General features: G+C 58.8%; 55 protein-coding genes and 1 pseudogene (1 of these 56 running past the window's edge). 21 read left to right on the forward strand and 35 right to left on the reverse strand.

Annotated features, from left to right (window positions below):
• Positions 1-90 precede the first annotated feature (90 nt).
• From DU29_RS0104640 to DU29_RS0104655, 4 genes are all read left to right on the forward strand, one after another.
• Positions 91-546 carry a YkvA family protein gene (locus DU29_RS0104640; RefSeq protein WP_028620660.1) on the forward strand — a complete coding sequence of 152 codons (456 nt, stop codon included), beginning with the start codon at positions 91-93 and terminating at the stop codon, positions 544-546.
• 114 nt (positions 547-660) lie between these two features.
• The gene (locus DU29_RS0104645) at positions 661-1002 is read left to right on the forward strand and encodes a helix-turn-helix domain-containing protein (protein WP_028620661.1); all 342 of its coding nucleotides are present in this window, start codon (positions 661-663) and stop codon (positions 1000-1002) included.
• Positions 999-1370 (forward strand): hypothetical protein, encoded by a 372-nt coding sequence (locus tag DU29_RS0104650; protein WP_003223109.1) that lies wholly within the window; start codon positions 999-1001, stop codon positions 1368-1370. The genes DU29_RS0104645 and DU29_RS0104650 overlap by 4 nt, the downstream gene beginning before the upstream one ends.
• Positions 1371-1775: a hypothetical protein gene (locus DU29_RS0104655; protein ID WP_028620662.1), complete on the forward strand. Its 405-nt coding sequence runs from the start codon at positions 1371-1373 to the stop codon at positions 1773-1775.
• A 24-nt stretch (positions 1776-1799) separates the two neighbouring features.
• On the opposite strand, the gene DU29_RS0104660 is transcribed toward DU29_RS0104655, so the two are convergent.
• The gene (locus DU29_RS0104660) at positions 1800-3590 is read right to left on the reverse strand and encodes a bifunctional diguanylate cyclase/phosphodiesterase (RefSeq protein ID WP_028620663.1); all 1791 of its coding nucleotides are present in this window, start codon (positions 3588-3590) and stop codon (positions 1800-1802) included.
• 132 nt (positions 3591-3722) lie between these two features.
• Positions 3723-5804, reverse strand: a complete 2082-nt coding sequence (locus DU29_RS0104665; RefSeq protein WP_161781272.1) for a carboxy terminal-processing peptidase — start codon at positions 5802-5804, stop codon at positions 3723-3725.
• A 184-nt stretch (positions 5805-5988) separates the two neighbouring features.
• Here DU29_RS0104665 and DU29_RS1000000131140 point away from each other — a divergent pair.
• Positions 5989-6333, forward strand: a pseudogene (locus DU29_RS1000000131140) (alcohol dehydrogenase catalytic domain-containing protein); the annotation flags it as partial.
• 89 nt (positions 6334-6422) lie between these two features.
• Here DU29_RS1000000131140 and DU29_RS0104675 read toward each other — a convergent pair.
• The 6 genes from DU29_RS0104675 to DU29_RS0104700 form a co-directional block, all read right to left on the reverse strand.
• A complete protein-coding gene (locus DU29_RS0104675; RefSeq protein ID WP_028620666.1) occupies positions 6423-7076 on the reverse strand; it encodes an HAD family hydrolase in 654 nt (217 codons plus the stop codon).
• Between the two features lie 34 nt (positions 7077-7110).
• The gene (locus tag DU29_RS0104680) at positions 7111-8100 is read right to left on the reverse strand and encodes an ABC transporter ATP-binding protein (protein WP_028620667.1); all 990 of its coding nucleotides are present in this window, start codon (positions 8098-8100) and stop codon (positions 7111-7113) included.
• Positions 8097-8897 carry an ABC transporter permease gene (locus DU29_RS0104685; protein ID WP_028620668.1) on the reverse strand — a complete coding sequence of 267 codons (801 nt, stop codon included), beginning with the start codon at positions 8895-8897 and terminating at the stop codon, positions 8097-8099. The genes DU29_RS0104680 and DU29_RS0104685 overlap by 4 nt, the downstream gene beginning before the upstream one ends.
• The gene (locus DU29_RS0104690; protein WP_161781274.1) at positions 8884-9720 is read right to left on the reverse strand and encodes an ABC transporter permease; all 837 of its coding nucleotides are present in this window, start codon (positions 9718-9720) and stop codon (positions 8884-8886) included. The genes DU29_RS0104685 and DU29_RS0104690 overlap by 14 nt, the downstream gene beginning before the upstream one ends.
• Positions 9721-9725: 5 nt before the next feature.
• Positions 9726-10532, reverse strand: coding sequence for an alkaline phosphatase family protein (locus DU29_RS0104695; RefSeq protein ID WP_028620670.1), 807 nt, complete (start codon positions 10530-10532; stop codon positions 9726-9728).
• A 119-nt stretch (positions 10533-10651) separates the two neighbouring features.
• A complete protein-coding gene (locus DU29_RS0104700) occupies positions 10652-11719 on the reverse strand; it encodes an ABC transporter substrate-binding protein (RefSeq protein ID WP_028620671.1) in 1068 nt (355 codons plus the stop codon).
• 348 nt (positions 11720-12067) lie between these two features.
• Here DU29_RS0104700 and DU29_RS0104705 point away from each other — a divergent pair, with 348 nt between their 5' ends.
• A complete protein-coding gene (locus DU29_RS0104705; RefSeq protein ID WP_028620672.1) occupies positions 12068-12781 on the forward strand; it encodes a UTRA domain-containing protein in 714 nt (237 codons plus the stop codon).
• Between the two features lie 26 nt (positions 12782-12807).
• Here the strand turns inward: DU29_RS0104705 and DU29_RS0104710 are convergent, their stop codons facing one another.
• Positions 12808-13575, reverse strand: coding sequence for a DODA-type extradiol aromatic ring-opening family dioxygenase (locus tag DU29_RS0104710; RefSeq protein WP_028620673.1), 768 nt, complete (start codon positions 13573-13575; stop codon positions 12808-12810).
• Positions 13576-13678: 103 nt separating this feature from the next.
• Here DU29_RS0104710 and DU29_RS0104715 point away from each other — a divergent pair, with 103 nt between their 5' ends.
• The gene (locus tag DU29_RS0104715; RefSeq protein ID WP_028620674.1) at positions 13679-14335 is read left to right on the forward strand and encodes a thiopurine S-methyltransferase; all 657 of its coding nucleotides are present in this window, start codon (positions 13679-13681) and stop codon (positions 14333-14335) included.
• Positions 14336-14410: 75 nt separating this feature from the next.
• On the opposite strand, the gene htpX is transcribed toward DU29_RS0104715, so the two are convergent.
• Together htpX and DU29_RS0104725 are read right to left on the reverse strand one after the other, a co-directional pair.
• Positions 14411-15298, reverse strand: coding sequence for a protease HtpX (gene htpX, locus DU29_RS0104720; RefSeq protein ID WP_028620675.1), 888 nt, complete (start codon positions 15296-15298; stop codon positions 14411-14413).
• A 318-nt stretch (positions 15299-15616) separates the two neighbouring features.
• The gene (locus tag DU29_RS0104725) at positions 15617-16828 is read right to left on the reverse strand and encodes a pyridoxal phosphate-dependent aminotransferase (RefSeq protein WP_008030363.1); all 1212 of its coding nucleotides are present in this window, start codon (positions 16826-16828) and stop codon (positions 15617-15619) included.
• Positions 16829-17054: 226 nt separating this feature from the next.
• On the opposite strand from DU29_RS0104725, the gene msrB reads away from it, so the two are divergent.
• The 3 genes from msrB to DU29_RS0104740 all read left to right on the forward strand — a co-directional run bounded on the left by msrB (position 17055) and on the right by DU29_RS0104740 (position 18587).
• A complete protein-coding gene (gene msrB / locus DU29_RS0104730; RefSeq protein ID WP_028620676.1) occupies positions 17055-17450 on the forward strand; it encodes a peptide-methionine (R)-S-oxide reductase MsrB in 396 nt (131 codons plus the stop codon).
• 193 nt (positions 17451-17643) lie between these two features.
• Positions 17644-18129 (forward strand): glutathione peroxidase, encoded by a 486-nt coding sequence (locus DU29_RS0104735; RefSeq protein WP_028620677.1) that lies wholly within the window; start codon positions 17644-17646, stop codon positions 18127-18129.
• Entirely contained in the window at positions 18126-18587 is a 462-nt protein-coding gene (locus tag DU29_RS0104740; RefSeq protein ID WP_028620678.1) for a MarR family winged helix-turn-helix transcriptional regulator, read from the forward strand. Before DU29_RS0104735 ends, DU29_RS0104740 begins: the two co-directional genes overlap by 4 nt.
• Here DU29_RS0104740 and DU29_RS0104745 read toward each other — a convergent pair.
• A complete protein-coding gene (locus DU29_RS0104745; protein WP_028620679.1) occupies positions 18571-20892 on the reverse strand; it encodes a hybrid sensor histidine kinase/response regulator in 2322 nt (773 codons plus the stop codon). The genes DU29_RS0104740 and DU29_RS0104745 overlap by 17 nt on opposite strands.
• A 165-nt stretch (positions 20893-21057) precedes the next feature.
• On the opposite strand from DU29_RS0104745, the gene DU29_RS0104750 reads away from it, so the two are divergent.
• On the forward strand, positions 21058-21948 hold the full coding sequence (locus tag DU29_RS0104750; RefSeq protein ID WP_028620680.1) for an ATP-binding protein: 891 nt from the start codon (positions 21058-21060) through the stop codon (positions 21946-21948).
• A complete protein-coding gene (locus DU29_RS0104755; protein WP_028620681.1) occupies positions 21945-22427 on the forward strand; it encodes a GAF domain-containing protein in 483 nt (160 codons plus the stop codon). Before DU29_RS0104750 ends, DU29_RS0104755 begins: the two co-directional genes overlap by 4 nt.
• Here DU29_RS0104755 and DU29_RS0104760 read toward each other — a convergent pair whose 3' ends face one another.
• The 9 genes from DU29_RS0104760 to DU29_RS0104805 form a co-directional block, all read right to left on the reverse strand.
• Positions 22428-25376, reverse strand: a complete 2949-nt coding sequence (locus tag DU29_RS0104760) for an HD domain-containing phosphohydrolase (RefSeq protein ID WP_028620682.1) — start codon at positions 25374-25376, stop codon at positions 22428-22430. It abuts the gene before it with no gap.
• Positions 25377-25425: 49 nt separating this feature from the next.
• Positions 25426-29070: a transporter substrate-binding domain-containing protein gene (locus DU29_RS0104765; protein ID WP_028620683.1), complete on the reverse strand. Its 3645-nt coding sequence runs from the start codon at positions 29068-29070 to the stop codon at positions 25426-25428.
• Positions 29071-29078: 8 nt separating this feature from the next.
• Positions 29079-29705 carry a response regulator transcription factor gene (locus tag DU29_RS0104770; protein WP_028620684.1) on the reverse strand — a complete coding sequence of 209 codons (627 nt, stop codon included), beginning with the start codon at positions 29703-29705 and terminating at the stop codon, positions 29079-29081.
• A gap of 485 nt (positions 29706-30190) precedes the next feature.
• Positions 30191-31519, reverse strand: coding sequence for a deoxyguanosinetriphosphate triphosphohydrolase (locus tag DU29_RS0104775; RefSeq protein ID WP_028620685.1), 1329 nt, complete (start codon positions 31517-31519; stop codon positions 30191-30193).
• 67 nt (positions 31520-31586) lie between these two features.
• Positions 31587-32750: an EAL domain-containing protein gene (locus DU29_RS0104780; RefSeq protein WP_028620686.1), complete on the reverse strand. Its 1164-nt coding sequence runs from the start codon at positions 32748-32750 to the stop codon at positions 31587-31589.
• Positions 32751-32872: 122 nt separating this feature from the next.
• Complete coding sequence (locus tag DU29_RS0104785) at positions 32873-33214, reverse strand: hypothetical protein (RefSeq protein WP_028620687.1); 342 nt, start codon at positions 33212-33214, stop codon at positions 32873-32875.
• A complete protein-coding gene (locus DU29_RS0104790) occupies positions 33211-33600 on the reverse strand; it encodes a phage holin family protein (protein WP_028620688.1) in 390 nt (129 codons plus the stop codon). The genes DU29_RS0104785 and DU29_RS0104790 overlap by 4 nt, the downstream gene beginning before the upstream one ends.
• Before the next feature lie 2 nt (positions 33601-33602).
• Positions 33603-33917: a DUF883 family protein gene (locus DU29_RS0104795; RefSeq protein WP_028620689.1), complete on the reverse strand. Its 315-nt coding sequence runs from the start codon at positions 33915-33917 to the stop codon at positions 33603-33605.
• A 211-nt stretch (positions 33918-34128) separates the two neighbouring features.
• Complete coding sequence (locus tag DU29_RS0104805; RefSeq protein ID WP_028620690.1) at positions 34129-35841, reverse strand: cation:proton antiporter; 1713 nt, start codon at positions 35839-35841, stop codon at positions 34129-34131.
• Between the two features lie 208 nt (positions 35842-36049).
• On the opposite strand from DU29_RS0104805, the gene DU29_RS0104815 reads away from it, so the two are divergent.
• The 3 genes from DU29_RS0104815 to DU29_RS0104825 all read left to right on the forward strand — a co-directional run bounded on the left by DU29_RS0104815 (position 36050) and on the right by DU29_RS0104825 (position 37725).
• Positions 36050-36286, forward strand: a complete 237-nt coding sequence (locus tag DU29_RS0104815; protein ID WP_028620691.1) for a glutaredoxin family protein — start codon at positions 36050-36052, stop codon at positions 36284-36286.
• Positions 36287-36443: 157 nt separating this feature from the next.
• Complete coding sequence (locus DU29_RS0104820) at positions 36444-36764, forward strand: transcriptional regulator (protein WP_028620692.1); 321 nt, start codon at positions 36444-36446, stop codon at positions 36762-36764.
• Positions 36765-36834: 70 nt separating this feature from the next.
• Positions 36835-37725, forward strand: coding sequence for a pseudouridine synthase (locus DU29_RS0104825; protein WP_028620693.1), 891 nt, complete (start codon positions 36835-36837; stop codon positions 37723-37725).
• 70 nt (positions 37726-37795) lie between these two features.
• Here DU29_RS0104825 and DU29_RS0104830 read toward each other — a convergent pair whose 3' ends face one another.
• Both DU29_RS0104830 and mobA read right to left on the reverse strand, forming a co-directional pair.
• A complete protein-coding gene (locus DU29_RS0104830; RefSeq protein ID WP_028620694.1) occupies positions 37796-38017 on the reverse strand; it encodes a YgdI/YgdR family lipoprotein in 222 nt (73 codons plus the stop codon).
• Positions 38018-38093: 76 nt separating this feature from the next.
• On the reverse strand, positions 38094-38696 hold the full coding sequence (gene mobA, locus DU29_RS0104835) for a molybdenum cofactor guanylyltransferase MobA (protein ID WP_028620695.1): 603 nt from the start codon (positions 38694-38696) through the stop codon (positions 38094-38096).
• Between the two features lie 81 nt (positions 38697-38777).
• Here mobA and moaB point away from each other — a divergent pair, with 81 nt between their 5' ends.
• Both moaB and DU29_RS0104845 read left to right on the forward strand, forming a co-directional pair.
• The gene (moaB, locus tag DU29_RS0104840) at positions 38778-39317 is read left to right on the forward strand and encodes a molybdenum cofactor biosynthesis protein B (protein WP_028620696.1); all 540 of its coding nucleotides are present in this window, start codon (positions 38778-38780) and stop codon (positions 39315-39317) included.
• Positions 39301-40527 (forward strand): molybdopterin molybdotransferase MoeA, encoded by a 1227-nt coding sequence (locus tag DU29_RS0104845; RefSeq protein WP_028620697.1) that lies wholly within the window; start codon positions 39301-39303, stop codon positions 40525-40527. Before moaB ends, DU29_RS0104845 begins: the two co-directional genes overlap by 17 nt.
• A gap of 64 nt (positions 40528-40591) precedes the next feature.
• On the opposite strand, the gene DU29_RS1000000131145 is transcribed toward DU29_RS0104845, so the two are convergent.
• Positions 40592-40900, reverse strand: a complete 309-nt coding sequence (locus DU29_RS1000000131145; protein ID WP_028620698.1) for a hypothetical protein — start codon at positions 40898-40900, stop codon at positions 40592-40594.
• 223 nt (positions 40901-41123) lie between these two features.
• On the opposite strand from DU29_RS1000000131145, the gene yegS reads away from it, so the two are divergent.
• Positions 41124-42041 carry a lipid kinase YegS gene (yegS, locus tag DU29_RS0104855; protein ID WP_028620699.1) on the forward strand — a complete coding sequence of 306 codons (918 nt, stop codon included), beginning with the start codon at positions 41124-41126 and terminating at the stop codon, positions 42039-42041.
• On the opposite strand, the gene DU29_RS0104860 is transcribed toward yegS, so the two are convergent.
• The 3 genes from DU29_RS0104860 to DU29_RS0104870 form a co-directional block, all read right to left on the reverse strand.
• Positions 42025-42684 (reverse strand): response regulator, encoded by a 660-nt coding sequence (locus DU29_RS0104860; protein WP_028620700.1) that lies wholly within the window; start codon positions 42682-42684, stop codon positions 42025-42027. The two genes, yegS and DU29_RS0104860, sit on opposite strands and share 17 nt — an antisense overlap.
• Positions 42681-43574 (reverse strand): sensor histidine kinase, encoded by an 894-nt coding sequence (locus DU29_RS0104865; protein ID WP_028620701.1) that lies wholly within the window; start codon positions 43572-43574, stop codon positions 42681-42683. Before DU29_RS0104865 ends, DU29_RS0104860 begins: the two co-directional genes overlap by 4 nt.
• Positions 43575-43905: 331 nt before the next feature.
• Positions 43906-44376, reverse strand: a complete 471-nt coding sequence (locus tag DU29_RS0104870; RefSeq protein WP_028620702.1) for a hypothetical protein — start codon at positions 44374-44376, stop codon at positions 43906-43908.
• 444 nt (positions 44377-44820) lie between these two features.
• Between DU29_RS0104870 and DU29_RS0104875 the strand changes: the two genes are divergently transcribed.
• A complete protein-coding gene (locus DU29_RS0104875; RefSeq protein WP_028620703.1) occupies positions 44821-45756 on the forward strand; it encodes a chemotaxis protein CheV in 936 nt (311 codons plus the stop codon).
• Between the two features lie 90 nt (positions 45757-45846).
• A complete protein-coding gene (locus tag DU29_RS0104880) occupies positions 45847-46650 on the forward strand; it encodes an MOSC domain-containing protein (protein WP_028620704.1) in 804 nt (267 codons plus the stop codon).
• A gap of 68 nt (positions 46651-46718) precedes the next feature.
• Here the strand turns inward: DU29_RS0104880 and ppnP are convergent, their stop codons facing one another.
• The 8 genes from ppnP to DU29_RS0104920 all read right to left on the reverse strand — a co-directional run bounded on the left by ppnP (position 46719) and on the right by DU29_RS0104920 (position 56186).
• On the reverse strand, positions 46719-47003 hold the full coding sequence (gene ppnP, locus DU29_RS0104885; protein WP_028620705.1) for a pyrimidine/purine nucleoside phosphorylase: 285 nt from the start codon (positions 47001-47003) through the stop codon (positions 46719-46721).
• Between the two features lie 69 nt (positions 47004-47072).
• Positions 47073-47615: an exonuclease domain-containing protein gene (locus DU29_RS0104890; RefSeq protein ID WP_028620706.1), complete on the reverse strand. Its 543-nt coding sequence runs from the start codon at positions 47613-47615 to the stop codon at positions 47073-47075.
• 71 nt (positions 47616-47686) lie between these two features.
• The gene (locus DU29_RS0104895) at positions 47687-49648 is read right to left on the reverse strand and encodes an acetyl/propionyl/methylcrotonyl-CoA carboxylase subunit alpha (protein ID WP_028620707.1); all 1962 of its coding nucleotides are present in this window, start codon (positions 49646-49648) and stop codon (positions 47687-47689) included.
• Positions 49649-49785: 137 nt separating this feature from the next.
• Positions 49786-50583, reverse strand: a complete 798-nt coding sequence (locus tag DU29_RS0104900; RefSeq protein ID WP_028620708.1) for an enoyl-CoA hydratase/isomerase family protein — start codon at positions 50581-50583, stop codon at positions 49786-49788.
• Entirely contained in the window at positions 50580-51737 is a 1158-nt protein-coding gene (atuD, locus tag DU29_RS0104905) for a citronellyl-CoA dehydrogenase (RefSeq protein ID WP_028620709.1), read from the reverse strand. The genes DU29_RS0104900 and atuD overlap by 4 nt, the downstream gene beginning before the upstream one ends.
• A gap of 129 nt (positions 51738-51866) precedes the next feature.
• Positions 51867-53483, reverse strand: a complete 1617-nt coding sequence (gene atuC, locus DU29_RS0104910) for a geranyl-CoA carboxylase subunit beta (protein ID WP_028620710.1) — start codon at positions 53481-53483, stop codon at positions 51867-51869.
• A gap of 3 nt (positions 53484-53486) precedes the next feature.
• Positions 53487-54371, reverse strand: a complete 885-nt coding sequence (locus DU29_RS0104915; RefSeq protein ID WP_028620711.1) for an SDR family oxidoreductase — start codon at positions 54369-54371, stop codon at positions 53487-53489.
• Positions 54372-54383: 12 nt separating this feature from the next.
• Positions 54384-56186, reverse strand: a complete 1803-nt coding sequence (locus DU29_RS0104920; RefSeq protein WP_028620712.1) for an acyclic terpene utilization AtuA family protein — start codon at positions 56184-56186, stop codon at positions 54384-54386.
• A 178-nt stretch (positions 56187-56364) separates the two neighbouring features.
• Between DU29_RS0104920 and DU29_RS0104925 the strand changes: the two genes are divergently transcribed.
• Positions 56365-56908: the 5' portion of a TetR/AcrR family transcriptional regulator gene (locus DU29_RS0104925; protein ID WP_028620713.1), read on the forward strand. Its footprint extends 83 nt past the window's final position; the window shows 544 of its 627 coding nt (coding positions 1-544); its start codon is at positions 56365-56367; the stop codon falls past the right edge of the window.

The raw sequence follows: 56908 nt of genomic DNA on the forward strand, positions 1-56908 counted from the left end.
CTTATAAATCGGGGCTTTCAGCCGTCAAATGTAGCTCTGTTCACAAGGTTATCCACAATTTGTGTGGATAACATTCAAGCGGGAGAAATCATGAAAGCGCCCTGGAATTTTGCTCGTTTCCTGCCCCTGGCCGGACGTTTGCTAGCCCGTGGACGATTGCCGACCCTGCTGTTTGCCGTGGCCAGCAAAGGAGCCAGCCAAGGCAATCGCCTGGGCAAGATCAAGGACGACTTGCGCCTGCTGCAAGCTCTCTGCCTGGCCTATTGGCGCGGGGAGTACCGCACGATCAGTCCCAAGACCATGATCTCGGTGGTGGCCGGGCTGATGTATTTCCTCAGCCCGGTGGACGCCATTCCGGACTTCATTCCGGTTTTCGGCATGTTTGATGACGTCGCAGTGCTCGCCTGGTTGATGAAGGTGCTCGACGATGAGCTCAATGCGTTTCGCGCCTGGCGTAAGCGCCAGTTGCCGGAAAAACTGGCGGTGGTCGAGCGCTTGCCCGATACGCCAGAACAACTGCAATTACAACGCCCTGGAAAAAAGTGAGCCGCTAGTGGATCGATGCATTATTGATGCGCCCCGCGACCTTGGCCGCTGTTAGGATTACACTTCGAGGGAAAAGTGCCGACTCGCTAAGTGTCGTTGTCCTACGGGGATGTCATGGATATTCAGATAATCACACGCGAAGGCGAGCCCGAATATGCGGTTGTGCCATGGGCTCAGTATCAGGCTCTGCTGAAAGCTGCAGGAATCACAGAACAACCGCCGCACGATGCACCAGTACGCCGTGCGGCTGCGCCAGACCAGATACTGCCGGGTCTGGATCAACTACGCACTTTGCGCGAAGGGAAGGGCATCGCCATCGAGGCGCTCGCCCGCACGGTAGGCATCAGCCCGTCTTATCTGGCCTTGATCGAAAGTGGCGAGCGTCAACCTGACGCTGCGATTCGCCGCAGCCTGGCCTGGGAATTGACGGTGCCGGGGTGGAGGGATGAATCGTGAGCGTACGCATCAGTCGTCAACATTGGGACGGTTTGCTCGGTGAACTGGATCAGGCGCGCCGGCAGCGACATCTGTTGACCTACCGCGCTTTGCTGGAGCGACTGCAGTTGCCGACGCCGGCCATGCAGACGCTTACGGCGGCGCTGGAACATCTGGCGGCGCTGGATGCCAAAGCCGAGCAGCCACTGCGCAGCTCGCTTGTGATCAGTCAGGGCGCCAGCCGTCTGCCGCGTACCGGTTTCTTTGAATGCGTCGAACGCCTCGGGCGTTTCTCCGGACCGTCCGACGGCGTCGCCGCCGCCTCCTGGCATGCCTCTGAAGTGGTGCGAGTGTTTGAATACGAATACCCCGAATCGGCAGAAGCCTGAATGATGCTGCGGCTCAAGGCGCGTGCCGGATACTGGCTCGCCCGTCGGTTGTTTCATTGGTCGTGGTTCGTGCGTCAGCCTCGCGGCTGGAGCTGGCTCGAAGGGCAGTTCGCCCGCATGGCAAACCTGGGGGATGTCGGCGCGCAAAGTTTCTACGGGCACATCCTGACTTTTCGCGGCGTCGGCCTTGGGGCGCGTGAGGAAGGCGTCCGATTGCTGCGCCTGGCGGCATTGGCAGGGGATGCGAAAGCGGCGTATCAGGTGGGTGTAATCAGCTTGGCGGGAACCGCGAGCAAAGCGCCGGATCCGGCTGAGGCCGCGCGATTTTGGCAGATGGCTTTCGCGGCCGGGCATCCGTTGGCGGAGGTCAAACTCAAAGCGCTGGAGAGTCGCGGCCCGGAGTGAACGTACAGTTTCGAGCAAGCTGATTCAGCGATGACCCTGCAGCAGTTCTTCCTGATCCTCGGTTACCGCCAGGCTATCAATCACATGCACACTGAAGCCCGGCACATTCTTCGCGTGATGCTTGGCTTGCGACGCCATTTCGGCCAGCAGGCTTGCATCCAGTTGAGCGCACGCAGCGGCATGCAAATGCACAACCCCGATCGACAATGACAGCAACGGAAACTGCTGGCGCACACCCTGGCGGTTCGGCGCGATGAAGCAACCTGCCTCTAGGTGTTCGCTGCGATAGAAGCGGCGGCACTGCGTCTGGAAATCGTCCAGCAACTGAGCCAATCGTTTGCGCCAGTCTTCCGGCCCGAGCACCAGCAGAAAATCGTCGCCACCGATGTGTCCGACAAAGTCGCGGGACGGATCGACGCGATCATTCAGGCATTGCGCCAGGCACAGCAGGACTTCATCACCCCGGCCGTAGCCGTAGATATCGTTGAAAGGCTTGAAGCTGTCGATGTCGACGTAACAGATGATCGACTCCCGTTGCTGCTGCAGCACGCGCGTGAGGCATTGCTGGATCGGCACGTTCCCTGGCAGCAAGGTCAGCGGATTGGCGTAGCGAGCCTGTTGGATCTTCAGTTCGGTGATCAGCTTCAGGACATCGATGACCCCGCCCAGTCCCAGATAGCCGCCGTTGAGCGTGATGATAAAGTCTTCTTCAATGCGCTGACGGGCGCGGCTGGTGATCAATCGGCTGACTTGCTGCAGCGATTGGCTCAACTCGACAGCGAGAAAGTCATCGTTCATCAGGCGGCTGATCGGCTTGCGGGCGAACAGGTCGGTGGCGAAGGGCTTGAGCAGCACGTCAGAGAGCGAATGGCGATGAACGATGCCGCAGGGGTGGCCTTGATCATCCAGCACCGCCAGCGAGTTCAGATTGGCCTGGTGGCGGAACGCTTCCAGCACGGTCGCGGTCGGCGTATCGCGGCTGACTGCTGTTTGATCGTTGAGCAAGGCGCTGAGATCGCTGACTTCATCGTTTAACGCCACAGCCGCGCTGTCTGGCTTGGGCAGCATGGCTCTCGCGTCCCGGGGCGGCTGCTCCTGAGGGCGACATAGGAAATACCCTTGAACCAGATCGACGCCCATTTCGGTCAACACCGCGAGCTCTTCCGGCAGCTCAATGCCCTCAGCGATGACGAGCGCTCGCGAGGCCTTGGCAATCTGCAGAATCGAGCCGACGAACTCGCGTTTGAGCGCGTCCTGATGGATGCCATCGATGAAGTGTCGATCGATTTTCACGTAATCCGGGCGCAATTCCGACCATAGGCGCAGGCTCGAATAGCCCGCACCCAGATCATCCAGCGCAATTGAAAACCCCATCGCGCGGTAGTGATGCAGCGCGTTTTGTAACAGATGGAAGTCGTCGGTGGGTGTCTGTTCAGTCAGCTCGATCACGACCTGGCTCGGGGGAATACCGAAGTCCTGCAGCAATTGCAGCGTGCGCCCCGGTTGATGCGAGGTTTCCAGCAAAGATTCCGGAGATACGTTGAGGAACAGCTTGCCGGGCAGCTGCTGCTCGTTGAACTGCCGGCAGGCGCTTTGACGGCAGGCGATTTCCAGTTCGCTGAGGCGACCCGCCTGGCGCGCCACCGCGAAAAGCGCGACCGGAGAATGCAACGGGCTATTGGAGGGCCCACGGCTGAGGGCTTCGTAGCCGACGATTCTGCGTTCGGACACGCAGACGATGGGCTGGAACAGGCTGTGTAATCCGCTTTGAGCCAGAATTGAACTCAATGCACTCAGCTGTTCGGTAGTGGTCATGGCAATCTCTGGCGATAAAAAAAGGACCGGGCAGCCCTCTCGATCAGAGCGCTGCCCAGTCCTTCATTTCACGACAGAATGATGACTGTATGATGACGCTCCGTAGAGCGTCAGCGTTAATTTGCCATCATCTTAGTGTTTGGCCACTGCGGTGTTGAGTTTCAGATAGTCCAGTAGAATCCGCCCGGTCTCGCTCAGGTAGGCATCGTCTTCCGGCTTGGTCTTGTCCGCTTCAGCCGCGATCACATCCTCGTCTTCTTTCTTCAGCTCTTTGAGCGGCTCTTCGCCCTTGGCCTTGCGGCGCAGGTTTTCCATGGCGAGTTGCTTGCCTTCGATGTCGGCGTGTTGCGCACGACGGTCCGCTTCATTAAGGCTGACGGTTTTTTCCGCCATCAGTTTCTGCGCCAGCGCCAGTTTGTCGCGGATAAACACAAACTCCGCGTCCTTGGCGGTACGCACGTCATGTTCGGACTTGAGCTGAGTGAGGTATGGCTTGAACGGGTCAGCTGCCGGTTTGATGGCTGCGCGGATGGTGTCCCACGGCATGGCTTCCGGCAGTGCGCTTTCACCGATTTCCTTGGTGTCGATGATCGACGGGTAATCAATGTCCGGCAATACGCCCTGGTGTTGGGTGCTCTGCCCGGAAACCCGGTAGAACTTGGCCAGGGTCAGTTTCAGTTCGCCATGGTTCAGCGGCTGAATGGTCTGCACGGTGCCCTTGCCGAAAGTCTGGCCACCAATGATCAGCGCGCGGTGATAATCCTGCATGGCACCGGCGAAAATCTCCGAAGCCGAGGCGGACAAGCGGTTGACCAGCAGCGCCATCGGGCCTTTATAGAATGCGCCCGGGTTTTCATCCTCCAGCACGTCGACCCGGCCATCGGCATTACGCACGAGCACGGTCGGCCCTTTGTCGATGAAAAGACTGGTCAGCTCGGTCGCTTCCTGCAGAGAACCACCGCCGTTGTTGCGCAGGTCGATGACCACGCCGTCGACTTTCTCTTTCTGCAGCTCGGTCAGCAGTTTCTTGACGTCGCGGGTGGTGCTCTTGTAATCCGGATCGCCAGCACGGAACGCCTTGAAGTCCAGGTAGAAGGCCGGAATCTCGATGACGCCGAGTTTGTAATCCTTGCCATCCTGCTTGAGGTTGAGGACAGACTTCTTCACCGCCTGATCTTCCAGTTTCACCGCTTCGCGAGTGATCGGAACGATTTTGGTGGTCTGGTCGTTCGGCGCATTGCTGGCCGGGATGACTTCCAGGCGCACCACGGTGCCTTTGGGGCCGCGGATCAGCTTGACTACTTCGTCCAGGCGCCAGCCAACCACATCGACCATCTCTTTGCTGCCTTGGGCAACGCCGATGATCTTGTCGGCCGGAGCGACCTGCTTGGTCTTGTCGGCCGGGCCGGCAGGCACCAGACGCACGACTTTCACTTGATCGTTATCGCTCTGCAACACAGCGCCAATGCCCTCCAGGGACAGGCTCATGTTGATGTCGAAGTTCTCCGCGTTATCCGGCGACAGATAATTGGTGTGCGGGTCGTAGGACATGGCGAAGGTGTTGATGTAGGCCTGGAAAATATCTTCCGGGCGAGTCTGGTCCAGGCGCGCCAGTTGGTTCTTGTAGCGCTTGGTCAGGGTTTCCTGAATCTGCTTGGAATCCTTGCCGGCAATCTTCATCCGCAGGACTTCGTCCTTGACGCGTTTGCGCCACAGGTCGTCGAGGTCGGCGGTGGATTTGAGCCAGGCGGCGTCCTTGCGATCAATCAGCAAGGTTTCCTTGGTGTTGAAATCGATCTTGTCGACGCCTTTGTTCAGCTCGGCAAGGGCAAAGTCCAGACGCGCTTTGACGCGGTCCAGATAGCGCTTGTAGATGATGAACCCGGCGTTGAGGTCGCCGCTCTTGAGGAAGTCGTCGAACTGGGTCTTCCACTTGTTGAATTCGGCAATGTCGCTAGCCATGAAGTAGCTGCGCGACGGATCCAGCAACTTGAGATAGCTGTCGTAGATGATCACGGAGCGCGCGTCATCGAGCGGCGGCTTGCTGTAATGGTGACGCTTGAGCAATTCGACGACATTCAGGCTGGCGATCACTTCGTCGCGATCAGGCTGAAGCTTGTCCCAGCTATTGGCTGCAAACGAACTGGTCGACATCGGCAGCAGACCGATACCAATGAATAGCGCTAGGGCGGTGCTGGGTAATAAATGCTTCATGCTGATTCGACGCGGGGACAATTGATCACGCATATTAGGCCGTCTTTGAAGTCGCCGGTACCTTCAGGTTCTGTGCGAAAACTGCCTGTGCGAGCTTTCGTACTGACCCTGAGGCCGGTCGCATAATGCAAGAAAGCCCGGCGCTACAGCTACGGGCTCAGTCCAGACTCACTATGGAGGCACTGTGAAGGCATTGCAAGGCGTGGAAGGTCAAGTGGTATGGGCGCAAGAGCCCAGTCCTACCTGTGATGTAGGACAAGTTCGCGTTTGAGTGGCGGCAGCGGGCCTCAATCGTGCGGATTTGTTACAGAAGGCCGGGCTTTATCCGCCACCGCCGGGAGCCAGTCAGGCGCTCGGCCTGGAGTGTTCCGGCGTGGTCAGCGAGGTCGGCGCAGGCTCTTCGTGGCAGGTCGGGGATCGGGTGTGCGCCTTGCTGGCCGGGGGCGGGATGGCCGCAGAGGTGGTTGTCGACGGGCGGCACGTGCTGCCGAGCGTCCTTGACAACACCAGACCTGTGGGAGCTAGCCTGCTAGCGATGAACGATAACGATGTTTCCCAGCTGAACCACGTCGCCTGAAAAAATCGCGAGCAGGCTCGCTCCCACAGGGGAATATTGTGTTACTTCCACATATGAATCGGCCAGCCTGCTTTTTTCGCGTGCTCGAGCAATGTCGGATCCGGGTTCACCACGTGTGGGAAATCGACCTTGAGCAACAGCGGCAAATCGTTGCGTGAGTCGGAGTAAAAACTCGCGCCTTCCAGGTTTTCTTCTTCCGCATCCAGCCATTCCAGCAAGCGCGTGATCTTGCCTTCGCGGTAAGTCAGTGTTCCGACCGTATTGCCGCTGTACACCCCATGCGCAACCTCCAGTTCGATGGCCAGAATTTCGTCGATACCCAGCCGATCGGCAATCGGTCGCACCAGATGAGTGCCCGATGCCGAGATCACCAGAATCCGGTCGCCGGCCTTGCGATGGGCGGCGATGGTTTTGGTTGCGTCACTGAATATGATCGGCTCGATGAAATCCTCAACCCAAGGCTCCACGAGGTGATCGATCTCTTCAGGCGTCCTGCCGATCATCGGCTCGAGGCTGAAGTCCATGTACTCCTCCATGCGCAACTTGCCATGGCTATACGCGTCCATCAGTTCATTGTTCTTGCGCATGAACGACTCTGGATCGACCCAGCCCAGCCGGCCCATCTGTTCACTCCAGAGGGTGGCGCAGTCGCCGTGAATCAGGGTCTCATCCAGATCAAAAATTGCCAGGGCCATTAGTGCGGTTCCCTCTTCATCATCAACAAAAACATCAGGCTACCTCACACAGCGCAGTCGGATCGATGGAAAGCGCCAGACGCTGACCATCAGGATGCAGATCGGCAGCCGAGCGATTCAGCACATCCACCACCAGCTCCACGCCCCGGGCTTCAATTCGATAGCGAATCACGTTGCCCAGCAGGCTGTGGCTGCGCACTTGGGCATCAAGTTCGCCGTTGAGGCTCAGCTCGATGGCTTCCGGGCGAATGGCGATGCGCCCGGTCACGGGCCGTTGCAGCAGTTTTGTCGCGCTGTCGGCATCCAGCAGATTGTAATTGCCGATGAAACCGGCTGCGAAAACATCCACGGGTGCCGTGTACAGGGTCTCGGCGTCGCCACTCTGTACGATTTTTCCCTGATTCATCAGGAATATCCGGTCAGACATAGTCAGCGCTTCTTCCTGATCGTGTGTGACGAATATCGTGGTCAGGCCCAATTCACGCTGGATCTGACGAATCTGTTCGCGCAGATGCTTGCGAATCCGTGCATCCAGCGCCGACAGTGGCTCATCCAGCAACAACAGGCGCGGGCGGGTGACCAGCGAGCGGGCGAGGGCGACTCGTTGGCATTGGCCACCAGACAATTGATGTGGGTAGCGAGCGGCGAAGTCATTGAGCTCGACCAGTTTCAATACCTCGGCAACGCGCTTGTGACTGTCGTCGGCGTTGACTTTCTGCATGCGCAAGCCGAAGGCGACGTTTTGTTCGACGGTCATGTTGGGGAACAGCGCATAACTTTGAAAGACCATGCCGATTCCGCGTTTCTGCGGGCTCAGGGGGACCAAATCATTGCCTTCGAGCAGAATCTGTCCGCCATCCACTGGGGTCAGTCCGGCGATGCAGCGCAACAGTGTCGACTTGCCGCAACCGGACGGGCCCAGCAGTGTGACGAACTCACCTTTGTGAATCTCGCAATTGATGTCACTGAACACCGCCGTGCCCGCGTAGCTTTTCTGCAAGTGTTGGACGCTGACATAGCTCATTCGCTTTTGTCCTTGTTCAAGATGTTGGCCGCCCAGGTCAGAACCAGCACGAAGAAAAAATAGGAAATCACCAAGGCACTGGTGAAGTGGCCGCTGCTGTTGCGCATGTTGTTGAGGTAAACCTGCAGGGTTTCGTAGCGCGTGCCGACAAGGATGTTGGCGAACACGAATTCGCCAAACAGGAACGAGAACGACAGCAGCAGCGCAACCATCAAGCCCTTGCGCAGGTTGGGCAGCACCACCAGGAACGCGGCTTGCCAGGTGCTGGCGCCGAGCAATTGAGCGGCGTCCATCAAATCGCGCAAGTTGATCGCTTGCAGGTTGTTGGTGATTGCCCGGTACATGAAGGGCAGGGCGATGGTGAAATAACAGCCGATCAGGATCCAGGGCGTGCCAACCATCGCAAATGGCCCGGAGCCATACAGCTGCAACAGCCCCACCGACGACACAACCGGCGGCACTGCGAATGGCAACAGGATCAGGATGTTCATCAACGCATCGAGCTTCGGGAAATGGTAATGCACCACAAACAGCAGCGGCAGGATCAGCACCACCGAGAGAATCAAAGCGCCGACACAGACCAGCAACGACTGCCCGAAGGCATGCAGGAACCGCGGATCGCCCCACAGCGCCAGGTACCATTTGAGGGTGAAGCCGCTCGGCAGAATGGTCGCTGACCAGCTGCTGGAGATCGAATAGATCAGCGTGCCGAGCAATGGCAGCAGCAGAATCGCGAACAACAGGTACACCACGACCCGGTGATAAATGCCTGCAGGGCCCAGTTCAGCGCGAGACATGGTAGCTCCTCTTCAGCAGCAGTTGATGGACGATGGTCACCAGGGTCATCAACGCCACCAGCACCACGGCCAGGGCACTGGCGAGGTTAGGATCGAGGGAAATGTCACCGGAAACCATGGCGGCGATGCGGATCGGCAGGACGTTGAAGTTGCCGGTGGTCAGCGCGTAAACCGTGGCATAGGCACCGAGTGCGTTGGCCAGCAGAATCACGAAAGTGCCGAGCAGGGCAGGCGTGAGCACTGGCAGACCGATATGCCGCCAGAACTGCCAACCATTGGCGCCCAGCAACGCCGCGGATTCGCGCCAGTCTTCGCGCAAGGCGTCGAAGGCCGGGTACAGCAACAGCACGCCGAGCGGGATCTGGAAGTAGGTGTAAAGAATGATCACCCCGGTTTTCGAATACAGGTTGAAGTCCTGAATGATCCCCGCCTGCTTGAGCATGATGGTGAAAGCGCCATTGAAACCTAGCAAGATGATGAAAGCGAAGGCCAACGGCACTCCGGCGAAATTGCTGGTCATGTTGGCGAATGCGTTGACGAAGTTGCGCAGTCTCGAATCGACCCGCCGCAGCGAATAGGCACCGAGCACCGCAATGATGATCCCGAACACACTTGACCAGAAGCTGATCTCAAGGCTGTACCGGATCGCTTGCAGGTAAAACTTCGAATCGGCGATTCGGGTGAAGTTGGCCAGGCCCCAGCCGAATTCTTCCGACTGCAGGCTGTTGATCATCACCCAGGCGAGCGGGGCGATCTGAAACACGATGAAGAACAATGCGAACGGTACCAGGCACAGTACGGCAAGCCATTTTCCGCGAGTCATGGCGTTCACTTGAGCAGCTCCCGGCACACCGGTTTGTCGTGGGGAACACCGAGCAGTTCGCAGACGGTGCCGCAGATCTCCGTTTGTTTCGGTGCGGCGTCTTCGTTGAAGCTGAAAGCGTCGCCGAGGACGAACAGTGGTACTTCGCGCTCTTGTGCGAGCAAGCCGTTATGGGAACGGTCATTGTTCATGCCGTGATCCGCCGTCACCAGGACCTGATAGCCAGCATCGAGCCAGCCTTGCAGATAATCGGCCAGGACGATGTCAGCCGAGCGCGCGCTGTTGCGGTATTGCGCACTGTCGAGGCCGTGCTTGTGCCCGGCGTCGTCGATATTCATGGGGTGGATCAGCAAGAAGTTCGGCGCATGCCGCAGCCGCAAGCTTTCTGCGTCGGCGAACAGGTGTGAATCCGGGTAGTGATCGTTCCAGTAAAAGTGGCCGTGCTGGATCGGCAGGTTCGGATCGTCGGTGTGGCGATCCCGGGCGGCGACGAAGGGCGAGCGGTTATACAGTTCGCTGACCCAGTGATAAGCCGCAGCGGCAGTTTTAAGCCCGGCGTCGCTGGCGTAGTGATAGATGCTGCGTTGATTGGACAAGCGCGAAACAGTGTTGTGGACGATGCCGCTGTCGATCGGCGTTACGCCCGTGAGTATGCATTCGTAAAGCGGTCGGGATAACGCGGGCAGTTCGCATTCCAGCTTGTAGAGCGCCGCGCGCCCTGCGCCGACATAAGCCTGCAAGTGTCCCATGGCATGGTGCGCGACTTCATAGTTGAGACCGTCGAGCACGACCAGGATGACGTTGTGCTTCATAGGGGCGCAACTCCAATATCAAAGCGAGCGGCGTAGGAGCTGCCGCAGGCTGCGATCTTTTAATCCGGGATAATCAGATCAAAAGATCGCAGCCTGCGGCAGCATCCTACGATGCAGGATTACTGCATATTGATGATGACTTCTTCCTGCCACATCTGCGGAAGGGCCTTGGAGGTTTTTTCCCATGCGTCGGCGTCTTTGATCGGCGTTACACCCTTGTACTGCTCATTCGGCAGCAATTGAGCTTTGACCTCGTCCGGCAGTTTGATGTGTTCGGCACGAATAGGACGCGCATTGCCGCGAGCCAGGTTGATCTGGCCAGCGTCGCTGAAGATGTACTCGCGAGTCAGCTTGGCGGCGTTCGGGTGCTTGGCGTATTTGTTGATGATGGTGGTGTAACCGGAAATCACCGAGCCGTCGGACGGGATCACAACGGTGAAGTCATCCGGGTTGGCCATCTTGGCTTTGTAGCTCAGGCCGTTGAAATCCCAGACCACGCCGACTTCAATTTCACCTTTTTCCAGCGTCGCGATCACCGGATCGGTCATCGACAGGCGCCCCTGCTTGGCAATGTCGGCAAACATCAGCAGCGCCGGCTTGATGTTTTTCTCATCGCCACCGTTGGCCAGGGCTGCAGCCAGAACGCCATTGGCCGCTTGGGCCGCAGTGCTCACGTCGCCGATGGACACTTTGTATTTGCCTGTCTTGAGGTCAGCCCAGCTTTTCGGCGCTTCGGAACCGTGCAGCAACTTTTTGTTGATAATGAAAGCGATGGTGCCGGTGTAGGCCAGCGCCCAATGGCCATCTTTATCCTTGGCCCAGGCCGGGATCTGTTCCCAGGTACTTGGTTTGTAGGGCTGCGAGACGTCCTGCTTGACTGCGATCGGGCCGAATGCCGCACCGACGTCGCCGATGTCGGCGGAGGCGTTGTCCTTCTCGGCTTTGAACTTGGCCAGTTCCTGAGCCGAACTCATGTCGGTGTCGATGTGTTTCAGGCCGTAATTTTTAGCAAGATCATCCCAGGTACCTTTCCAGTTCGCCCAGTTGTCGGGCATGCCGACACTGTTGACTTCACCTTCCGCTTTCGCCGCGGCCTCCAGGGTTTTCAGATCGGTGTCTGCCGCCATGGCGGCGGTGCACAGGGCAATGGTCGAGCCTAACAGTGATGCCAGGAAAAGCTGTTTCATTCCGAGCTCCTTTGGGCGTTTACACGCTGCGATTGCGATTGTGTTGGTCTAGGTCAGCAATACCTGAGCCAATCTAGGCGACCTGGATGACATTTTGATGTCGTGCGGCGCCGAGCTGTCTCGCCTGGCCGTGGTGTGCTCAGGTTCCGGGCTTAAGCGTAGACCATGCGCAAAGGGCTGATCTCAGAGGACTTGATCACAATATTGCAGCACCGAACGAGACCGTTCAGCGGCTTTGTCATCTGCCAGTCATGACCAGTGCCTAGGCTTGCCAAGAATGAAAACGTGGGTGCGGCCGGGGCTGTCCCGCGCCGAAACAGTGCTGGTCTAGTCCAGACAGGTAACGCGATGCGCATCGAAACCACCAAATCGGTAACAACCATTGGGCAGGTTCTTCAGGAACAGCTCGACCACGGGTTGCTGGCGCCCGGCAGCAAGTTGCCGGCCGAGCGCAAACTCAGCGAGTTGTTCGCCACCACGCGAATAACCGTGCGGGAGGCCTTGCTGCAGCTGGAAGCGCAGGGGCATATCTATCGCGAAGAGCGTCGGGGCTGGTTCGTATCGCCGCCGCGCCTGGCTTATAACCTGATGCAGCGCAGCCATTTTCACGCGATGGTCACCGCTCAGGGGCGGGTGCCTTCCACCGAAGTCATCTCGGCGCGCCTGCAACCGGCGTCAGCGGCGGTTTGCGCGTGGCTGCAACTGCCGGCGTTATCAAGCGTGATCCAGATCTGCAGGGCACGCCGGATCGATGGGCGTCTGGTGCTGTACGTTGCGCATTATCTGAATCCGAAGTTCTTCCCCGGCATTCTGGAATTCGACTTGAACCAGTCGATCACCGAACTGTACGCCCGGCATTATCAACTGCATTACGGACGCGTGCGTTTCGAAATTGTGCCGACGGCGTTGTCGGTCGATGCGGCGGCAGCGTTGCGGGTGTCGGTGGGCAGTCCGGGATTGCGTATCGCCCGGGTCAACTACGATCAGCACGAGCGGCTGATCGATTGTGACCTGGAGTTCTGGCGGCACGATGCGATTCATGTTGGCGTCGATGTGGCTTGACCTAGGCGCTGCAGAACCCTCATGCGTTATCCGAAGCGGTAGATGTCCATGCCCAGCGCGCCCATGGTGAAACCCTTGTGAACCGTTCTGAACGCTCCGCCGGCACCGCGAGCGAAAAATAGCGGCAACAGATGTTCGTCACTTGGGTGGTTACGCGCCGCGTTGGGTGCTTGCTGGCGATAATCGTGCAGAGCTGCTTCGTCGTCGGCTTCGAGTTTTTCGATCATCCAGTCACGGAATGTTCTGGCCCAGGGTTCGACGCTTTCCGGTCCGGCATGCCAGTCCAGTTCGCGCAGGTTGTGAGTAATGCTGCCGGAGCCGATCAACAGTACGCCTTGCGCGCGCAGGCTGGACAGGGCCCGGCCGACACAGGTTTGCAGGGCAGGGCCGCCATGGGTCGGCAGCGAAACTTGCACCACGGGAATGTCAGCGTGTGGATACATCAATGACAGCGGCACCCAGACGCCATGGTCGAACGGCCGACGGGTGTCGATGCGCGCGGGCAGATCATTGCTGTTCAACAGGCCGGCGATCTCAGTCGCCAGCTGAGGATCGCCCGGTGCCGGGTATTGCACCTGGAACAAGGCCTGCGGAAAGCCACCAAAGTCATGCCAGGTTTCCGGCTGCGGATTGCCGCTGACCATCAACTCATTGCTTTCCCAATGCGCGGAAACAATGACGATCGCCTTCGGTTTTTCCAGCTCGCCCGCCAGGCGCGCCAGGGCAGGTCCGCTGGCGCCGGGTTCGAGGGCCAGCATCGGCGAACCATGAGAGATATACAGGCTAGGGAACATAAACAAGCTCCTGAAGGTTAAGATGGCAGCATCTTCAGTCAGATCATTGATCTAAATCTAATATAAGTTTTAGGGTGATTTGATCGAAAATTTGGGGTTATTTATGCAGCCGGAGTTTTGGCACAAGCGGTGGCAGTCGAATCAGATCGGCTTCCATCTGCCGGAAGTGAATCCTTATCTCCAGCGGTTCTGGCCGCAGTTGGCGCTGGAAGAAGGCGCGCGCGTGCTGGTGCCGCTGTGTGGGAAAAGTCTGAATTTGTTGTGGCTGGCGCGTCAGGGACATGAAGTCCTGGGGATTGAACTGTCTGAGAAAGCTGTCGAAGATTTCTTCAGCGAGCATCATTTCGACCCGAACGTTAGTGAGCAGGGGCCATTCAAGGTTTACCGCGCGGGCTCGATCGAGCTGTGGTGCGGTGATTTCTTCGAGTTGACTGCAGGCGACGTCGCGGATTGCACGGCGCTCTACGACCGCGCTGCGCTCATTGCGCTGCCACCGGCAATGCGCCAGCAATACGCTGCTCATCTCAACCGGATCATGCCAAGGGAGTCGTCGGGTCTTCTGATTACCCTGGATTACGACCAGGCGCAGATGGACGGCCCGCCGTTTGCGGTGCTTGATGACGAAGTGCAGGGGCTGTTCGCCGGGTTCTGGTCGCTGAAGATTCTGGAGGATCAGGACGTGCTGAGCGAGAGCTCCAAGTTTGTCGAAAACGGCGTCACACGCCTTGAGGAACGGGTTTACAGGATCTCCAGCCGCTAGCTCAATCTGACTGCTAAATTCGAAACAAAAAAAGGCCCGCATCGCTGCGGGCCTTTTTCGTTATTGCCGAGCCTGTCAGCCGCGACGACGCAGTGCGTCGATGCGTTCTTCCAGTGGGGGGTGGCTCATGAACATGCGAGCGAAGCCCTGTTTGATGCCACCGTTGATGCCAAAAGCGTTCAGGGTGTCAGGCATGTGCACCGGCAAGCCCTGTTCGGCGCGAAGGCGTTGCAGTGCGCCAATCATCGCGTTGGTACCAGCCAGACGTGCACCGGCTTCGTCGGCACGGAACTCACGTTTGCGCGAGAACCACATGACGATGGAGCTGGCCAGAATGCCCAGCACCAGTTCGGCGAAGATGGTCGCCACATAATAAGCGATGCCCTGGCCGCCTTCGTTTTTGAAAATCACCTTGTCGACGAAGTTGCCGATGATCCGCGCGAAGAACATCACAAAGGTGTTCACCACGCCCTGGATCAACGCCAGCGTGACCATGTCGCCATTCGCCACGTGGCCGATTTCATGGGCCAGAACAGCCTTGACTTCGTCCGGCGAGAAGCGCTCGAGCAGGCCTTGGCTGACCGCGACCAGTGCGTCGTTCTTGTTCCAGCCGGTGGCGAAGGCGTTGGCCTCGTAGGCCGGGAAAATCCCGACTTCCGGCATCTTGATCCCGGCTTCCCGGGACAATTGCTCGACCGTTTGCAGCAGCCATTGCTCGTGACGTGTGCGCGGCTGGGTAATGATCTGGGTGCTGGTGCTCATCTTCGCCATCCACTTGGAGATGAACAGCGAGAACAGCGAACCGGCGAAACCAAAGACAGCACAGAAAATCAGCAGCTGATTGAGGTTGAGATCAACCCCGTTGGCCGCCATGAACCCGTTGAAGCCGAAGAGGCTCAGGGTGATGCTGGCAATCAGCACGACCGCAAGGTTAGTGGCCAAAAACAGCAGGATGCGCATCATGGTTGTAGAAATCTCCTCATGCTAAAGATGTAGCTTACTGCGGGGTATATAAGGTGCTGCACCGGGCTATTCAACCGGGTGACTATTTCAAACTGTGTCCTACAGCGAAAGTACCGCGCCTTGAAGGGCATTTCCGACGGCTGTGAGCAATATGTTCGTCTGGCAGTTTGCCATGCAGCCCCCGTAATTGTTACGCGCAAGCGCAAAACAGGCCAATCGCATGTAGCCGGCGTTGCGAAGTCCGTCAGGGTGCAAAGATATGTTGCTGAATCAATCCTGGAGCGACTTTTTAGACAAGTCGCGCCAGGATCGAACGCCTTACTGGCGGTAGGACTTGAGGAAGTTGCCGATGCGGCCGATGGCCATGTCCAGATCGTCCACGCGCGGCAGCGTCACCACACGGAAGTGGTCCGGCCACGGCCAGTTGAACGCGGTGCCCTGCACGACAAGCAGCTTCTCGGATAACAGCAGGTCGAGCACGAACTTTTCGTCGTTGTGAATCGGGCAGACTTTCGGATCGATCCGCGGGAACGCGTACAGCGCGCCCATCGGCTTGACGCAGCTCACGCCCGGAATATCGTTGAGCAGCTCCCAGGTACGATTGCGTTGTTCCAGCAGTCGCCCTTGCGGCAGCACCAGATCATTGATGCTCTGATAACCGCCGAGGGCGGTCTGGATGGCATGCTGGCTCGGCACGTTCGCGCATAGACGCATGTTGGCCAGCATGTCGATGCCTTCGATGTAGCTTTGCGCATGATGTTTCGGACCGGAGATGGCGATCCAGCCAGAACGGAAACCGGCCACACGGTAGGATTTGGACAGACCATTGAACGTCAGGCACAGCAGGTCCGGCGCCAGTGATGCGGTGCAGATGTGCACAGCGTCGTCGTAGAGAATCTTGTCGTAGATCTCGTCGGAAAAGACCACCAGGTTGTGCTGGCGGGCCAGTTCGAGCATGCCCAGCAGCACTTCTTTGGAGTACACCGCGCCGGTCGGGTTGTTCGGGTTGATGATCACCAGTGCCTTGGTGTTCGGGGTAATTTTGGCCTTGATGTCGGCCAGGTCCGGCCACCAGTTGGCCTGCTCGTCGCACAGGTAATGCACCGGATTGCCGCCCGACAGACTGACGGCGGCGGTCCACAGAGGATAATCAGGCGCGGGTACCAGCACTTCGTCGCCGTTATTGAGCAAGGCCTGCATCGACATCACGATCAGTTCGGAAACGCCGTTGCCCAAGTAGATGTCTTCGATGCCGACACCTTCCACCTGCTTCTGCTGGTAATACTGCATGACCGCTTTGCGCGCACTGAAGAGGCCTTTGGAATCGCTGTAACCCTGGGCAGTCGGCAGGTTGCGGATCACGTCCTGAAGGATTTCATCCGGCGCTTCGAAACCAAAGGGTGCCGGGTTGCCGATGTTCAGCTTGAGGATGCGATGACCTTCCTCTTCCAGGCGTTTGGCGTGCTTGAGCACTGGCCCGCGAATGTCGTAGCAGACGTTGGCGAGCTTGTTCGATTTGCTGACCTGCATGGCGATGTGTTCCTGAAAATGAACGATCCAGGCGGTGTATGAACTACCGTACTGGGAATCCTGCGAATTCACACAGGCCTGACGCCTTGAGCGTGCAGCACCATAAATCCGTTTGAATGCGCGTGGTCTGGCTGCCAGACTGGCGTTTGACGAGGCGCAATCATACGTGCCGACCGATCCGTGGAAAAGGTACAGATCGGGCTTTTTCAGCTGCTGAGGTGTGACGATGGAAAAGTTGGAAAAAACCCTGGACGAATGGCGCGCCATGCTCGATCCGGAGCAATACAACGTTTGCCGCCTGAAAGGCACCGAGCGGCCTTTTTCCGGTAAATACAACGACACCAAGACCGAGGGCGTATATCACTGCATCTGCTGCAATGAGCCGCTGTTCGATTCGAATACCAAATTTGATTCCGGCTGCGGCTGGCCAAGCTTCTACGCGCCAATTGGCGAGAGCGCGATGGTCGAGATTCGCGATGTCAGTCACGGCATGATCCGCACCGAAGTGGTCTGCGGCAAGTGTGACGCGCACCTGGGCCATGTGTTCCCGGATGGTCCGCCGCCGACCGGCCTGCGTTATTGCATCAACTCGGTGTGCCTGGACCTGGTACCGCGCGACTGATCGCCTGGAACCGTAGGAGCCGGCTTGCTGGCGATAGCTGTAGAACAGTCATAAAGGTATTGACTGACACGGCGCTATCGCCAGCAAGCCGGCTCCTACGGTGAATAGCGGATGTGGTCTACGAATATTAAATTGCACACAATTCAATTGCTCGCTATGTTTGTCCGCTCTTCCTTCCTTCAAGGCCCAAGCCATGAGCGATAATCTGCTGAGCATTCCCTGCACCACCATCACCGGTGAGCAAAAGACCCTGGCGGATTTCGCCGGCAAGGCCGTGTTGGTCGTCAACACCGCCAGTAAATGCGGCTTCACCCCTCAATACAAAGGCCTCGAACAGCTCTGGCAAACCTACAAGGATCAAGGTCTGGTCGTGCTGGGCTTTCCCTGCAACCAGTTCGGCAAGCAGGAGCCGGGCAATGAAGGGGCGATTTCGGAGTTCTGCGAGTTGAATTTCGGCGTCAGTTTCCCGCTGTTCAAGAAGATCGAGGTCAATGGCGCAGGCGCGCATCCGCTGTTCGTCCAGTTGAAAAAGCGTGCACCGGGCGTGTTGGGCTCCCAGGGCATCAAATGGAATTTCACCAAGTTCCTGATCGGCAAGGACGGTCAACTGGTCAAGCGCTTTGCTCCGGCCACCAAACCGCAAGATCTGAGCCGCGAGATTGAAGCCCTGCTCAAATGAACAGCCTGCCTCCCGATTCCCTCAAGCTCGACAGTCAACTGTGTTTCAAGCTGTACGCGGCTTCGCGGGCGGTGATTCGAGCCTACAAGCCGATGCTCGATCAGCTCGGCCTGACTTATCCGCAGTATCTGGCGATGCTGGTGTTGTGGGAATGGCAGGAAGCAGCGCCAGGCCAGCCGACGGTCAAGGCCTTGGGCGAACGTCTGGCACTGGATTCCGGGACGTTGACGCCGCTGCTTAAACGCCTTGAGCAACTGCAACTGGTGCAGCGTCAGCGCTCAACACGGGATGAACGCGAAATGCACCTGAGCCTGACACCTGCTGGCAAAGCCTTGCGCGAACAGGTCGGCCCACTCAAGGCTCGCCTGTTGTGCGACAGCGGGGTGGATCTGGATCGGCTGAATGAATTACGTGGCGGACTTGATCACCTGCTGGGGCAGATCAGGGCATTGTCGTAGCCGGCATCCACAGGTCCAGCACGGCGGCCAGTTCTTCCCGGCGAAAAGGCTTGGCCAGATAGTCACTCATGCCGGCTGCACGGCAACGTTCGCGTTCTTCGGACATGGCGTTGGCGGTCAGCGCAACGATCGGCAATTGCGGCCAGCGCCCGCTGCGACGGATTTGCCGGCTGGCCTCGTAGCCGTCCATCACCGGCATGTTGCAGTCCATCAGCACCAGATCGAATTCGCTGCTTTCAAGCTGATCCAGCGCCTCGCCGCCATGCGCAGCGACGATCACCTCGCAACCGAGTTTTCCCAGCATGCCTTTGGCGACCAACTGATTGACCGGGTTGTCCTCCACCAACAGCACCCGACCACGCCGCAGCGGCGACAATGCCTCCAGCCGGGCGTCGTTGAGGGTGTTGGTTTCCGGTTGCAGGATTCGCCGCAGCGTCTGGCACAGTGCGTTGCGGGCCAGAGGGCGTGCCTGCTGTTGCAAGGGCGCCAGCGCACTGGCTTCTTCGCTGGGCAGGAAGCTGCCATAAGCAGTCACCAGCAGAATTGGCGCGCTGCAGGTCGGGCGCAGACCAAACAGGCATTCGGGACAGTCGGTAATGACCACGTCAGGGTTCAGACCGATCATCGAATCGTCGATCGTGCGCTGCACGTAATCGACTCCCCAGCCTGGTAGCAAACTGTTCAGCAGTTCCGCCAGACCGCTGCTGGCCGTGGTAATCGCGACGACTTTACCGCGTAACGTCGCCGGCGGCAGTGCGCGGGTATGGCAGGGCAGCGGCAGGTCGGCACAGAACTGGCTGCCAAACCCCGCTTCCGAGCTGATGGTCAGCCGCCCGCGCATCGCTTCACACAGGTTGTAAGTCAGCGCCAGCCCCAGCCCGGTACCGCCAAACTGCCGGGTAATGCCCGCGCCCGCCTGGGTGAATGGCTGAAATATCTTCACTTGGGCATCCTGAGGAATACCGATACCGGTGTCGCACACCTCAATCCTGACGCCGCCTTCGAATACCGACAAACGCACATCGACGCGGCCGAAACGGGTAAATTTCAGCGCATTCGACAACAGGTTGCTGACGATTTGCCGCACGCGCGTCGGGTCGCCCAGCACCAGCGCCGGAAATGCCGGTTCAATCAGGCAGGTCAGTTCGACGCTGGGCGCGGCATTCTGCGAGAGCAGGTTGGCGGTGTCCTCGATCAGCACGCCGAGGTCGAACGGGATGTGCTCGAGTTCGAGCTGACCGGCATCGAATTTGGACAGATCGAGAATGTCGTTAAGCAATTCGACCAGCACTTTGCCTGAGTCATGTGCGATCGACAGTTGTTGCTGTTGTTCGGCATTCAACGGACTGTCGAGTGACAGTGCGATCATGCCCAGCAAGCCGTTCAAAGGCGTGCGGATTTCGTGGCTCATGTTGGCGAGGAAGGCCGACCGCGCTTCGGCCATGTCCAGCGCCGTGCTGCGCGCAACTTCCAGCTCCTGATTGGATTGGCTGAGTCGGGCATTGATCGCCTTGAGCTCGGCTGTACGCGCGGAAACAATATTTTCCAGTTGCCCGAGGTAATCGGTCAGGCGGTTTTCAGCGGTGCGCCGTTGTTGAATTTCAGTCGCGATGTTTTCGAATTGTTGATTAGCCACTTTGACCAGCACGCCGATCTCGTCGTTTTCGTGCCCGGCCGGGTATTCCAGCAAGGTCGGTTCGGCGCTGCGCGGGTCGCGGCTGCTGAGTTCACGGATCACTCGCACCAAGGGTTTGGTCAGCATCACGTAAAACAACGCCAGCAGAATGCCGGTCAGCAGCAGGCTGCGAGCAAAGCCGTTGAGCAGGGTCACTTCAGCACGACGCAGGAAACGGCTGCCGAAGGAGTAGGTGTCGACGTCGAGGCGCAGGGTGCCGAGGGATTCGTTTGGCAAGTGGTCGAGGTATAAACGGTCTTCGAACTGGCGGTTGGCGCCGAACAGCGAGTCGCTGATCAGGCGATAACCGCTCTGCAGGCCCGGGCGCTTGACGCTGGCCAGTACATTGCCGTTGTTGTCGGTCAGGTGCGCGCCGATGATTGCCGGTGAGCGTAATAATCCAAGCGACAGTTCCTGTGCGAGTTCAGCGTCGATGTTGTAGGCAATGCGCGAGGCGGGGTTGTGGCTGATTTCCAGCAAAGACAGGATTTCACGGTTGATGGAAGCGTCTTCGCTGGCATAATCGATGCCGATCTGCACCAGACTGAGCAGCGTGCCCAGAATGAAACCGACCAGCACGGTGAGCCGGGCCTGTTTATAGGACAGCCGGTTGGTGAACTTGATATCCATTGGGTGTTGAACCACTTCCGTTTCCCTTCGCTGCTCAAGCATAGTCGATCATGCATGGAAACCGGTGCTCTCGCAGTCCGTCTTCAAGGACCGCTGCGCACACCGAAAAACTGTGTTTGCTCGTCGTACCGCCATCATCACTGTGAACGTGCCCGAGGAGAAGACGTGGATTCCCGATTGAATGCTTTTCTTGAACGCGCCGATGCCGTTCTGGCCCGTATCGAACCACTGTTGCCGGCGCCACGGCAAGCGATCGACTGGTCGCAATGCCTGGCCGCGCGCTGGCAGCGTGAAGGGCGCAGCGGTTTTCTGTTGCCGCTGGAAGTCAGCCTCGACATGCGCTTGTCCGACCTGATCGGCGTTGATCGCCAACTCGAACAGCTGGGCCGCAATACCCGTCAGTTCCTTGATGGCATGCCGGCCAACCATGCCTTGCTGTGGGGCTCGCGTGGCACCGGCAAATCATCGCTGGTGCGTGCCTTGCTGGCCGAACATGCCGGGGCCGGCCTGCGCTTGATCGAGATCGAACGCGATCATCTCGCCGACTTGCCGCGGGTGGTCGAACAGATCGCCAAATTGCCGCAACGTTTCGTGCTTTTTTGCGATGACCTGTCGTTCGAATCGGGCGAGGGCGATTATCGCGTGCTCAAGAGCGTGCTCGACGGCTCGCTCGAACAGGCTCCGGACAACGTTTTGCTGTACGCCACCTCCAACCGTCGCCACCTGGTACCGGAGAAGGAAAGCGACAACGAAAACTGGAAACGCGTCGACGGCGAACTGCACCCCAGCGAGGCAGTTGAAGACAAGATCGCACTGTCCGACCGTTTTGGACTGTGGCTGTCGTTTTACCCGTTTACCCAGGAGCACTTTCTCAACGTGGTCGAGCACTGGATCGGGCAACTGGCCGACAAGGCCGGCCTGCCGTGGGAACGCAACGAGGAACTCGATATTCTTGCCGTGCGCTGGGCTACCGGCCGGGGCAATCGCAATGGACGTTGCGCTTATCAATTCGCCCGCTATTGGGTCGGGCTCAAGCTGTTGGAGCACAAGGCATGATCGATTTACAACAAAGCGGCCAGGGCCTCGAAGGCTACGGCATGCTGCACGCACAGCTGCAATCACTGCTGGCGGACGAGCGCGATTTCATCGCCAACGCGGCGCAGTTTTCGGCGTTTCTCTACAACCAGCTCGATGATTTGAACTGGGCCGGGTTCTATTTGAATCGCAATGAAGAATTGGTCCTGGGGCCGTTTCAGGGGCAGATTGCCTGCGTACGCATCCCCTTTGGCCGAGGGGTGTGCGGGGCAGCAGCGGCGACTTTGCAGACTCAGCGCGTGGAAGACGTGCACGCATTTCCCGGTCATATCGCCTGCGACAGCGCCTCCAACAGCGAGCTGGTCGTACCTCTGGTGAAGGACGGCAAGCTGATCGGCGTACTGGATCTGGACAGCCCCAAGGTCGGCCGCTTCAGCGCTGACGATCAGGCAGGGATCGAACAATTGGCGGCTATTTTTCTGCGTTTGACTGACTGCTGATCAAGGGCGCAACCCTGCCTTGACCAGCAGGCCAGGCGCGTCCACCTCATCAATCTGTTTCGGATCGAGGAATTGCTCAGCGTACTGCCGATAGATCTGCGCGGTGATGAACAGCTCGAACAGCTCCGGATCAATGTGGGCGTCACGGCACATGGTGGCCATGATGCCCAGCGCTTCACTCATCGATTTGGCTTTTTTGTACGGTCTATCGGCGGCGGTCAACGCCTCGAAAATATCGGCAATCGCCATCATCCGCGCGGGCAGGCTCATCTCATCGCGCTTCAACCTTTTCGGATAACCGGTGCCGTCCATTTTTTCATGGTGGCCGCCGGCGATTTCCGCCACGGTGTCGAGGTGGCTGGGGAAGGGCAGGTGACTGAGCATCAGAATCGTCTGCACCATGTGATGGTTGATGATGTAACGCTCCTCTCGTGTCAGCGTACCGCGAGCGATGCTCAGGTTGTAAAGTTCGCCCCGGTTGTACTTGTAGAGCGGCACCTCGAGCTTGAAGCCCCAAGGGTTGTCGGGCGGAATCAGTTCGCCTGATGCGCGCTCGAACAGGTGCTCGGGTTTATCCGCCAGCAGCGGCTCGTTCAAAGGCAGGGTGGGTGGCGGAGTGCGAGCCTGACGCCTGTTCTCTTCCCAGGAAACGCCCAGTCGATCGTCCAGGGTACGCGTCCAGGTCCTCTGAGCCACGCTGCGCAACCTTTGCAAATCCGCCTCGGCCATGGCCTCGCCGCCCAGATTGCAGCGCGCAACAAAGGCGAAATCATCGTCCAGCGCCGCGAGACTGGCATTACGCAACTCGCCCAGATGATGTTCGTCACCGCCCAGCGCCACGGCCTGCCAGTAATTGATCCAGGCATCGCGCTTGAGCACCTCGAATCGGGTGCGGACTTCGTGAATACGGTCGTTCAGGGTTTCCAGTTTGGTGGCTTTATCAACCACATATTCCGGGGTCGTGACCTTGCCGCAGTCGTGCAGCCAAGCGGCGATGTGCAGCGCCTCCCATTCATCTTCCGTAGGCTTATAACCGAAGAAGGCCGGCGCCTGGCTGGCAGCCGCAGCTTGGGCGATCATCAACGTCAGCGCCGGTACACGCTGGCAATGACCACCGGTGTACGGGCTTTTTGCATCAATGGCGCCGGCGAGCAGCTGGATGAAGGCATCCAGCAATTGTTTCTGCCTGGCTTGCAGGCGCTGACTTTCGATGCACACCGCCGCCGCACCGGACACCGCTTGCAGAAATGCGATACGGTCCGGCTGGAGTTTTTCCAGATCGCTTTGCCTGCCGCTGTCTGCCAGCAGGAGGGTCAGCAGGCCGACAGTTTCATTGCGGCGGTTGTGCAGCCGGATGCCGATCAGATGCACCCGTGGGCATTCCATCGCCTGCAACACATGCTGCAAGTCACCCGCCTGCTCGAAGCCCAGATTCGTGACCACATTATTGGTCTGCGCAAGTTGCTGCAGCCATGCCGGGCTTTGCGGGTCCGCCAGCTGATGGCCTTGAACGCCGAATGCAGGTACCGCTTGCGATGCGTCGCCGATCACCAGGCCAAGCGGCTCGAAGCGATCGCCATCGTTCTCGCGCAAGTAGATCAGGCCCGCCTGAGCCTGGCCGATTTTCATCGTTTCAAAGAGCACTCTTTCCAGCAACGGGGTAAAACGTGTTTCGGCGCTGAGGCTTTCTGTGATTTCGAAAAAGCTGGCCAAGGTGTCTTTCATGCGCGTCATTGATACGCTCAACTGGTCGACTTCGAGCACAGGCGAACGCCGGGAGGCGGGAAGACTGAAGTTGAAGCTGCGAATGGCATCCGCCTCCTGCACCAGCGTGCGCAAGGGTTTGACCAGTATGCGCGAGGTCAGCCAGCCCAAGGGCAGGCACAACAGCAAGGTCGCCAAGGTGATCAGTGCGCCTTGCCAGCGCAAGCGGTAGGCGTCGGCCAGTAACTCGTCCTCCGGCACCAGCAACGCCAGTTGCAAACCCCGTGGCCCGCCTTCCTGCAACTGGCTGCGGGCGACGATCCATTGCCGGCCTCCAGCTTGCAACCGATTGCCGGTCTCAGCGTGGCCCAGTAACGCCGCAAGCCCGGGACTCAAATCCGCAGCCTTGACCATGCGGGCGGTCTCCCCGTCGGTGATCAGTTTGCGCGAGTCCGGATAGGCCACCGCGTTGCCATTCGCATCGAACAACACCACTTCAGTGGCAGGGGTGACCACGTGTTTCGCCAGCTTGGCCGAGAGCTCATCCAGAGTCAGGTCTGCGGCGATTACCGCGTGCTCACCGACGCGTCGGGCGAGCGTCGTACCCGCATTGCGAGTGGAGAAAAAAATGTAGGGTTCGGTGGTTATCTGACCGCTCTCATTGCGGGCAGCGGTGAACCAGGCGCGGGTGCGCGGATCGAAGTCGTCGCCGACGTTTCCATTACGGCTGATCAGGTTCAGATGCTCATCGAAAAAAAGCGATTGAGAGAGTGCGCGCGCATCGGGGCCCGAGCGCTCAAGGCTCCACACTTGGTAGCGGGCGTTGAGCGGCGCTTGAACTAGCGTTTTCAGGGCCGGTTCGCGCAGGGGACGGACCATGAAAAAATCGCCGTTGTCGTAGCCCAGGTACAGTGAGGCAAGGTGCGGATTGTCTTCCAGGGCCTGGCTGAAAGACTGCAGCAGAATCAGTCGATGTTGCAGATCGGTTGCCTGAGCCGCCGGGTGATGCACCAGCAGGCTCAGCACATTGCGGATGGGCTCGTAGGTAGTCTGAAGGTCCTGGCGCACATCCTGTTCGATGCGGGCGAAGAGCTTTTCACTGCTCGCAAGAATTATCTGCGTGGTTTGTCGGTAGTTGAAAATGCCCAGCACTACGCCCGTCAGCAACAGCAGGCAAGTGAACATCACGCTGATATGGACGTGCAGCGGCAACCGTCGCTGATCCTGGCGCAGTGGGCTGGGCATTGCGGGTCACTCCATGATGGTTAACACACTGCTCAGCGAGCAAGCATAGTTAAGGCTCCGTCATCGTGCTTTGGTCATTCAAGGCGATTTGTTGCTGCAACGCCTGGCCGAGTTCGTCCATCGCCCTGTGCATGGCCGCGCTGCAGTTGATCAATTGGTCGGATTGAGCGGTTTCATGGCAAATATTTTCGAGCGCTTCGCAACTTTCTATCAGTCGCGCGGCCTGGATGATCCTTGCCGCGCCTTTGATTTTATGCGCGAGATCGAGATAGGACTTCAGGTCCGTGCTGCCTGCCAACGCCTGCAGTGCCAGGCGGTCCTGGTCATTGCTGTTTTGCATCTCTTTCAGGAGGCGTCTGTCCATCGCCGGGTTGCCGCCCGTCAATAAGTGCAGGCCGGCGAGGCTGAACGCCGGTGCGGGGACTGACGGCCTGATGCCCGCCAGTCGTTCACTCAAGGCGGTCAGTGTCAGCGGTTTGAACAGGCAGTCATCCATGCCCGCGTGTCTGCAACGCTGTATTTCCTCAGGCAGGGCGTTGGCGGTATACCCCAGGACCGTGCAGGGCGGCCGCTGCGTCGTCTGCTCATGCCGGCGAATGGCGCGGGCCAGTTCGTAACCGTTCATGATGGGCATGTTGCAGTCGACGATCACCAGATCGAACGCACCGGTTTGCCACGCGTCGAGTCCGGCACTGCCATCCTCTGCGACCGTGGAGTGATGCCCGAGAAACTCCAGTTGCTGGCACATCAAAGAACGGTTGGCGGGATGGTCATCGACCACCAGGACATTCAAGGGAGTGTTGGTGAACGATATGTCAGCATCAGCCGGCGGTCGGCACGGCTCGGCTACCTGGCAGACGAGGTTCAGAGAAACCTTGATCAACGTGCCGACGCCAAGCCGACTCTCCAGTTGCAGACTGCCGCCCATCATCTCGCACAGGTTGCGGCTGATGACCAGGCCAAGGCCTGCGCCGCTTCTGCCTGCCTGTCTATTGTCGCTGGCCTGGGCAAAGGGTTGGAACAGTCGCTGTTGATCCTGCACGCTGATGCCCACGCCGCTGTCATGGACCTGCAGCAGCAGCTGCACATGGCCGGGTTGTGCACTCGCCAGCAGTTCAACGACGACCCTGATGTGACCTTGCTCGGTGAACTTGATAGCGTTGCTGATCAGGTTGGACAACACCTGTTTGAAGCGCATGGGGTCGATCAGCACATCGACCGCCGGATTGTCGGGATTGAACTCGAGTTGCAGCCGCAGATTTTTCTGACGCGCGAGTCCCTCGAAAATCCGCACCACCGAGCCGATGATTTCACCAGGATTGACTCGCTCCGGACTCAGGCTCAAACGACCGGATTCTATGCGGGCAATGTCGAGAATGTCGCCGATCAGTTCGAGCATATCTTTAGCGGAGCGATAGGCGACATCGATGGCCGGGCGGTCTGGATGGTTGTGCCCGATACGTTTGAGCGTCAATTCGAGCATGCCGATCACTGCATTCATCGGGGTGCGGATCTCGTGGCTCATGGTCGCCAGGAACGTGCTTTTTGCCCGATTCGCTTCATCCGCGCGCTCTTTCGCCGAGCGCAGTTCCTCGAACAATTGTCGTCTGTCACTGATGTCGATCCAGCCACCGATGATGCCTTGCACATCACCACTCGAATCCCGATATGGAAGGATCCAGTGGTAAATAGTCAGCCGACGGCCGCCGATGTGCAGCGGGCGATCGAGGATCAGGGGCGTGCCTTCATCGACTACACGCTGGTAGTCGGCCTGATACTCCTCGGCTTCGAAAGCGTTGCTCAGGCTTCCTTCCATCACGCTCTTGCCGATGATGTCCTCGCGTTTGGCACCGAAGGCTTCGAGATAACTGTCATTGCAGCTTTGCAGCAGCCCTTGGCGATCGCGTACATAGATCGGATGGGGTGTGCCGTTGAGCAGCGATCCCATGAATTCCAGTTGGTCATTGAGCGCGCGTTCGGCTGCCTGCCGCTGCTTGATCTGGCGCCGCATGTACGCGTTCCACGCCATGGAAATCAGCAGCAACAGGCTTGCGCCAATCACGATTTGATAAAACAGTCTTTGATAGTTACGCCAGGTGCTCTGCGACGACGCCGAATAACCGCGCCAGCGGCTGTTGATGATGCCGAGCTCTTCAGGCGCGATGCTCAGGAGAGCTTTGTCGATGATCGCTTTTAATTCTTTGGCGTCGCGCCCGGTTGCCATGGAAAAATCCGCCTGCCGGGTACCGAGGGTCGTGGTGATCTGAAGTGGCTGTTCGAACAGTCGCGATGAAATGAAATAGTTGGCGATCACCAGGGAATTGACCGAGCCCTCGGCCTTGCCCTCGGCCAGCAGCTCGACGGCGCTGAAGGTGTCCGGGGTTTCGATCAGCTGAATTCGCGGGTATTCGCGGCGCAGGTAATCAATCAGTGGATTGCCTTGCGCCACGGTCAGGCGTTTGTCTTGAAGTTGTTCGAGGGTGGTCGGGCTGTCCGCGGATTTGCGCGTCAGCAATACGAAAGAATTTTGCAGATAAGGACGGGTGAAATTCAGCGTCTGCTCGCGCTGAGTACTGGGGAGCAGAGCCGCGATCAGGTCGGCTTGCTGATTATTGACCTGTTCGATCATCCCGCCAGTGCTGCGGCTGCGGCGAATGTCGAAGCGCAAGCCGGTGCGCAGCCTGATCAGTTCGAGAAGGTCTGCTGTAACGCCGCGAAAGTTGCCTTCACTGTCGAAAAAGGTCAGCGGTGCGTAGGCCTCATTGACAACCACGCGCACCACGGGATGTTTCGCCAGCCAGCGTTCCTCGGCGTCAGTCAGTTGCAGCTTTTGATCAGTGAGCAGTATGTCGCTGCCGGCACTCCAGCGCCGGGCAATGTCTTCACGCTGGTTGGGAGGGATTGCCAACAGCATCGCGTTGATGATCGCGAGCAGTTGGGGGTTGTTCCGGTGCACGGCAAAGCTGAAGCCGTGAGCTTCATGCTTACCGAAGTTGGCCATGCGGATGTTGTTGAGATAACCCTTGTTGAGCATGTAATGGGTCGAAATGGTATCGCCAAGGAACACATCAGCCTGGTCGAATGCGACCGCATTGATCGCGTTCTGAAAGGAGGGATATGAGGTGATGGTCGCTTTTGGGTATAGATCCCGGACCTCCCGCAAAGGCAGGTAGTGGTACACCATGCTCAATCGAAGGCCGGCGAGCCCGTCGGCCAGTGAACGGGTTTCTCCCTGACGTGTGACCAATACCGGTTGGTCCACCGCGTAGGGTGAGGACAGCACGATGTCGGATTGATGAGCCTCGAAACCGTTGGCGGTGCCAAGCAGATCGACTTCACCTTTTTCGAGCGCCTGGATTGCCGCGCCTCGGGACGCGTAACGGCGAACCATGATTGGCAACCCGGTCGTGGTGCCCAGAATGGCTGCGTAATCGGCGGTAAAGCCTTCGTAGTCCTGACCGCTGACGGTCAGATCGAACGGCGGATAATCCGGTGCCGATGTGCCCAGAATCAACTCCTGCTTACCCTTGATCCACTGTCTTTGCGATGCGTCGAGCCGTACGTCCAGAGCGCCGGTCATCGAGCGGCCGAGCAACGCGTAGGGTTCGCTGTCGACCGCGGCGGCGCACAGTGAGGTGCTCAGACCCAAACCTGCCAAGAGGATGATGCAACAGTCTTTTATCCGAGTGAGCATGCTGTTTCTCACACTAATGCATTTCGTTTCGCCATCTCAATCAGTTCAACCAGAGACTGCGCCTTGAGCTTTTGCATAAGGCGTTTTTTATAAGTACTGACTGTTTTGTTGCTGAGGAACATTCCTTTGGCGATTTCCTTGTTGGTGCGACCTTGGGCGAAAAGTTGTAACACCATTAATTCCCGATCGTTGACGGACTTGAAGAGCTCCAGCTCGGCAAAGCGAGCATCATCTTTTCTTACAGGATTCAGCGCTTCGCTGGGGAAGTAGTTGTAACCTGACAATACAGCTTTGATGGCGCTGACCAGCTCACTCAGGTCTTCCTGCTTGCACACATAACCCGATGCACCGGATTGCATGCACCGAATACCGAAAAGAGTCGGACACTGCGCGGTCAGTACAAGAATTTTAAGCGGTGTACCCATGGCGTTGAAACGCGCGAGTACTTCGAGGCCGTCCAGTTTGGGAATGCTGATATCGAGGATCACCAGGTCTGGCACGCATTCACGTACCATTTGCATGGCATCTACGCCATTATCGGTTTCACCAACGACTTTATAACCTTCGTGTTCAAGCAGCATCCGGACTGCAAGCCGGATAACAGGATGGTCGTCGACAATAAAGACGGAGTTCATAATCAATCCCATGGGGTTTGGATAAAGCGCGCACCTTAGCTCAGATGCCTGGAGGACCGCATGGACTCGCCCACCAGAAGCAGCAATATAGGAATAGTCCTACAAACAAAGAAGAAATAGACGACGTATCAACTAGGTTTTTATATGAGGAAGCGCAAGATAGTTGCTGTTGGATAAAGGCGATAACAAGAGATTTTATGTGGTTCAGGTTTAGTCAGATAAAGGCTTTTGGTTTGTTTGTAAGGTCAATGCTTTTCTGAATATGGGTTGTTTCAACGTTTTTGCAGTGTGTGCCTGTCAGGTTGTAATTGGGGCTGAATATTTAATATTTCGAATCGAGGGTGTTAATTGTTCGTGAGTGTTGCCAACTTATTGGTCCGGACTTCTACCAGCGCGCGTAGAAGATTGTTGCGTACGCTGCCAGTACTTGCACTGTCAGGCTGATCAGCCCTTGAAAGAAATGTAAGAGCTGATCAGCCGATGTCTCACTTGCTCGAACGGCCGGTCATTTCCAGCGCCATTTCACTGGCGTAGCTGTCGGTCATGCCGGCGATGAAATCAATCATGCGCAGGAACGAAGTGTGTAAAGGCCCGTCTGGACGCGGAGCGTTGTTTCCCAGCAGATCGAGAATGCGCCGGCTCTTGAAGGATGGCGTGCGCCCGTTGTGCTGTTCAAGTGCTGCGCCGCAGAAGGCATTTAGGAGGATTTCCAGCGTGGTGTAGGCGCCGATCTCGTGCAGGGTCTTGCGCTTGTCCTGGAAGATTTTTTTGCGCGCCATGTCTTTGGCATTCAGCACGCAACGCTTTGCCGGGCCATGCATGTGCTCAACGAGATCGCCATGCAGCGTACCGGCCAGCAACGCCTCCTGTTGCTCGACAAACGCTCGCGCGGCGGCATTGGTCAGGTGTTCGATCGCCTTGCCACGCAGGATCGCCAGCTTGCGTCGGCGCGAATCCAGCGGGCCGAGCTGGCGATAGGTTTCCGGCAGATCGTCGCCGACCAGGTCCAGCAGCAGCGACTCGACTTCGGCGTATTCCAGCAGCTCCATTTCGAGGCCGTCTTCGAGGTCGATCAGCGCGTAACAGATGTCATCCGCCGCTTCCATCAGGTACACCAGCGGATGGCGCGCCCAGCGTTGCTCCTCAAGTTGCGGGAGGCCGAGTTTATGGGCGATTTGCTCCAGTAAGGGCAATTCGCTCTGGTAACAGCCGAACTTGTGCTTTTTGTAACCCAGCGAATCAGCGTGCCTGGCCGTCCAAGGGTATTTGAGATACGTCCCCAGGGTGGCGTAAGTCAGGCGGGTGCCGCCATCAAACTGATGGTATTCCAGCTGAGTCAGCACGCGAAAGCCTTGAGCGTTGCCCTCGAAATTGAGGAAGTCCTCGCGTTCGACTTCGCTCATCGCATCCAGCCAGCCACGCCCGGCGGCCTGCTTGAACCAGTGGCGTATAGCGTCTTCGCCGGAATGCCCGAACGGCGGGTTGCCGATGTCATGCGCCAGGCAAGCCGATTGCACCACCATGCCCAGGTCGCTCGGTTCGCACCAGTCGGGCAGGGCGCTGCGGATGGTTTCACCGACCCGCATGCCCAGCGATCGACCGACGCAGCTGACTTCCAGCGAGTGGGTCAGGCGCGTGTGGATGTGGTCGTTACTGGTGACCGGATGGACTTGGGTCTTGCGCCCGAGACGGCGGAACGCCCCGGAGAAAATGATGCGGTCATGGTCTTTATGGAAAGGACTGCGGCCAAGCTCTTGCGGGCTGTGCAGAGGCTTTCCGAGGCGTTCGCGGGTGAGCAGGGTTTGCCAATCCAAGGCTGATCTCTCCGTCAGGGGACTGATCGCCTAGCTTCCCGTGTCGCGCCGATGCCTGCAAGCGGAACTACAAGCCGGCGGCGTCGATGTCGATGAGCAGCAGGCGCTCGCCGTTGTCAAAAAATTGCCCGGCAGTGAGGCAGTACTGGTTGCTGGTGGCGTCTCGATAGGTATTGGAAAGTGTCAGTCGACGCTCGTCCCAGCCCTCGGCCAGCAGGTGATAAAAGTACGGCCGCCAGGACCAGTTGTGGCCCAGATAGCGGTTGTCCGATTCCCAGCCGTTGCTGCGCCATTCCAGATTTGGCGTCAGCTGCGTACCGTGCCGATCGCACTGGTAGAAACGCAATAACCAGGGAAACGCATCCAGTTGCGGCAAGGCGCTGAGCGGCGCGCGGGCCTGCGCCCAGTTTTGCAGGATGAACATCAGCTCGGTGAGCTGGTGGCGCATCTGCATCAACCGGCCGCGTTCAGCGATTTTCTGCTGGACATAGCGCTGACGCAATTCGGCAAAGTGATCAACGAAAGCGTCAGTGGCGAAGAACTGCTCTTGCGCACGGGCGAACAAAAATCCCTGCACGTAACGAGAACCGCATTCCAGAGCAAAATTGAGTTGCGCGTCGGTCTCCACGCCTTCGGCAATGATCCAGCAGCCGGTTTTTTCCGCCATCAATGCCAGTGCCTTGACCACATCGCTGCTCGGACCACCCAATGCGGCCGCCTGGAACAAGCGCATGTCGAGCTTGAGAATGTCCGGCTGCAAGGCCAACACGCGGTCGAGCTGTGAATAGCCGGCGCCGAAATCGTCGATGGCAATTCGCGCACCCGCCTGACGGTAGCGCGCCACGACTTCCGCCAGGCGCTGAATGTCGCCGCCCAGTTCGGTGATTTCGAAAACGATCCGACGAGGGTCGACGCCGTGTCTGCTCACTTGCCTGAGGCTTGGCAGCGCCTGATCCTGGCGTAAGCGGCTGATCCAGCGGGGGGACATGTTCAAACTGAGGAACCAGTCCGACGGCGCTTCGTGAAGACGGCTCAACGCATTGTCACGGATCTGGCGATCGAGGCGGCGCAGGGCAATGGCGGGTGTTCGCGAATCGGCGAACAGCGGACCGACCGAGGTCAGTTGGCCATCGGCATGACGTAGTCGGCCCAATGCTTCGACACCGGCAATACGGCCGGTGGCGGTATCGATGAACGGCTGAAAGCAGGCGAGCGGTTGCCCGTCGATCACGAGGCCTCCTTAGTTAGTCTTGTTGTTCGGATTAACCTGAGGCCGGGTAAACGCACAGGTCTGAACCTCTCGATAAAGAGGTTCAGACCTGATTCAGTGCAAGAATGCAGCCAGATAGTGGCTCAATGCTTACGCGAGGAGCCCTGCATGACGAGCTTGATCAACGGGCCCAGCGTGGTGCCGAGACGTACTAACCGCGTCACACTGCTCGGGCCGCCGCTTCGGGCGCCTTTGCCTGTGAAAAACCCCAGCAATGTGACCGCAGCCATGCCCCAGAGCGGAGCATGTTTGATGCCGAAACCCGTTTGCAGGTTTTGCGACATACCGCGTACGCGATGCAAAGGCTGCAGCAGTTGCGCCGATTCCTGACGGATTTCCTGGCGGTGCATTTCCATGCGCAGGCGGATCAACGCTTTGCGCATTTCCGTCCGGGAGCTGTTATGAGGCATTTCGGGCAGCTTCATGGCAGCAGGCGCTCCCGATCATTGGCCAGTTCTTCCAAAGTGCCATGGAAGGGCGAAGATTCATCGAAAATCGCCGCTTTCAAACGCATCGCGCAGAAGATGCAGGCGAGGGTATAGAACACGCAGAGTCCGCTGATGGCGGGCAGACGATAGGTGTCCCAGAACAGGATCAGTACCAGCGTCGACAGGCCCACCAACAACAGCAATCCGAAGACCAGCGCCAGGCCTGCGAACAGCAGCAAGCTGACAGTGCGAGCTTTTTGTTCCTGCAACTCGATGCCGAACAGCTCGACATGACTGTGGAGCAATCCGAGGAAAGCGGCACCGAGACGCCGCGGTGAGGAGCTTTGACCCGCAATGGACGGGCCGGATTCGCCGATCGCCATAATCAGCGCCGAGTGGCCAGCAGGCCGATCAGGAACCCGACACCAGCCGCGATACCTACCGATTGCCACGGGTTGGCCTGTACATAATCTTCCGTGGCAGTGACGGCAGCCATGCCTTTTTCGCGCAGGGATTCCTCAGTCATTTTCAAGGTTTCGCGAGCCTGGAGCAGACTGTTATGGATTTGCTCCCGCAACTCGTCTGCCTGATCGCCGGCCAGGGTCTTGGTGTGTTCCAGTAACCGTTCGGTGTCGCTGACCAGAGTCTGAAAATCGTTCATCAGGATTTCTTGAGCAGTCGTTGCCTTGATGCTGGCCATGGGTGATCTCCGTGAGTGGCTTTCTGTTGCGTTCGAGTATGAGCCTTGCTTGAAGGTTCATTTCAAAATGAGCAGTCCGAACGATGCGATGTATTGGTGCGTCGTTTGGCAAATCTGCTTGATCAATGGGGGTGGGGAAAGCAAAACCTTAACGTAAACAGCAAGATTGCGCGCGGGGGATTCGCCCCTGACGCGCGACACGGCGCGAGAATTAATTTTCTTCGCCATCGGAGCCAGGATAAAAACCGTGCAGCAAACGATAACGGTCACGCCGCGCCTGATCGACTCGACTCTGCACCTGATCAGCCGGCAAGCCCAGCATGATTAACGCATGGGAGGCGAGCATCAGACTGGACTCGAGCAATTCGGGCACCACTTCGGTCGCGCCTGCCGCTTTCAGTTCAGTCAGCATGCTGTCGTCGCGGGTTCGTACGAGTATCGGCACCAGCGGATTAAATCGGCGTGCCTCCTTCAGAACCAGCAGGGCGATATCGGTCTGATCAACCGCGATGACCATTAGGCGCGCGCGTTCCAGTCCCACCGCGACCAGCAATTCGCCGCGGCGAGAGTCACCGTAATGTACGCAGGTTTCCGCGACGGCGGCCTCCTGAACCCTTACCGGGTCGGTGTCGAGCGCTATATAGGGCTGGCCTTCATTGCGCAAAACGCGGCCGATGGATTGGCCTACGCGACCATAGCCACAGATCACCACGTGATGGGTCAGATCAGCGTTGAGCGCACTGATTTGCTCGAGCTTGGCTTCTTCGTTGGGTTTGCGGTGCAAATGCAGGGCGATGCGTGGCGCGGCGCGCAGCAGCAACGGGGTCAGCAGCATCGAGCAGAATGTCGCGGCCAGTAGCGGCCCGCTGAAGTCAGCCGGCATCATGTTGTTTTGTTGCATCTGCGCCATCAGCGCGAAGCAGAATTCGCCACCCTGGGCCAGCGCCAGGCCACTGCGCCACGCGGTTTCGATGTCACTGCCACGCCATTTGACGAGCAGTGCTACCACGCAGCCTTTGATCAGCAGCAAACCAAGGGTGAGACCGAGGATCAGCAGGCTGTGACTGAAGAAGAGCTGCACATCGATCAACATGCCAATGCTGACGAAAAACACGCCTAGGAAGATGTCGCGGAATGGGCGAATGTCAGCTTCGATCTGATGCCGATAGTGACTCTCGCCAAGTAACATGCCCGCAAGAAAAGCACCCAGCGCGGGCGAGAGCCCCATCAAGTGAGTCAGCCAGGCCGTCAACAGGACAATCACCAGCGCCAGCAGAACAAACAGTTCGGCCGAGCGGGCCGCTGCCACCTCATGAAACAGGCGCGGCAGCAACCAACGGCTGGCCGCCAGCAGGCCGATGAACAAGACCACCGTTTTGACCAGTGTCAGCGGCAGTGCCCAGTACCAGGCTTGATCGCTGCTGCCGGCGAACACCGGCACCAACGTCAGCAACAGGACCGCGACGACATCCTGAAACAGCAAAACTGCGATGGCGTTCTGGCCGTGGCTGCTGAAAATCTCCCCGAGACTGCTCAGCTCCTTGCTGACAATGGCCGTCGAGGAAAGCGCCAGGCCAGCCCCGAGCAGCAACGCCGCAGTGGTCGGCATGCCCAGCCACATCAACAGCGCGCCCAGGATCGCCGCCGTGATCAACACCTGCAGGCCACCCAGTCTGAACACGACCTTGCGCAGTGCGATCATTTTCGACAGGGAAAACTCCAGCCCCAGAGAGAACAGCAGGAACACCACGCCCAGTTCGGCGAGGTCAGGCAGGTCTTCGTTTTCGTTGACCCAATTGAAAGCGGTCGGTCCGATCATCAGCCCCACGCACAAATAGCCCAGCACCGGCGGCAAGCGCAGGCGCTGGAAAAGGGCAATCACCACCAGGGAGGAGGCGAGAATGATCAGCAGGTTGGCGAACACGTAATCTCCAGTTCAGCATTCGGACTACTCAAGCGTAGAGCGAAAATGGTTGTGAGCATGGCCCATGTGACGTTCTGCATGGATGATTTGAGTCAGGAGTTTGCCGATAACCGTGGTTATCAGTTGTTTGAGGATAGACAGGTTAGCGACTCGACTGCTTTTCAGCGCAGGCCTAAACTAGGCGTCTACTTTCTAAGGTCTCGCGGTCATGCCTTCTGAATGTCAGCTGTTCGGCACCTTGGGGTGCCATCTGTGTGAAGTCGCGGAAGCCATGCTGATGGAGTTCGTCGAACATGGATTGCTCGTCGAGCTGGTTGATATCAGCGATAGGGAAGAATGGGTGGAAGACTATGGCCTGCGTATTCCGGTATTGCGACGAATCGACACCGGCGCCGAACTTGACTGGCCATTTGATGAAGAGCAGGTCGCAGCGTTTTTGCGCTGACCGGCATTCCCCGCAATCCATCCGTCGTTCTCCGTCTGTTGCATTGGCGAAAGCTCACTCATTCGGTTACTGTATGTTCATACAGTTATTCTGATTGCCTGATTCTGCGCGTTGACCGCCAGGATGACAGGCAATCCCGGAAGCAGAGGGATGAATTGTGGTCAATGTCGAACAGTTGAAGAAAAGCGTTAACCGGATGTCGGTAGACGTGGTGCGTGAAGCCGTTCACGAGCTGCGGCTGGATGGTCTGGTCACGGAACGGAAAACACCTTTCAACAAACTGCATTTCAATACCTGTTTCGCCGAAATTGAAGCGTTGTTTCAACGTGCGGGTTATCACCGGCAGCTGGATGTCGTGGGCTATCAGGGTTTGCTCTATGCGCTTTACGATCCGGTTCGCTGGGAGGCAGTGGATGTGTTGCGCTGGCTCAAGGAATTCACGGATGAAGCCGCGCGGACGCAGTCGATACCTGCCTGACTGAAATCGTACTAGGTTCGCGTGGAGCACTGCTGGATAATGCCGCCCTGCATTGAGGGTTATCGTCGGTATGTCCACTTCATCTTTTTCTGCTGCACACAGTCAGGCGAGCACATTGTACTTGCCGCCAGGTGCGTGGCGTACGGTGCTTGATTGCTTGTGTGAGCACTTCAGTGCCATCGACCGGGAACAGTGGCTCGACCGGATTGCCCGGGGGCGTGTCCTTGACGGGCAGGGCACACCCATCGCTGTTGATCTTCCCTACAAGGAAGGTCTGCGCATTCATTATTTTCGTGAGGTGCGTGATGAGAAACCTATTCCCGTTACCGAGTCGATTCTGTATGCCGATGAGCATTTGGTGGTGGCGGACAAGCCACATTTTCTGCCGGTGACACCGTCCGGCGAATACGTCGAGCAGACATTGCTGCGCCGCCTGATTCGTCGTCTCGACAATCCGCATCTGGTACCCCTGCATCGTATTGATCGACACACGGCGGGGCTGGTGATGTTTTCGGCCAATCCGCAAACCCGTTCAGCCTATCAGTCGCTTTTTCCCACGCGCCAGATCGTAAAACGCTACGAGGCCATCGCTAAAGCCTTGCCGGATCTGACGTTTCCCCGGGTGCACAAAAGCAGGCTTGTCGAAGGTGAGCCGTTCTTTCGCATGCAGGAAGCGGCGGGTGTCAGCAACACCGAGACGACGGTCGATGTCAGGGAAAAAAACGGCGATTTATGGCGTTACGCGCTTTACCCGGTCACCGGCAAAAAGCATCAGTTGCGAGTGCACATGGCGGCGCTCGGCGCAGGTATCTGTAACGACCCGTTTTATCCATGCGTGCTCACTGATGCTGCAGACGACTATGCCAATCCCTTGAAATTGCTGGCTCAGGGACTTCGGTTTGTCGATCCGGTGACCGGGCAGGAAAGAACCTTCGAGAGCGCGATTACGTTGCAGTGGTGACCACCAATCTGCAGCCACTAAAAAGCCCGCATCAAGCGGGCTTTTCTGTATCCGTTGTCACGATGACAAATTACAGCTCTTTGACCGTTCGAACCTGATCCTTGTTGACGCGGGTCTCTTTGCCGTCCAGTTGTTCGAACTCGTAAAAACCGGCTTCTTCGTCAAAATTAGGCGTATCGACGGCCTGGATTTCGCGACCATCATTCAAGGTGATCACGGTAGGCGATGCGCAACCGGCGAGGGTAGCGAGGCCCAGTGCGAGCATGAAAGTGGCGAGGGTCCGGTGAGTCATGAGTGTGTCTCCGATAAGAAATCTTTGGTTACTGACCTTGAGACGTATACAACGCGCGCAAGTTCCTTGGCTAGTGTCAATCTGACACGGTGCTGTGTGAGCTCAGCAATTGCGGGGTATTCAGATTGGCCAGGCGTGGGTCATTGTCGGGGCATTGCAGGGCGTTGGCATCCAGGTTTCGCATGATCCGGCCGGGACTGCGCTCACCGGCATGCCAGGCATTTTCGAACACCTCGCACAGGGCAACCGGAATCAGGCAAAGCAGCGGTTCCCAATGGTCACCATGACGCACCATCACCGGTTTTTCAGGGTGCACATTTGCAGTCTCGCGCAGGCTTTGCAGGAGTGCCGCATCAATGCGCGGTACGTCGCACGGCAGGACCATGAGGAAATCATGCCGAGCGGCCTTCAACCCCGCACGAATGCCCGCCAGCGGACCAGGGAAATCGCCTTGGTCGTCATGCACCAATTGGTCAGCGTAGGGTGCGTAGCGCTCCAGGTTCCGGTTGCAGGAAATGATCAGATCATCACTGAGCGAGCGGGTCTTGCGATGCAGGTGTGCGATCAGTGGCTCGCCCTGCCATTCCAGTAAACCCTTGTCCTGGCCACCCATGCGTTGGCCACGGCCACCGGCCAGGAGCAGAATGGAACACGGCGGCAAATGTGCATTCGAGGTCATGGGCGGTCTCCATGGGGGCGGCATAAAAATGAGGCGCTGTGATATAACACCGGGCTGTTTATCCTACAACTGGACGAGCCTATGAACGCCAAGGCTGAAGTACCTTTTGCACCGCTCAACATTGCTGTGCTGACTGTCAGCGACACCCGTACTCTGGAAACCGATACCTCGGGCCAGGTTTTCGTCGATCGTTTGAACGCTGCCGGCCATCACCTCGCCGCCCGGGTGCTACTCAAAGATGACCTCTACAAAATCCGCGCGCAAGTTGCAAACTGGATCGCCGACGATGTTGTTCAGGTTGTCCTGATCACCGGCGGCACCGGCTTCACCGGACGCGACAGTACGCCGGAGGCAGTAAGTTGCCTGCTGGACAAGCAGGTCGATGGCTTTGGCGAACTGTTCCGGCAGATTTCGGTGGCCGATATTGGCACCTCGACCGTCCAGTCCCGCGCTTTGGCCGGATTGGCCAATGGCACGTTGGTCTGCTGCTTGCCAGGCTCGACCAACGCCGTACGCACCGGTTGGGATGGCATCCTCGGCGAGCAACTGGATTCACGGCACCGTCCGTGCAATTTCGTAGCCCACTTGAAGCAGGCGGCGCCTTGTGAATCACGCGGGTAAGCCGGGCAAGACCGGCAGCCTGATGGCTGTTGAGGTGGCGTTGGCGCGTTTGTTGGAAATGGCCGACGCCTCGCCAATCAAGGCGCGAGAACGCCTGCCGCTCGCGCAGGTCCAGGGCCGTGTGCTGGCCGATGACCTGATCTCGACGCTGGATCTGCCGCCGTGGCCCAACAGCGCCATGGACGGCTACGCCTTGCGCGTGGCTGACTGGACGGGAGAGCCGTTGGTGGTCAGCCAGAAGATCTTTGCCGGCACTGCACCGCAGCCCTTGGAGCCTGGCACCTGCGCGCGAATCTTCACCGGCGCGCCTGTTCCCGACGGCGCCGATTGCGTCGAGATGCAGGAGAACGCCGACCCCCAGGCTGATCAACGGATTGTATTCACGCAACCGCTGAGCCCTGGCCAGAATATTCGTCCTCGTGGCCAGGAAACCACGGTAGGTGAATTGGTTCTTCCCGCCGGTACGCGACTGGGCCCGATCGAGCAGGGGCTCGCTGCCTCGCTGGGACGCGCCGAACTGGAAGTGATACGCCGCGTGCGCGTCGCCGTGCTGTCCACAGGTGATGAACTGGTGGAGCCAGGAACCACGCTCGGCCCTGGGCAAATCTACAACAGCAATCGCATGCTGCTTTGCAGTTGGTTGCAACGCATGGGCTGTGAAGTGATCGACGCTGGCATTCTGGTCGACGATCTGGCGGTCACCCGCGCTCGTCTTGGCGAGTTGAAAGACGTAGACCTGATTCTCTCCACCGGTGGCGTCTCGGTGGGTGAAGCGGACTTTCTGGGCATCGCGCTGCGGGAAGAGGGGGAGTTGACCTTGTGGAAGCTCGCAATCAAACCAGGCAAGCCGCTGACATTCGGGCATTTTCGTGGCGTGCCGGTGATTGGTTTGCCCGGCAACCCGGCCTCTACCCTGGTGACGTTCGCGATGCTCGCAAGGCCTTATCTGTTACGTCGCCAAGGCGTCCAGAATGTCGAGCCGTTGAAGTTTGCGGTGCCCGCAGGATTTGACTGGTTGAAAGCAGGTAACCGGCGCGAATATTTGCGCGGACGCCTGGAGAATGGGCGGGCAATCATCTACAAAAACCAAAGCTCCAGCGTGCTGCGTAGTGCGGCCTGGGCGGATGGTCTGGTTGAAGTGTTGGAGGATCGTACGCTGGTGGCTGGAGAAAACGTCATGTTTATTCCGCTGAGCGAAGTGCTGAACTGATCTCACTTTCTGTTGTTTGCGCCTACCCGGTCGGGCGAACCGGGTTGTGCGTTTGTAGTGATGGTTACTGAGCGAGGAGTGTCACCACCTGGTCGAACCTACTGTTCGCGATCCAGCCCAAAAGCCCTATCACTACGGCTGTTCCACCAGCAGCGTAGGCCAGTCTGTGTTTGATGGATCGGACGTCGCCACGAATTTCCTCCATGTCCCTGCGGATGTACTTGAGATGTGTCTCCAGTTCGACGACGCGAGGTTCCATTTCAGCTTCTCCATTGAGTTTGGCGCAGTGGCCGCATTCGGTTTTGTAGTTGGCTCGACGTTCCGCGAGCGGTGCAACCGGTGAGCCCGGCTGCCTGAGGTGATGGCTGTGCATGATACGTCCCTGTATTCCCTGCTGATGACTGATAAACCGTAGTCGCAACTTGAACCAATAAGCTGAGCGGGTCAATTGAGCCGATTCCTCAGCTTTTGTAGGAAAAAATACCGCCGTGTAGGACGCGAAGTGCCGAAAGTAGAAATAATTCGACTCTCGGAGACTTTTATAGGCTCACTCGAGGTCCACATGCCTCACACGGGATTCATCAGGGGTGATCAAAATGAGCGAACGCAAGGCGCTGTTGATTCTGCACGGCAAGCAAGCGCTCAACGAAGAGGTCCGCGCGGCCGTCGAGGGCAAACGCGCCCAGGGTTGGGAGCTGTCGGTGCGGGTGACCTGGGAGGGTGGCGACGCTCAACGGTTGGTGGATGAAGCGCTGACGGCGGGTTATACGCGGATTATTGCCGGCGGCGGTGATGGCACCTTGCGGGACATTGCCGAGGCCATGGCTGCGCATACGGCTGAAGCCAGTCTGGTACTGATGCCCTTGGGCACAGCCAACGATTTCGCGCGAGCTGCAGGCGTACCGTTGGCGCCTGATGAGGCCCTTGAGCTGTTGGATGTAGAGCCCCAGGCGATTGACCTGGGCGAAGTTGGTGGGCAAGTGTTCCTGAACATGGCCACCGGGGGGTTCGGCAGCCAGGTGACGGCAAACACCTCGGAGGATTTGAAAAAAGTGCTCGGCGGCGCTGCGTACCTGTTTACCGGGCTTTCGCGGTTCAGCGAGTTGCACGCCGCCTACGGCGAACTGCAAGGACCTGACTTCCAGTGGAGCGGCGAATTGCTTGCGCTGGGCATCGGCAATGGCCGACAGGCTGGCGGGGGGCATGTGTTGTGCCCGGACGCGCTGGCGGATGATGGCCTGCTGGATATCAGCATTCTGCCAGCACCGCAGGAACTGGTTGGTACCTTGCGGGACTTGCTTACTGACGGCTTCGGCATTGACAACATGTTCGTGCGGGCGCGCCTGCCGTGGGTTGAGCTGAAGGTCGCTGAAGGTCTCTATATCAATCTCGACGGTGAACCGCTGGAAGGCGAGAGCATGCGTTTTTCGGCGCGCCCGGCCGCGCTGCGCGTGCATTTGCCGAAGGACTCGCCACTGCTGAGCGCTACCCCGGTGATCAGTCGTCCAGACTGATGATTTGCTCGCGTACTGCGAACAGCACCAGACCCGCCACGTCATAAATCTGCAAGCGCTTCATGATCTGTGATCGGTGGGTTTCGACTGTTTTGATGCTCAAGCCCAGACCATTGGCAATTTCCCGGGTGGATTTGCCGCGCACGATCAGCCGCAGGATTTCCAGCTGCCGCGCCGTCAGGTTGTGCCCATTTGCCGGTTCCTGTTGATTCGCGGGACTGCGGCTCAGCGCTTGGTTGATAACGGTATGAGCGATGGCGGGGCTCAAATAGCGCTCGTTATTGCGCAACGCCTCGAGCGCATGTTCGAGTTCGGTAGCCGTGGTGTCTTTGAGCAGATAGCCGTGGGCGCCGGATTCCAGCGCCTGCATGATGAGGGCTGGATCGGTGTGCATCGACAGGATCAGCACTTTGCTCTGCGGGCGGACTCGTCTGAGCCGCTGCAATGCTTCGAGGCCGCCGGTCTCCTTCATGGAGATGTCGAGCAACACAATATCCGGAGACAGGCGCTCAACCATTTCCAGTAGCTGCGAACCGTCATTGGCTTCGCCCACTACCGCGTAGCCGGGAATATCCAGTACCAGGGCACGAACGCCGGCCCTGATCAGCGAGTGGTCATCCACCAGAAGCAAGTTACAAATCAACGCATGACCTTATCTGTATTGGCCCGTTCGAGCGCGCGTGGCGCCCAAGGAAAGAGCGCTTCAATTTGAGTACCTGTGCCCGGTTCGCTGCTGACGGTCAGCGTGCCGCCCAATTGGTCGACCCGTTCCGACATGCCGGCCATGCCACGTTGGCCTTCGCGTCCCGGGTCGGTGGCCGGGGCAAAGCCGACGCCGTCGTCACTGATCAACAGTGTCAGGCCTTGGGGCTGACGTTGCAGACGAACCAAAAGATTTCTGGCTTGGGCATGGCGCAGAATGTTGGTGACGGCCTCCTGGGTGATCCGAAATGCCGCCACTGCCATTTCCTCGGGGATGCCGGTCAGGCGCGAGTGGCATTCCAGGCTCCAGTGCACGGAGGTATTGGCCATGGTCTTGAGCAGATGAGCCCGCAGACTGGCTTCCAGGCCAAGGCTGGCCAGCTGCCGCGGATTCAGGATCGCTGACACGTCACGGACTTTGGCCAGGGTTTCTTCCAGCGTTTCGCTGAGCAAGGCGCATTGTTCCTGCAGCTCCTCGGGCATCCGGCGTTTGAGCCAGTCGTTCTGAAGTTTCGCTGCAGTCAATAGCTGGCCAATGTCGTCGTGCAATTCCCGGCTGAGCCGATGGCGCTCGTTTTCCTGGACCTTCAACAACCTGTCGGCCAGCTCCTGGGGTTCAAAATTTATCGATTGGCGAGAGAGGTGATGTTGCAGCCAGACACAGCCGAGGGCTGCGATATTGATGGCCAGCAGGGCCGGAGGTAGAGGCACGGACAAACTACAGAAAAATGCGCTGCCAAGTACCGAGCATGTGCACAGAAAAAGTGTGAGCCGCCTTGCGTTGTCTCGGGAAGGTGACCACATGGTGATTGATTTGAGGCTGGCGTACATAGCGGATGGAGCCAATGGATGTTCGCTGCGGGCAGACCCGACATGCGCGATGACGGGTCTATGTCTGGGTCACTGTGCTGATAATTGACGCCAACTAATGGTCGGCATGTTAGCACCTAGGTTTCCATTGGTCGCGTATGGCATAACCCCGAAATACACTTTGGAATTAACGTGGCTCACAGATAGTTGCACAATGACACTAGTTGCAGTCAGCAGGCTTTCATACGTCAAGTGTCGTCGTTGACAGTTATGAATGGCGTGAGCGATGCAGTTTAAAACGTGCAATTGCAACACTCGCAGTGGGCCCGGAAGCGCGCTGTTTTCGGGTTGGCTAGGCCTGTCGTTCCATGAAGGAAATGCGCGTGAACGGTTTTGTATTGGCGGGAAGCTGGGACGGGCTGTGGCCGACATGGAAAGCGAGCGCCTCGATCAAAGCGGTCTGCTCGCTGTCATCAAGGGAGAGTTGGCCAGTCCGCTGATCAATCAGCTCCAGTTGCCAGGCCATCAGGGTGAAGCAGTCTTTCAGCGCGAGCAGTGCTTGATCATGCAGCTCGGTCTGTTGGTGGGCATGGTTCAACAAACCGTGGATGTGCAGCGAAAAGTCCGATACGGCAGCCAGGGCGAGGGCATCGGCCTTGCTCGCCAGTTTGAGCAGCGTGCTCAAAATGCAGTCGATGGCATCCTTGTCATTGCTGATCAGTTGCAGATGGCTCAAGCATTCTTCCGATCTGGCGAGAAGGCTTTCTGCTTCAACGAGAAATTGCGGTAGGCGTCGGGTCCACTCTGTACGATCGTTCGTCATGCTGATCTCCATAACGCCATTTCAAATGGGGGGATGTCATCGATCGAGGTGCCCGAGTGGCGGTACTTTTGTGCAATCGCGGTTCGCCCGCCTTTAATGCGGGGGGGATGATCCAAGGGGGCGGTTGGCCGCTGACCTGCTAACGCACACAAAAGCCTGACTCCGTTCATGCAATGAGAATGGCGTCACATTAATGGCTATTGGATATTGCGAATATCAGGTTGGGCCTGATGCTTACTAGGGGAATCCCTTACATAAGGGAACCACAGGCGAAAATCGAGGTCGCGCCCGGGAATTTGCAGCGGGGAATACTGGGGCTCAGTAAAGCATGATGCTAATGTGACATCAATGCCGGCGGTGGGCATTATCGATAGATCAAGGTCCTGCAACTACAGCCGATAACCCTCTTTAGTGAATTCATCAGAACAAGCCCAGGAGTCATTGATGGCCGGCATTCTCGACACGGTAGACCAACGCACACAACTGGTGGGTGAGAATCGCCTGGAAATCCTCATGTTTCGCCTGGCCGGGCGACAACTTTTTGCGATCAACGTGTTCAAGGTTCAGGAAGTCTTGCAACTGCCCAAGCTGACGCTGATGCCCCAGCGGCATCCGTTCGTCTGCGGGGTAGTCAACCTGCGGGGCCAGACGTTGCCGGTAATCGATTTGTCTCAGGCGATCGGCATGCGCCCACTGGTGCCGAGCCCGACCAGTACGATCATCGTCACCGAGTACAACCGCTCCGTGCAGGCATTCCTTGTCGGTGGTGTCGACCGCATCGTCAACATGAACTGGGAAGCCATCCTGCCGCCGCCCACCAGCGCCGGTCGCCAGCATTACCTGACCGCCATCAGCAAGGTCGACGATCAACTGGTGGAAATCATCGACGTCGAAAAAGTCCTTGCTGAAATCGTCCCCTACAACGCGAAAGTGTCCCGTGAAAAACTCGACGATCCGATCCTTGAACGCGCCCGTGGCCGCGAGGTGTTACTCGTCGACGACTCCAAAGTGGCGCTCTCGCAATTGCGCGACACCCTTGGCCAGTTGGGCGTGAAAATGCACGTGGCCAGTGACGGTTTGAAAGCGTTGAACATGCTCAAAGCCTGGGCCGATACCGGGGTCAACATGACCGACAAACTGTTGATGGTGTTCACCGACGCAGAAATGCCGGAAATGGACGGTTATCGCCTGACCACCGAAATTCGTAACGATCCACGTCTGCGCGGGCTGTATGTGGTGTTGCACACCTCACTGTCCGGCAGCTTCAACGACTCGATGGTGAAGAAAGTCGGCTGCGATAATTTCCTCTCGAAATTTCAGCCGGACAAACTCGTCGATGTGGTGCGTCAGCGCCTGATGCTCGATGAAGTGCCTGCCTGACATCACAGATAGCGGCTGACGTGATGTCAGTCTTTGATTCAACGATCAGGCTCGTATAGGGTTGCGGTTTTACTCACCAGGAAGCTGGCCATGCGTCTGAGCGCGCTTTATCGTTATCCCTTGAAATCCTGCAAGGCCGAGCCCCTGCAACAGATCAGCCTGGACAAACTGGGGCTGGATGGGGATCGACGCTGGATGCTGGTGGACGAGGCCAGTGGCCGTTTTCTGAGTCAGCGTGTGGTGGGCCAGATGAGTCAATTGTCGGCGGTGTGGAATACAGAGGGTGGCCTCACGCTCAGTGCGCCGGGTCGCTCGGCGATTGATGTCGCGCTTCCGACTTCTGATGCCGAACTGCGCGGGGTGACGATTTTTCGTGACAGCCTGCGCGTACCGGATGCCGGTGATGCCGCCGGCGCCTGGGTCAGCGAGTTCATCGGCAAGCCGACCCGTCTGGTACAGATCCCCCTCGAGCGTGCGCGCATGACTCAGGCCGGTTATGGCAACGACGATGACCAGGTGGCATTTGCCGATGGCTTCCCGCTGTTGCTGATCGGCCAGGGTTCGCTGGAAGATTTGTCGCAGAAAGTCGGGCGCCCGCTGGAAATGCTGCGATTTCGACCGAATCTGGTAATTGAGGGCATCGAGCCATTTGCCGAAGATGGCTGGAAGCGCATCCGTATCGGCGATGTCGAGTTTCGCGTGGTCAAGCCGTGTTCACGTTGCATTCTGACCACCGTGGACCCGCAAACCGGGGAGCGCAGTGCTGATCGGGAGCCGCTGTTGACCTTGCAGAAGTACCGTGCGCAGGAAGACGGCGCGATGTTTGGCCAGAATCTGGTCAACGATGGCGTTGGCCGACTCGAAGTGGGCATGCCGGTGACGATCCTGGAATAAGCCAGCCCGAATGAAAAATGCCCGTGTCGCTGGACACGGGCATTTTTTTTGCGCGATGAAACCTGGGCTCAGCCGCGGTATTCGCACAGGTAAGCGGTGTCGACGGCCACTTTCAGCTGGAATTTGCTGTTGGCGGGCACGTTGAACTGGCTGCCGGCCTCGAAGGTTTCCCAGTCAGTGCTGTCAGGCAGTTTGACGATGAGTGCGCCGGTGACCACGTGCATGATTTCACGCTGGCTGGTGCCGAATTCGTATTCGCCCGGAGCCATGACGCCGATGGTCGCCGGACCTTCAGCGGTGCCAAAGGCGATCGACTTGACGGTGCCGTCGAAGTACTCGTTGACTTTAAACATGGGCGGTTCCTCGAAAAGGGCTGGAAAGGGCCGGCCAGTATGCACAAGGCCCCTGGCGCCGTCACCTGTCTAAAGCGGCAGTACCAGCGGCAACAGACGTGCCGTATTGCGCGCATCTTCCAGCGCCCGGTGTTGCTGCCCGTTGAACTGCATGCCCGCCAGTTGCAATGCACTGTTGAGGCCAAGCGGGCGCTCCAGACGCCGCGCCTTGGCAAAGCGCTGTTTGAGGTTCATATGCGGCACACCGCTCAAGACGCTGACAAGTTGCAGTCGCTGCCACTCCTGCAGCAGTTGCTGGCGATCGTAATCGCCCCAACTGGCCCAGCCTTCAAGGCGTGAGTGATGCTGACCGAGCCAGCGTTCGAAGGCCGTCCAGACTTGCGTCAGCGGTTCGGCGGTGTCGATATTGGCTTGGGCGATGCGGGTCAACTCCCGACAAAACGTGGTGAGCAAGGGGCGGCGCAAGGGCCGCACGAAACGCTGGAAATGATCCAGTTCGCGGCCTTGGCGGTCCACGAGCGTGGCACCGATCTCGATGATCTCCATTTCCGTAACAGGCCAGCCACCCTCATCGGTGGTGGCTTCCAGATCAATGACCAGCCAGTGAGGCATTGCAGGTTTCCTGATATCCGCGTCCTGATAGGCCTTGAGCGTAGCCAAACGCAGCGAATCCGCCTAGCGGCTTATTCGACCTCCAACAAAATCTGACGATTTTTGACCTGATCGCCGACCTGCACCTGCAAGCGCTTGAGCACGCCGTCGATCCCGGACTTCAGCGGATGCTCCATCTTCATGGCCTCAAGCACCACCAACAGTTGGCCTTTGCTGACCGGTGAACCTTCAGCGACCAGTACATCAACGATGGCCCCGTCCATGGGCGCCTTGAGGGTACCGGAAGTAACGCGCGTGCCGCCGGCGATCAAAGTCTGTGTCCGATCCAGCAGGTGCAGACCGCCCGGGCGCGTCCATAACCAGAGCTGCCCGGCCTCCATTCGATAGGCGTAATGCTGGCGGATCCCGTTGATTTCCAGCGTGGCCCAGCGACCGTCGCACGCCAAGACGTTCAGCTCAAAGACCTGCGCGCTTACTTCGATTTGATACGGTTCACCGCGCATAGCTTGCAGTTGCACCGGCCATTCCTGTTCCTCCAGACCGATGCGATAGTTCAGCGGCACGCTGGCGTTGTTCCTCCACCCCGCCAGCGCGACGGGGTGCGCGAGTGTTGCCGCTTGATAAAAAAAGGCCGCCGCGATCGCCAGTTCCTTGGCGTCGGGTACGTGCGGTTGTAGGCAAGGATGGTCGCTGAACCACGCTGGAATGAATCCGGTACTGAACTGGCCCTCGATGAATTGCGGATGATCGAGCAGGCCGGCCAGCAAGCGCTGATTGCTCTGCACACCGAGCAGCACGCTGTCCTGCACCGCCCGCAGCAACTTGCGTCGGGCCTCTTCGCGGGTTGCTCCGTGCGCGATGATCTTGCCCAGCATGGAGTCGTAAAAAGGGCTGACAGCCTGGCCTTCGCTCAGTCCATGGTCGATCCGCACACCCTCTTGCAGTGCGGGTTGCCACGCAGCAATCCGGCCAGTTTGCGGGAGGAAGTTCCGAGCGGGATCCTCGGCATACAGACGCACTTCCATGGCGTGGCCGGTGAGTTGCACCTGCTCCTGACTCAGCGGCAGTGGCAAGCCTTCGGCAACCCGCAGTTGCCAGGCCACCAGATCGAGACCGGTGATCAGCTCCGTCACCGGGTGTTCCACCTGCAGCCGGGTGTTCATTTCCAGAAAGTAGAATTGCCCGCGCGCATCCAGCAGAAATTCCACCGTCCCTGCGCCGACATAATTTACGGCACGCCCGGCTTTGAGCGCCGCCTCACCCATGGCCTGGCGCAAGTCGGCGGTCATGATCGGGCAGGGCGCTTCTTCAATGACTTTCTGGTGCCGGCGCTGAATCGAGCAGTCGCGCTCGCCGAGGTAGATCAGATGGCCGTGATGATCGCCGAACAGCTGCACTTCCACGTGGCGCGGATCGATCAAGGCTTGTTCGAGAATCAACTCATCGTTGCCAAAACCGTGCAGCGCTTCGGAGCGCGCGGTCCGCAGCTGTTCGAGCAGGTCCTCGGCATGCTGCACCAGACGCATGCCGCGTCCGCCGCCGCCGGCGCTGGCCTTGATCATCAGCGGATAGCCGATGCGCTCGGCTTCGCGGCTGAGCGTTGCATCGTCCTGCTCGGCGCCTTGATACCCCTTGATGCACGGCACGCCGGCCTCAAGCATGGCCAGTTTCGACAGGCGTTTGCTGCCCATCAGTTCGATCGCCTCTGGGCTCGGGCCGATGAAAGTGATGTCGGCGCATTGGCAGGCGAGGGCGAATTCGGCGTTTTCCGAGAGGAAACCGTAGCCGGGATGGATCGCGTCAGCGCCGGTACGTCGGGCGGCGTCGAGGATGGCCGGAATGTTCAGGTAGGAATGCTGCACGGCAGCCGGACCGATATTCACGGCTTCGTCGGCGATCTGCACGTGCAAGGATTCGGCGTCGGCGTCGCTGAAGACGGCGACGGTGCGGTAGCCCAGGGCTTGCGCGGTGCGCTGGATGCGGCAGGCGATTTCACCGCGGTTGGCGATCAGGATTTTTTTCAGGGTCGGCATGCCTTTATTCCCTTGGTTGTTGCAGTGACAGTGGAGGCCGCATCGCTGGCAAGCCAGCTCCTACAGGTTTTACTGCGTCTGAAAAATTGTGATCGGGCTGCAAAAATTGTGTAGGAGCTGGCTTGCCAGCGATGCTTTCAAGGCGCCCACCCCGGCTTACGCTTTTGCATGAACGCCATTGTCCCCTCGATCCCTTCCGCGCCCGTCACCGCTTCGCTGAATCCTGTCGCGGCCTCATCCAGCAAGGCGTCGGACGGCTGCCTCGCACTCGCCAGCAAGAATTTTTTGGTTCGCGCATTCGCCTCGGGCGCGCAGCACAACACGTGCGCCAATACTTCATCGAGGCGTTCTGCCAAGGCTTGCGGGTCATGCTCGACGAAGTGCACCAGGCCGATCTGCCGCGCGTAAATGCCATCGAAACGCGCCGCCGTCAGCGCCAGACGTCGCGCCTGAGTCAGACCAATGCGCTGCACCACGAACGGCGCGATCTGTGCGGGAAGCAAACCGAGGCTGGTCTCCGGCAGGCCGAATTGCGCCTGGTGATCGGCGAGGGCCACATCACTGACGCACGCCAGACCGAGACCGCCGCCCAGCACGGCGCCTTGCAATACGGTGATGACCACCTGCGGCGCATGCTGGACTTCTTGTAACAGCGCGCCGAATGCGCGATTCAAGTCGCGGTACGCCGAAGCGCCTTGAGCGCGGGCCTCGGCCATGTCCCTGATATCACCGCCAGCGCAAAAATGCCCACCTGCGCCACCAATGACCAGGGCCCGTACACTGCGATCGTCGCGCACCGTCACCAGTACCGACCTCAACTCGGCAACCATCTGCAGGCTCATGGCGTTGCGGCTGTCCGGCCGGTTCAGGGTGATGTGCAGCACGCCGTTGTGCAGTTCGAGTAATAACGTCTGGCAAACCGGCAGGGCGCTCACTTCTTTTTCCCCGGCAAAGTGCCCATGAGTTTGCAAATGATGCCCAGCATGATTTCGTCCGCGCCGCCGCCAATCGACACCAGCCGCACGTCGCGATAGGCCCGGGCCACCGGGTTGTCCCACATGAAGCCCATACCGCCCCAATATTGCAGGCAACTGTCGCTGACTTCGCGGCCCAGGCGTCCGGCCTTGAGTTTGGCCATCGACGCCAGCCGCGTGACATCCTGACCTTTGATGTATTGCTCGGTGGCCTGATACACCAGCGCGCGCAGGCATTCGATTTCGGTTTGCAGCTCGGCGAGACGGAAGTGGATGACCTGATTGTCGATCAGCGCGTTGCCGAAGGTCTTGCGCTCCTTGCAGTATTCGATGGTGCTGTCGATGCAGTATTCCAGGCCCTTGATCATGTTCGCCGCGCCGAACAGTCGCTCTTCCTGAAACTGCAGCATCTGCATCATGAACCCGGCGCCTTCATGGCCGATGCGATTTCGCTGCGGCACGCGCACGTCGTCGAAAAACACCTGGGCGGTTTCCGAACTGCGCATGCCGAGCTTGTCCAGGTGCGAGCTGAGGCTGATCCCCGGTGTGGTCATCGGCACCATGATCAGTGACTTGTTGATGTGCGGTTTGTCGTCAGACGTATTGGCCAGCAGGCAGATGAAGTCGGCGCTCGGCGAGTTGGTGATCCACATTTTGCTGCCGTTGATCACGTAATCATCGCCATCCTTGCGCGCGGTGGTTTTCAGCCCGGCGACATCGGAGCCGGCACCGACTTCGGAAACGCCAATGCAACCGACCTGTTCGCCGCTGATCGCCGGGCGCAGGAACTCTTCACGCAATTCATCGGAGCCGAAGCGGGCCAGGGCCGGGGTGCACATGTCGGTTTGCACGCCGATGGACATCGGAATGCCGCCGCAGCGAATGGTGCCGAACTCTTCGGCGGCCACGATCGAGTAGCTGTAATCGAGCCCCATGCCGCCGAATTTTTCCGGCTTGGAAATGCCCAGCAGGCCGAGTTCGCCGGCCTTGCGGAAAATCTCGTAAATGGGAAAACGCCCGGCTTTTTCCCACTCATCGACGTGCGGGTTGATCTCGTGGTCGACGAACTGGCGGACCGTGCGGCGCAGTGCTTCGTGTTCCTGGGTGAAGATCATTTTTATTGTTCTCCTTTGATCCATGCTCGTTCCCACGCTCTGCGTGGTAACGCCTCTATGGACGCTCTGCGTCCGCTTTTGGAACGCGGAGCGTCCCGGGCTGCATTCCCACGCAGAGCGTGGGAACGATCAAAATCTCGCTACGCCAAAAGTGTTGGGGTGCAGCCGCCGCACCTCGGCTTCGTGACAGATGTCCAGCAGGTAGCCGAGCAAGGTCCGGGTATCGCGCGGGTCGATCAAACCGTCATCCCACAGATTGGCGCTGCCGTACAGCGCGGTGGATTGGCTGTCGAGTTTCTGCGCGGTGACCTGTTCCAGCATGTCGAGCATTTTCGGGTCCGGCACCAGACCCTCCTTGAGCTGTTTGGCCTCGGTGACAATGCGCAGCACTTTGCCGGCCTGAGCGCCGCCCATCACCGCGGTGCGACTGTTCGGCCAGGCGAAGATGAAGCGCGGGTCCAGGCCTCGGCCACACATCGCGTAATTGCCCGCGCCATACGAGCCGCCGACCACGATGGTCAATTTAGGCACCCGCGCATTGGCGACGGCCTGAATCATTTTGGCGCCGTGCTTGATGACGCCTTGCTGCTCTGACTCGGTGCCGACCATGAACCCGGTGGTGTTATGAAAAAACAGCAGCGGCGTCTGACTCTGGTCGCACAGCTGAATGAATTGCGCGGCCTTGCTGGCACCCTTCGGGGTGATCGGACCGTTGTTGCCGATGAAGCCGCAGGCGCGTCCTTGAATGTGCAGATGGCCGCAAATCGTTTGCTGGTCGAACTCGCTTTTGAATTCCAGAAACCTTGAGCCATCGGCAATCCGCGCGATGATTTCCCGCACGTCGTAAGGTTTTTTCGGATCGTCCGGGATCAGCCCCAACAATTCATCGATCGGGTAGAGCGGTTCGTCCACCGCAAGCTCGGCCAGCCACGGCAGTTGCTCGTTCCAGCCCAGCAGGCTGACGATCTCGCGCGCTTGCCGCACGCCGTCGGCATCGTTTTCGGCCAGGTACTCTGCGGTACCGGCGACTTGCGCGTGCATTTCGGCGCCGCCCAATTCTTCATCGGTGGCGATTTCACCGGTCGCCGCTTTCAACAACGGCGGCCCGGCGAGAAACAACTTGGCCTTGCCCCGCACCACCACCACGTAATCGGACAAGCCCGGCTGATAGGCGCCGCCTGCAGTCGCCGAGCCGTGCACTACGGTAATCTGCGGCAAGCCCATGGCCGACATCCGCGCCTGATTGGCAAAGCTGCGCGCGCCTTCGACGAAAATATCTGCCGCGTAATTAAGGTTGGCGCCGCCGCTTTCCGCGAGGGTGATCACCGGCAGTTTGTTCTCGGTGGCGATCTGTTGCAGGCGCAGGGATTTTTTCAGGCCGCTGGGGGAAATGGTCCCGCCCTTGATTGCGCTGTTGTTCGCCACCACCAGCACGCGCACCCCGGACACATAACCAATCCCGGCAATCAACCCGCCGCCGGCTGAACTGCCGTCCTTGTCGTCATGCAATTTATAGCCGGCCAGGCTCGCCAGCTCGAGGAACGGGGCGCCGGGGTCGAGCAGCAGATTGAGGCGTTCGCGGGGTAGCAATTGTCCGCGTTTTTCGAATTTGCCTTTGGCTTCCGCCGCCTTGTTCAGCACGCTCTGCTCGAGTTGACGGACCTGTTCGATGCCGACCAGCATCGCGGCACGGTTGCTGGCGAATTGTTCGCTGTGCGGGTCGATGTGCGACTGGATCACCGGCATGGCTTATTCCTTGTCCTTGGGGACGTCCGGCTGCAGCACTTGCGGCAAGTACGCGCGATGAAAACCGTTATAGGATTCGCTGTTCTGCGCCTTGTGCAACGGCCACGCCCGACCGCCGAGGCTGGCGGCGCCATCGATGCGCAGGGTGCTGCCGCTGACGAAAGCGGCAGCCGGGCTGAGCAGAAACACGATCGCCGCGCTGACTTCCGATTCGGTGCCGATGCGTTTGAGTGGCACGTGCTCGCGCAAGGTCGGAATTACCGCTTTGAAGGCGCCTTCGTAGGTGTCCATGCCGCTCGACGCGATCCAGCCCGGCGCCACCGCGTTGACTCGCACCCCGGCATAACCCCATTCGAGCGCGGCGGTCTTGGTCAGGTTGTCCATGCCCGAGCGCGCCGCCCCCGAGTGACCCATGCCGGGCATGCCGCCCCACATGTCGGCGAGCATGTTGACGATGGCGCCGCCGTGCTTGCTCATGGATTGATTGAACACCTCGCGGGCCATCAGGAAACCGCCGACCAGGTTGGTGCGCATTACGGTTTCAAAACCCTTCTGATTGATCGAGGCCAGTGGCGCCGGATATTGCCCGCCGGCATTGTTGACCAGACCATGAATCGGGCCGTGCTTGCCGATCAAATCGCTGATCAGCTGGCGGACCGCTTCTTCGTCACGAATGTCGCAGGTCGCCCAGTCAGCCTGGCCGCCGTCTTCGGCAATCTCCGCCGCGACGGTTTGCAGCTTGTCGGCCTTGCGCCCGATCAGCAGCACCCGCGCGCCGAGCGCCGCCAGTTCGTGTGCCGTGCAACGGCCGATGCCGCTGCCACCGCCGGTGACGATAATGGTCTGACCGGCAAACAGATCGGTTTTGAAAATCGAATCGTAGGCCACGGCGGCAGTCCCCTAGTTGACCTGGTCGGCGATGCTCTGCGGCACCGGAATCTGGATCTCCAGCAATTGCTGGGCGAACGCTTTGCCCTGTGGATCAATGCGCAAACTGGCCACGCCACCGCCGCCCAAGGCGTTTTCCAAAAGAAAGTTGAGGCTGTGGGTGGCGGGCAGGTACCAGCGATTTACGCGACCGTGGATCGGGTCGAGCACGTGGCGCATCCAGTCGACGATCACTTCCGGGGTCAGCGCTTCGGCGATCCACGGCAGGAATTCCGGTTCGCGGGCCATGACCCCGATGTTGCTGTGATTGCCTTTGTCGCCAGAGCGCGCGACCGCCAATTTGACCAAGGCCACACTGGCGTCGGCCCGGCCATCCGGTTTTGGCGGCTCCACTGGAACCGGCAAGTCCGCCGTATCGAGCCGCTCGATGGCGGGCAGCGTGCAAGGATGGCGCTGGTTCCCGAAATCGATTTGCAGGTCGCAGGCTGTTTTGTCGATCAGAAACGAAAACAGGCGGATCAGCGGATACACGGTCGGCCGTCCGCCGACGATGCCGGTCAAGCCCGGCGCCATGCCAGTGGCGGCCTGGGCGATTTCCCGGGAGAACAGGATCAGCGCCTGTTTGTGCGGATGGCGCACGGCGAGCTTGATCACCACTTCGCGGCTGTCCTGACGCTGGCCATGCGGGCCGTAAGTGGCCTCGCTGCCGAGCAGTTCGATATTCACTTCGCTGTACGGTACCCAGCCACGCTGACTGAACATTTCCGAGGTCTTGCTGATGATGGCTGCACTGACCCGACGCGCCTTGTCGACCGCATTGATACCAGCGATCAAACAACTGGCGGTGCAACGAAATCCATCAAGATACGTCGCGCTGACCTTGTATTGATCGGGCGGCGGCAGGCCTTTGGCACCGTGCACCTGCACCGCATTGCGGCCCTGTTGAACAAGTTTCACCTGGGTGAAATCACAGACAACGTCTGGCAGTAGATACGCCTGTGGATTGCCGATTTCGTAAAGCATTTGCTCGCCGACGGTCAGCGGTGTGATCAGCCCGCCGGAGCTTTCGGGTTTGCTGACGATGAACTGGCTGTCGGCGCTGACCTCGACGATCGGAAAACCGATGTGCTCGTAGTCCGGCACCTCGCGCCAATCGGTGAAGTTGCCGCCGGTGCACTGCGCGCCGCATTCGATGATGTGCCCGGCCAGTGCGGCCTGCGCGAGTTTGTCGTAATCCTGCCAGGACCAGGCGAATTCATGCACCAACGCGGCGCTGACCACCGCGCTGTCGACCACGCGGCCGGTGATGACGATGTCCGCGCCCAGGCGCAGTGCTTCGACAATTCCCGGCGCGCCGAGGTAGGCGTTGGTCGACACGCACATCGGCGGCAGCGCAGCGCCGCTGAACATTTCCTTGATACTGCTGGCGCTGAGCTGTTTGAACTGTGGCTGCAAGTCGTCGCCGAGCAGCACGGCGATCTTCAGGTTCACGCCCGCTTTGTCGCAAGCCGATTGCAGCGCGGCGGCGCAGGCCTGCGGATTGACCCCGCCGGCGTTGCTGATGACGCGGATTTTTTGTTCGGCAAGCTGAGGCAGGAGGGGGCCGAGCACTTCGATGAAGTCACTGGCGTAACCCGCCTGTGGATCTTTCATTCGTGCGCCGGCCATGATCGACATCGTGATTTCGGCCAGGTAATCGAACACCAGGTAGTCCAGGCGTCCGCCTTTAACCAGTTGCGCCGCAGCGGTCGAGGTGTCGCCCCAGAACGCGCTGGCGCAACCGATGCGGATTGTTTTGGGCGCAGTCAACGGCATAGTCACCTCCGACGGAATGGTTCCGAGACTACCAAGCAAGCGCTTGGTTTGTAAACGGGCGCTACGATCTTCCTGCCGAGCGCTTGCTTGGTTGCCTGCGCCAGCTTAAATTGCCGGCGCTACGGCGCTGTTTTCGCGGCGCTCGGCGTATTGATTGATCGACTGTAGGAGAGAACGGGTGGACGAGCAAAAAGCCCTGCGGGTGATGCGTGAGCTGGTCGATAACGGCGAGTTGACCGACCCGGACAGCGCCCGTGGCAAATTGCTGCAAGTGGCCGCTCACCTGTTTCGTAACAAAGGCTTCGAGCGCACCACCGTGCGCGACCTGGCCGGTGCAGTGGGCATACAGTCGGGCAGCATCTTTCATCACTTCAAAAGCAAGGACGAAATCCTGCGCGCGGTGATGGAAGAAACCATCCGCTACAACACCGCACTCATGCGTGCCGCCCTGGCCGACGCCGCCAATGTGCGCGAGCGGGTGCTGGCGCTGATTCGCTGTGAATTGCAGTCGATCATGGGCGGCAGTGGTGAAGCCATGGCGGTGCTGGTGTATGAATGGCGTTCGCTGTCCGAGGACGGTCAGGCGAAAGTACTGGCGCTGCGTGATGTATATGAAGAACTCTGGCTGCAGGTGCTGGGTGAGGCCAGACAGGCCGGAATGATTCGGGGCGACGTGTTCATCACCCGACGTTTCCTCACGGGCGCGCTGTCGTGGACCACCA

The organism is Pseudomonas sp. Ant30-3 (genome assembly GCF_000690905.1).
Lineage (GTDB): Bacteria > Pseudomonadota > Gammaproteobacteria > Pseudomonadales > Pseudomonadaceae > Aquipseudomonas.

Excerpts from the sequence above, each read along its gene's own strand:
- DU29_RS0104640 (WP_028620660.1), top strand. The coding sequence starts at position 91 with ATGAAAGCGCCCTGGAATTTTGCTCGTTTCCTGCCCCTGGCCGGACGT.
- DU29_RS0104645 (WP_028620661.1), top strand. The coding sequence starts at position 661 with ATGGATATTCAGATAATCACACGCGAAGGCGAGCCCGAATATGCGGTT.
- DU29_RS0104655 (WP_028620662.1), top strand. The coding sequence starts at position 1,371 with ATGATGCTGCGGCTCAAGGCGCGTGCCGGATACTGGCTCGCCCGTCGG.
- DU29_RS0104660 (WP_028620663.1), bottom strand. The coding sequence starts at position 3,590 with ATGACCACTACCGAACAGCTGAGTGCATTGAGTTCAATTCTGGCTCAA.
- DU29_RS0104665 (WP_161781272.1), bottom strand. The coding sequence starts at position 5,804 with ATGAAGCATTTATTACCCAGCACCGCCCTAGCGCTATTCATTGGTATC.
- DU29_RS0104675 (WP_028620666.1), bottom strand. The coding sequence starts at position 7,076 with ATGGCCCTGGCAATTTTTGATCTGGATGAGACCCTGATTCACGGCGAC.
- DU29_RS0104680 (WP_028620667.1), bottom strand. The coding sequence starts at position 8,100 with ATGAGCTATGTCAGCGTCCAACACTTGCAGAAAAGCTACGCGGGCACG.
- DU29_RS0104685 (WP_028620668.1), bottom strand. The coding sequence starts at position 8,897 with ATGTCTCGCGCTGAACTGGGCCCTGCAGGCATTTATCACCGGGTCGTG.
- DU29_RS0104690 (WP_161781274.1), bottom strand. The coding sequence starts at position 9,720 with ATGACTCGCGGAAAATGGCTTGCCGTACTGTGCCTGGTACCGTTCGCA.
- DU29_RS0104695 (WP_028620670.1), bottom strand. The coding sequence starts at position 10,532 with ATGAAGCACAACGTCATCCTGGTCGTGCTCGACGGTCTCAACTATGAA.
- DU29_RS0104700 (WP_028620671.1), bottom strand. The coding sequence starts at position 11,719 with ATGAAACAGCTTTTCCTGGCATCACTGTTAGGCTCGACCATTGCCCTG.
- DU29_RS0104705 (WP_028620672.1), top strand. The coding sequence starts at position 12,068 with ATGCGCATCGAAACCACCAAATCGGTAACAACCATTGGGCAGGTTCTT.
- DU29_RS0104710 (WP_028620673.1), bottom strand. The coding sequence starts at position 13,575 with ATGTTCCCTAGCCTGTATATCTCTCATGGTTCGCCGATGCTGGCCCTC.
- DU29_RS0104715 (WP_028620674.1), top strand. The coding sequence starts at position 13,679 with ATGCAGCCGGAGTTTTGGCACAAGCGGTGGCAGTCGAATCAGATCGGC.
- htpX (WP_028620675.1), bottom strand. The coding sequence starts at position 15,298 with ATGATGCGCATCCTGCTGTTTTTGGCCACTAACCTTGCGGTCGTGCTG.
- DU29_RS0104725 (WP_008030363.1), bottom strand. The coding sequence starts at position 16,828 with ATGCAGGTCAGCAAATCGAACAAGCTCGCCAACGTCTGCTACGACATT.
- msrB (WP_028620676.1), top strand. The coding sequence starts at position 17,055 with ATGGAAAAGTTGGAAAAAACCCTGGACGAATGGCGCGCCATGCTCGAT.
- DU29_RS0104735 (WP_028620677.1), top strand. The coding sequence starts at position 17,644 with ATGAGCGATAATCTGCTGAGCATTCCCTGCACCACCATCACCGGTGAG.
- DU29_RS0104740 (WP_028620678.1), top strand. The coding sequence starts at position 18,126 with ATGAACAGCCTGCCTCCCGATTCCCTCAAGCTCGACAGTCAACTGTGT.
- DU29_RS0104745 (WP_028620679.1), bottom strand. The coding sequence starts at position 20,892 with ATGGATATCAAGTTCACCAACCGGCTGTCCTATAAACAGGCCCGGCTC.
- DU29_RS0104755 (WP_028620681.1), top strand. The coding sequence starts at position 21,945 with ATGATCGATTTACAACAAAGCGGCCAGGGCCTCGAAGGCTACGGCATG.
- DU29_RS0104760 (WP_028620682.1), bottom strand. The coding sequence starts at position 25,376 with ATGCCCAGCCCACTGCGCCAGGATCAGCGACGGTTGCCGCTGCACGTC.
- DU29_RS0104765 (WP_028620683.1), bottom strand. The coding sequence starts at position 29,070 with ATGCTCACTCGGATAAAAGACTGTTGCATCATCCTCTTGGCAGGTTTG.
- DU29_RS0104770 (WP_028620684.1), bottom strand. The coding sequence starts at position 29,705 with ATGAACTCCGTCTTTATTGTCGACGACCATCCTGTTATCCGGCTTGCA.
- DU29_RS0104785 (WP_028620687.1), bottom strand. The coding sequence starts at position 33,214 with ATGAAGCTGCCCGAAATGCCTCATAACAGCTCCCGGACGGAAATGCGC.
- DU29_RS0104790 (WP_028620688.1), bottom strand. The coding sequence starts at position 33,600 with ATGGCGATCGGCGAATCCGGCCCGTCCATTGCGGGTCAAAGCTCCTCA.
- DU29_RS0104795 (WP_028620689.1), bottom strand. The coding sequence starts at position 33,917 with ATGGCCAGCATCAAGGCAACGACTGCTCAAGAAATCCTGATGAACGAT.
- DU29_RS0104815 (WP_028620691.1), top strand. The coding sequence starts at position 36,050 with ATGCCTTCTGAATGTCAGCTGTTCGGCACCTTGGGGTGCCATCTGTGT.
- DU29_RS0104825 (WP_028620693.1), top strand. The coding sequence starts at position 36,835 with ATGTCCACTTCATCTTTTTCTGCTGCACACAGTCAGGCGAGCACATTG.
- DU29_RS0104830 (WP_028620694.1), bottom strand. The coding sequence starts at position 38,017 with ATGACTCACCGGACCCTCGCCACTTTCATGCTCGCACTGGGCCTCGCT.
- mobA (WP_028620695.1), bottom strand. The coding sequence starts at position 38,696 with ATGACCTCGAATGCACATTTGCCGCCGTGTTCCATTCTGCTCCTGGCC.
- moaB (WP_028620696.1), top strand. The coding sequence starts at position 38,778 with ATGAACGCCAAGGCTGAAGTACCTTTTGCACCGCTCAACATTGCTGTG.
- DU29_RS1000000131145 (WP_028620698.1), bottom strand. The coding sequence starts at position 40,900 with ATGCACAGCCATCACCTCAGGCAGCCGGGCTCACCGGTTGCACCGCTC.
- yegS (WP_028620699.1), top strand. The coding sequence starts at position 41,124 with ATGAGCGAACGCAAGGCGCTGTTGATTCTGCACGGCAAGCAAGCGCTC.
- DU29_RS0104865 (WP_028620701.1), bottom strand. The coding sequence starts at position 43,574 with ATGTACGCCAGCCTCAAATCAATCACCATGTGGTCACCTTCCCGAGAC.
- DU29_RS0104870 (WP_028620702.1), bottom strand. The coding sequence starts at position 44,376 with ATGACGAACGATCGTACAGAGTGGACCCGACGCCTACCGCAATTTCTC.
- DU29_RS0104875 (WP_028620703.1), top strand. The coding sequence starts at position 44,821 with ATGGCCGGCATTCTCGACACGGTAGACCAACGCACACAACTGGTGGGT.
- DU29_RS0104880 (WP_028620704.1), top strand. The coding sequence starts at position 45,847 with ATGCGTCTGAGCGCGCTTTATCGTTATCCCTTGAAATCCTGCAAGGCC.
- ppnP (WP_028620705.1), bottom strand. The coding sequence starts at position 47,003 with ATGTTTAAAGTCAACGAGTACTTCGACGGCACCGTCAAGTCGATCGCC.
- DU29_RS0104890 (WP_028620706.1), bottom strand. The coding sequence starts at position 47,615 with ATGCCTCACTGGCTGGTCATTGATCTGGAAGCCACCACCGATGAGGGT.
- DU29_RS0104895 (WP_028620707.1), bottom strand. The coding sequence starts at position 49,648 with ATGCCGACCCTGAAAAAAATCCTGATCGCCAACCGCGGTGAAATCGCC.
- atuD (WP_028620709.1), bottom strand. The coding sequence starts at position 51,737 with ATGATCTTCACCCAGGAACACGAAGCACTGCGCCGCACGGTCCGCCAG.
- atuC (WP_028620710.1), bottom strand. The coding sequence starts at position 53,483 with ATGCCGGTGATCCAGTCGCACATCGACCCGCACAGCGAACAATTCGCC.
- DU29_RS0104920 (WP_028620712.1), bottom strand. The coding sequence starts at position 56,186 with ATGCCGTTGACTGCGCCCAAAACAATCCGCATCGGTTGCGCCAGCGCG.